We start from the raw sequence: 57,671 nt of genomic DNA on the forward strand, positions 1-57,671 counted from the left end.
TTTGAAAATCTTATATTCCACATGCGTCAGTGTAAAAACCATCAAGTGAATGTCAAGTGATTTTTTCACAAAATTCTATATATTAAAATGATATGACTTTCATCCAGTTGTTTACACGTAATGACACAATAATTATATTTATCTACTTATTTCTCATCTCATAGATTTTTTGCAAGGTATTAAGGTGCATTGATTTATCTTCGGGCGACTCAGCGAATTTATACCACTCCACTAGTCTGTATCCGAACATCGCAAGAATTAGTTCATAGATACAATGATCGGATATATGGGATACATCTGCATATTCCGAAAAACCCCTGTAATATGCCGGAATGCATTTTTGGTAGTATTCAACCATATGATAGACGTCCGCTTCATCAGTTATTAAACTCGCGATATCTTCGCCCATGTAACCCCATCCGGCGGTATCCCAATCGATAAGAACGATTTTACTATCCGAATAGAATATGTTTGCCACCCAAAAATCTCTGTGGCAAAACACTATTGGTAGCTTTTCAATTCGACTGAAAATTTCGTCCGCATTGTTATCTAAGTCTATGAGCATTTTACACAGGTCCTTCGGGATTTCACAGTCATCGGAACGTATATAATCATACAAAACATTCCATGACCGATAATGCAGATAGTAGTTTTTCATAAACTCCACCTTGCTTAAATTGGGCAAATTCTGCAATTCTTTTGGTCGTTCAGTGTACAACCTGCCTTGAAATCGACCCAATTCTTCGGCTATACGTTCATACATTTCCGAGGTTAGATTTAAGCCTGACACACCTTCAATATATTCCATCCACAGTTGAATCTCATCGCCATTTATCTCAGCGTGATAACACTCCGGCCAACGGAACGAGTCGAAGAAAACCTTTTTGAAATCCGATGCATAGAGGTCGTATTCCCGACGCCATGAATCCGGATCACCATAACGCTCAAATTTTTTCTGAGTTTTCCAAACTATCTTATACGGCTGATTTTCACCATCAGAAGTTTCAGCCATGCCTGTTACAAGCCGAACAACTCCTATTGTCCCGCCTTGCAACTCTTGAAGTTGATAATCTGCGCGGATTATCGTCTTGTCGAGCATTTTACTCAAAACATGTTCCAGTATTTCGGGCTTTACTAACTTTTCATCCTGGTTGTTCATTTCTTGTATCCTCCCTTTTTACCCTTATGTCGCATGGCAATCGACTTTTGCCATGCCCGTTTATCCATGAGATACTTCGATTTATCATCCACAAACTTGTTTTCCCGCTTCTGTACAAGGTAACGCTCCCAATGCTCTGGTGCCAATGATCCATCGGCAATGGCGGCAAGAACTGCGCACCCCGGCTCCGTCTGATGCCGGCAGTCATTGAAGCGACACTGTGTAAATAATTCCTCCACATCGTTAAATCCCGCGCTGATCCCGTCGTCCACACCAAACAGTCCAAGTTCACGCATACCAGGCGTATCAATAACCATCGCACCGGAAGGGAGCATGAAAAGCTGACGATGCGTTGTTGTATGCCGGCCTCGGCTGTCGGCCTCGCGGATAGCCTTGACAGTCATCACTTCCTGATTCATTAAGGCGTTTAGCAACGAAGATTTTCCCACACCAGACATGCCGAGTAATACTACGGTTTTTCCTGGTTGGAGATATTCGTTCAACCCTTCTAAACCATTCCCTGTGTGGCTGGAGACTGCGTGTACTGGCACATCTGAAGCGGCTTTCTGAACTTCAGCTAACTGTGCGCTGAAATCCGTGACCAAGTCAGCTTTTGTTAAGATTACGACAGGCTGACTGCCGCTCTGCCGTGCCTGTGTCAGGTAGCGCATTATGCGGTTGACCTTGAAATCCCAGTTTAGGGACGACACGATAAATACGTAATCAAAATTCGCTGCTACGACTTGCTCCAGTATGGTTTTGACATACCCTACTGCGTGTCCAGAATAGTCAGCGCGAGAAAATTTCGAGCGGCGAGGCAGCAATTTGGCAATGCGCGAAGCACCGTTTTCGTTGTATTTCAGAAATACAAAATCGCCAACGCACGGAAAATCTTCCCGAGTCGCCATAGTGTAGTAGAAGGCGCCCTTCAATACAGCCGTCACTTCTCCTTGTTCGGTGATGACGGTATATTGCTCTCGCTGTAGTTCTGTAACCCTTCCTGGTATTAAACCTATCGGCGGCGTTTCGGCTTCGATATAGCCGTATTGTTTCAAATCAATCATTAGACCGATCCTCTCCTAAAATTGTTTTTGGGCATAAAAATACCGCGAACAAGCCGCATCCTAAGAAGCTGCTGTTTCGCAGAGAAAAGTCAAAAGTCGACTATAAGCAAAAAGGAATACAACCTTCATCGTATCCCGCTAACAGCAGTATTCACGAAAGGTTACTGTTTACGGCATAGCAAAAATCACGGGTGATATTCCCGGGTGCTCTCATTCCAAGTTATAATCAAAAATTGGAATTTACTATGCCCGATTTCGGTTAAAGTAAAACCACCAATACCATATAAGTTGTCATTAAAAACATCTCCTTTCGTAAAAAAATGGAATATAATCCCACTAATATAGTGTGACATAACCCTTCGTAATAAATCAACAGAAAATTCCGTTAAAAGCAAATTAATAATAGGCTGTTTTCGTATAGATTGTTGCTATTCTACTAATGGAGCCATTTAGTTGATGTCGAATGATAACAAAGTCGGGTGCTGAAATTCAACTATATAAATGAAAATCGAATAAATAAAAACAAATTTATAACTCGGTCCATTAGTTTTGGGTCGAGTTTTTAGTGAATTATTGAATGTAAAAATTTGAAGGATATACCAATAACAATATTATTATAATAAAAAACAATACTAATTTATCGCAAAACGATAAATGGTGTGTTAAATTTATAATGTTATTAAATAAGTGAGGTGCTTAATATGAATGTTAAACGAGGTTCAACAACTTTCTTGAAGGTAATAATTTTTCTGGCTGGAATTGCAGTTCTTGCTTTATGTATATTTTTAGTACCAAATATGGCTAATTTCGCATCAAGATTGTATCCACATTTTTCCCCAATGAAATATCTCATTTTCGTCGTGATGTATGGATCGGCTGTGGCTTTTTACTTTGCTCTCTACCAGGCTTTTAATCTTTTACGGTACATTGACGAGAACAAAGCTTTCTCGGAATTATCTGTAAAGGCGTTAAAGAACATTAAGTGCTGTGCGATTATAATCAGTGGTTTGTATGTATTAGGTTTGCCACTCTTTCGTTTTATAGCGAAGAAAGTTGACCCTCCTATTGGAATAATGGGATTCATCATCGTTTTTGCTTCGTTGATTATCGCCGTTTTTGCTGCTATCCTCCAACGACTTCTACAAGAAGCTATTAATATAAAATCAGAAAATGATTTGACGATCTGAGGTGGATATTATGGCAATTATTATTAATATTGATGTGATGCTAGCAAAGCGAAAAATGAGCGTAACGGAGCTTTCGGAAAGGGTTGGAATTACTATGGCGAATCTTTCTATTCTGAAAAATGGGAGAGCAAAAGCGGTTCGTTTTTCAACATTAGAAGCTATATGTAAGACTTTGAATTGTCAGCCAGGTGATATTTTGGAGTACAAAAGTGACGAAGACACTCAATAAAAACAGACAACAAATTTAACCTCTTTGGATCTTGTCCTTAAGAAGAAAGGCAGAATTTATTCTACACATTTTGTAGATTAAATTCTGCCTTTTAGTTTTAACAACAACGATCTTTGAGAAAACAGCTTAATAATAAAACAGCGAGTAAATCACCATCGATTTACTCGCTTTTAGATTCTCAAAAGCGTTGGTTATTGAAATGTTAGATTGATTAAATAATTACCTTCATCTTTTTTTATCAACAAATGCAAAAACTCCATTTAGAAATGCTTTAAAAATTACTTCAAAAAGATTACCGTCCAACGTTGTTCTTCTAACCTTTTTTTATTTTCAACATTGAATCAGCATTTTCTTGAAATTCATATGGAACTTTTACTTCTTCAACTGTACAGTTATTGTCAGCAAGATAACTTATTATTTTGTCTAAATGCTGATATCTTTTTCCCTCTAAATCAACTAAAGGAAAAATACGAACTTCCTCTTTTGTAACCCTCAACAGCTCGTTTAGCGTTTCTAAGTGGAATTGATAATCTAACCTATCTGCATACATAAATAAAAAATGTGCTGAGAGAAGAATTTCAAATTCATTATTCTTAAATGGCAAGGAAGGTAATTTTACAGGTATATATCTTTCACTCGATTTTTTCATATCTTTATCAAAATCTTGTAACGCCGTTAAACGAAGTTTTCTAAGACCTTCTATATCCTTAAAATAGCCCCATTTATAGTTGTTTTTAGCTTTTTCCATATGCTTCATTGCGTGTTCAATATCTTGAAGACCTTTATTTTTTAGATCTTCACCAGAATGATAATAGGCAATGTCACAAGCGGTAACATCAAAACCTGATTTGTTGCCAATGGCTGTAAATGAACAAGCTCCTGCTGGACAATCAAGTATTTTCTTTCCTCGTAGTTCTTCTTCTGAAAGTACGAACATATCCAAATACTCTTCAAAAGTTCTCCCAATGAAAACTATTCTCTCTAAATCTAATTTTGTACTCTGCTTCATTTTACTCAACTACACTCAACCCCTTCTAAAAGTACATTCATAATACCACATAAATGGTAATATCAACCTTTTAAAATTGAGATAACTTGCTCCGTTAGTTAAGTAAGAAAAGGCTCTACTCCTTATTGAAGTAAAGTTCAGTTGTTTGGAAAAGGGTTTATCTTATTAATGGACATTATTCATCTTCATCGAACTCACCGTTTTCAGAATCCAATGTAATAAAACCCTTTAAATCTGAAGTATATTCCTCTATTTTTGCGGTCTCATGGTCCCAAATATAAATATTATCATTCATTTTCCCGTTTATAACTTGAAGACATAATTTATCCCCTGTACCATCATCACCAATAACTATTAGGTCACCAGACATTTCTTCATCTTTTGCATCGTGGTTTTGCCTCACGACATCATCCCAAGTTTTTTTAGGATTCTTTTGGTCTTTGATCGGAAAAAGAGTCCATTCGCCGATTTCGGCATTATTAACTAATTTAAAAAGTTCCTTGTATTGTTCGGGAAAAACTGCACCTAATTTTTCTTCTGCAGATTTTATATCAAAATCTGTAACTCCAGGTTTTCTTGTTGAAATCAAGTCTCTTAATTCTTTCACTTAAAACTTACCGCCTTTTCTTGTGTCATCTACACATCACATCTACATAATAAACTTATGTAACAATCCATTTCTTGAACTAACTGTATTGTTAGTTCAAGAAAGAAAAAAGAGCTACATATGTGACTCAATGATGTTAAATCATCTCACCCGTTAATTTATGTACAATTTCTTCACAAACTAAAAGAAAGTAACAAAGAGTCGAACTTTCATTTTTATTAACATTATTTATTTGATTTCCTCAGCCAACTCCAAAATAATTCCTTCAGGACCACGAACATAGCATAATTTATAACTTTCTTCATATTGCTGAATCTCACTAAAGATTTCCGTATCCTTCTTTTTCAATTTGGCAACAACAGCTTCAATATCTTCAACAGTAAATGCAATATGTCGGATACCAAGTGTATTTGCAAAGGGTTTCTGATCATCTTTTTCATCTGAAGGTGTATAAAATTTGATTAGCTCTATCCATGTCGGACCATCTGTCGTTCCCAATCCTACACAAGCTACTTTAACGTCTTCAAGCCCAACTGCATATCCCATTAAATCTCCTTCCATTTCCCATTCCCCTTTTACCTCAAGTCCAAAATCAAGAAAAAACTCTTTAGCGGCAGAGAGATCATTTACGATTACACCCACATGATCTATTCTTCGGATCTTCAAATTTCATACCTCCATTGTTTCTGTTATTTTGCAATACCCTGTATTCATATTCTAGTATTAACAAAGTGACGATTAATATAATAAAAAGATACCAGAATGGCTAGTGGTTTACTATGAAGCCTATCATTCTGTACTTATTAATTTTGGGTAAATATTTGTTCTAATTGAATAAAAACTTATCTCCTTGTTATAGTTCATATTGAAGATAAAAGTCTTATGGGGCATGAGAAAAGCGAAACAACTAGGATCTACGCTCAATTAAGCGGGAGGCTAAGGAAAGAGTATTATCAGAAGTACTTTTAAATGTAAAAGGAGCAAAGTCTAAAAGACTTTGCTCCACTTGACTAAAGCACCCATTAGCCATCCATGTCGCGTACAATCAACACTTCACCACAGAAAATGAAAGATTATTACGTTCTTTCATGGGAGTTTAATAGGAACAGCGACGCTTCTTCAACAATCAGTTACAGAAACTTAATAAATTAGAAATTAGATGTCTCTTCTAATCTCGTATTACCAACCATTTTAGTAATATTATCTATTTTATAAAATGGATTCAAAATAAAATTAAGTAGAAAAGTAACAAAATTTACTTCTCTACTTTAAAGTTACCCTAATAACTTTTGATATTCAGGGTTCTTTTCAAACTCAGCTTTTGCAAAAGGACAAAGTGGAATGACTTGTAATTTTTCTTTTTCAGCATATTTAACAGCAGCTTTTACTAATTGTTGTCCTACATTCTTTCCTCTTAAATGTTCTGCTACATGTGTATGATCTAATATAATTCGAGTTTCTCCTACCCGAACAAAATGGACTTCCGCTTCGCTATTTTTCTCATCACCTATATAAAATGACTGACTACCTTGTTTAATTTCCAACAACCTTATCCCCACCTTATATTTTATATGTTAATGCACGGCTTGGACATCTATCAATTACTTCAACTACTTTTTTAGCATCTACTTTATCAAGAGAAATCCATGGTCTAGCTTTCACATTAAAAACTTCAGGTAACCCTTTAACGCATTCAGCAGCGTGTTCACAAATTTCTCCATCGAAATAAACTGTAATTTTTTCTCCTTTATACTCTTTTAATCCCATTTCTATCACTCCTCATGTTTTTCGTCGATTCATAGTAAACTATAAATCTAATCTCTTTATGAAAACAAGAAACTACTTCCATAGTTGATTAAACAGTTGTTAACTTAGCATAGATAACAAAAAATATAATTAATTCTACCATAATTAAAATATTAGGTACTGAAATGATTAAATTAAGAATAAAAAATCCAACTAAAATCCCTAAAAATAAACCTAAATGATATATTTTTAATCGTTGTTTCTTATATCTATATTGATGAAAAACAAATGAAGTTGATAAAAAGTAGAGTAATACCGATCCAAAAACAAAAAATAAAATAAAATAATAATTAACTTCATTCATAAACAATAATCTTATCGAAGCTGCAATCATGCTTAAAGACATTAAAATGAATAGATGACCATATATAATCATTTGACCCGCTGTTTTTATAGATTTATTGACTTTCTTTTCTAAATTATCGAAGTATTGCCACCACATTGATATGATTAAAACAAATGAAACTATAGTAAATAATATGGAATTCCAATCTCCTTGTTTTGGTTGAATTACAGCCAGTGTACTAACCAGAGTTTCACCGAAGAGAATGATAGTAAATAAACCAAATCGCTCAAATAAATGAGCTGTATTTGTAGGTACCATCACTAATCGCTTCCGCCCAATAATTGGGATTAAAATATCCAAAAGTATACCTGTATACAATATAAGATACCTAATCCATGAGTCAAAAAAGAGGGAGCACAATGAAATAATAATGCCAACCCAAAAGTACTTTCCAAAAAAGAGTGCAGCTTTCTTTCGAGCCCCTACCTCTGTCCGTTGTACAACAAGATATTGAATTGCAACTAATGCCCTTAGTCCAATATAACCTATTAGAAAAGATCTATAATACGAGTCGAAATCTACTGATAAACTAGCAATCATGATTAGCGCAAAGAACATTTGTAAAATTAAAAATATACGGTGATGAAATAAATCTTCCCCGTAGCGATTGATAAACATTGTTTGTCCTACCCAAGCCCACCAGATGGGAATAAAAATCAGTACAAACTTTAATAGATAGTCTGAATGGATGTACCCTTTTTCAACATGAAGCAAAACATGAGTTACAGTAGCAATAGCTGCTACAATTAGCAAATCATAAAATAGTTCTAACCAAGTGACCTTTTTCTCTTCCACTTTTGTACCAATCCTCCACTATCTTTAATTATTTTTAAAAAAATAGGAAGACCACATTAACTGCATACATTCCAAACAGTTTTGTAAGCCCTTAAAACAACCTCCCCTTTTGCACCATAAAACTAAGGATACTTATTGATCAATACTGCCACGTTAGTCTATATACATTTCTTCACAATTTCTATAAAAATTTTAATATCCACTTTAATATAACAAATTATCAATCTTAATTATAATTAATCAAACTTTTTACAAAGCTACAATATGCATATTTCTTCCTGTATTGATTATATAATCAATGTAATAGGTTTCAATCACCCAATATCTATACCCTTTTTCCATATTCTTAAAATTTGCTGTTCAGTAGTTAACAGGAAAATTCAATTTAGGGTAGCAAATTGAGTATTATATATTGATGTTGTATCCATTACGAAAATATCCTTAAATTTATTGGTATTAAGAAATTTGGTAACGAGTTAACAATATCTTCATATGAACAAAATAAAGAACTGTTCAAATAAACCTTTAACACTAGTCCAAATTGAAATAGATTAAAAATCTGTCGTCCAATCTGGTCCTTTAATGAAAACGGGCGCTGATTCTTATTACAGAATTGCGCCCGATTGTTGAATATCGTTATTTCCCGATACCAGCCGTAAGAGAATCGCCTATCCCCTGATAACATAAAGGATTGAAATCCATATTTCACCTCAAATGATTAATTGTATTTTTATAGTATTCAGTTCAGTTACGATTAGAAACTATTTGGTTGTCATACAGCCAGGCATGAGGGACAAATCCCGCTTTGTTGGAAGTAACATATACATATATAAAGTACTTACTATTGAGATGGAAAAGGGGAAAATCAATGCCAAGCGGAACGCATCAGGTTGAGGTGGAGTTACCGATAAATAAGATTTGGGATTTTGTTAAGGATATGGATAACTGGGCTCCACTTATTCCTGGATATATTCAACACCGAAAAATTACTAACCGCCAGTCCACTTGGGAATTTTATAGTAACATCGGATTCATAAAGAAAAAGATTAATCTAATGGCCACTATAGAAGAATGGATTGAACCGACAAGGGTTACTTTTAATTTAAAGGGTTTAAATGAGGAACTTTCAGGCGGTGGCTATTTCCTGGCAGAAGTAATAGCTAAAAATAAAACGAGGATAACAGGCTTTCTTGAGATCAATGCTGGTGGTGCATAGGGACCGCTGGTTAATGAGGTATTAAAGTCTTATCTTCCTAAAGTAACAGAAGAAATGACGATTGGGATCTCTACAAAATTGGAGGAGCTTAATTAAAAAATATTGCATAAAGTCATTGCTACACTACAGAAAATGAAAGATTATTACGTTCTTTCATGGGAGTTCAATAAGTAAAAAAGAGCTGCATATGCGACTCAATGTTATACAAGTAAAGCCCCGAATAATCTCACCTGCTCCTCAAATTAGCCCTCATCTATTTAAGATGGGGGCTATTTGACGCTTACGAATTATTTGCGACAATGTTGCTATTCCGAGTCGTTATGCAAAAGAAGTTAATAATTGGTTGAATCTATCGCGCTCCTCTAAAAAAGCGCAATGGCCGCTGTATTGGAACGGAACTAGCGTTGAATTTTTGATCAGCTTATTTGTTTCCTCAGCTTGAGTAAACGGAACGACTTTATCGTGAATTCCGTGAATAATTAATGTGGGTACATCGATCTGACCAAGATCGTTGTAAACATTTTCATCCCTAAGCGTGACCATAATGGCGGAAGTCGCCCAATTCGCCGCTTGTAATCCCATTAAAACGAACCAATCGGATTTCAGTTCGGAAATATACTGAAAGAAAAAAATTCGCGTTTGGTCTTGCAGCATTTGCGGTCGGTCATGATTTGTATCCACGATGATTTTATTTGTAAATTCTTTTGGAACGCTAGATGGAGAGGCAGCGTCGACCAGGACGAGTTTAGATACCCCAAACCCTTTATAACGAGCCATGTAACGGATCGAGATTGCACCTCCTGTAGAGTGTCCTACCAGTGTTATGTTGCTTAGCTGTAACGTCTCGATGACCATGCGGACATCATCTGCTAATCTATCGAAAGAATACCCGCTAAAAGGTTTATCCGATTTGCCATATCCCCTCCAGTCCATTCCAATACAACGATATCCAAGCGTTGGAAGGAAATTGAACTGATATTCGAACTGGTTATGGTTTAGCGGCCACCCATGAATAAACAGAATCGTTTTGTTTCCCTTTGGATTGATGTCCTCGATAAATACGTTGACGCCTGGTTCGACAGTTACAAAGTATCCCAAGTGTATCACTCCATTTATTAAAAAGTAATTTCCCATTAAGATATTCACCTAAGGCAGAGTGTATGCCTAATATCGGCGTTAAACTTTGTTGAGCTAGTGCGAAGTTCTGATGAATACAAACTTAAGAAACGCCCAAGGATGATAGGGGGATTTTTCGATTTTTAATGCAATGGCGGAAAGCCCCTTTCCTCGTTGAAGCAGCATATTAGTATTGATATTTTCGCTCTATAATAACGCGAATTCAACAGTTGAATTCGCTTCAAAAGGTTAAACAACAAACCAGAAAACGAGCGCTGATTCTTGTTACATAATCGCGCCCGATTGTTGAAGATCGTTATTCAACTAAAGCCCCTGTAGTTAAAATCAAGAACTTTATAAGAAGATTAACTAAATTCAAGAAACTACAAAACTGCTAAGTTGATTTTTCAGCTCAGCTATTTATTGAATTCATTAACTGGAAGAAGTATTCAGGTTTATGAGTCTTATTTAGGTTATACCATGACTGTAATGTGTCGGGTGCAAATACATCTAATTCTTTTAGTTCTTCCATAGTAAATTCTAGAGGTGCTACTCCTGATGTAGTAATCAAATTCTCACCAGATACCGCAGGTCTCATCTCATAAAATTTTTCTCCTTTATAATTAGGACAGACCATTTTAATATACTCTAAGTCATTGCTTGTGTGTTTTCTAGAATCTAAGTATCCCCTATTCGCTAGGGCCTCCGTTGCACCACAAATTGCAACAACAATAGCACCAAGCTTTAAAGCTTCGCCAATTTTTTTAAAGATAGGCTAATGAATATCTTCGCTCCAAGTAGTCCCTTCAGGTAAAATAAAAAGATCCTTACTTTCAAGTGTACATTCATCAGTTAGAAAGCAAAGCAAGTACAACCAATTCCCCATTTAGTTCCATCTTTTCCTATTACGGTATGAGTGTGTTGATGGAGAGGGTTACTACAACGATGTGACTTGTTATCAAGGACATCGTGAGAAAGAATATTGTGGGCTAGGTTAGCTCCACCATAACCATATACTCCCGTTGGTGACCAATCAGGTGATGCTGGCGGCAATTCAGGTGATAAATTTTTAAATTCAGCATTTCCATAAACAACCTGACCACCCATAATTGTGAGTAATGATTCTAGGTTTTTGATTTCTTCTTCTGGCACAGTAAAGTAGTCTGCGGACAATACAGCAATATCAGCAAACTGACCTACTGTAAGGGTTCCCTTTTTACCTTCATCACCAGAGAACCATGCACTTCCTTTGGAATATAGCTCCAGGGCTATTTTTCTGTCAAGTTTATTCTTTTCATCGTATAATGAAAGACCACCAATGGTTTTTCCGGCAACCATCCAGTAAAGAGCAACCCATGGGTTATAGCTGGAAACCCTAGTTGCATCACTACCGGCGCCAACAGGTATACCCAAGTCTAACATTCGATAAATCGGAGGGGTACGCTTGGCAGCTTCCTTTCCGTATAAATTAACAAAGTATTCACCTTGAAAAGCCATGCGGTCTTGGATGGCAATACCGCCATTTAAAGCCTTAACACGTTCCATACTGCGATCTGAGATTGTTTCTGCATGGTCAAACCACCAGCGTAGACCATTAAATGGAATTTCTCTGTTGACTTCCTCAAAAACATTCAGGAAACGTGTTATTGACTCGTCATAAGTTGCATGTAAACGGAATGGCCAACGGTTCTCCACCAATAGAGAAATTACTTTCTTTAAGTCAGCTTCCATTACCGTAGTTAGTTCGGGTCGCGGCATTTGAAATTTTTCAAAATCGGCTGCCGAGAATACTAACATTTCTCCAGCACCATTCATTTTATATTTATCATTTCCTTGACCCGGAGAGACAATTTTTGCCCATGAAGCAAAGTCTTCATATTCATGATTTGGATTTTGCGTAAATAGATTATACGCCAAACGCACAGTTAATTGATCCTTCTCGGCTAAATGTTCAACAACTTTATAATCATCAGGATAATTTTGGAATCCACCACCTGCGTCGATGGCGCTTGTGATACCTAATCTATTTAATTCGCGCATAAAATGGCGAGTTGAGTTTATTTGGTCGTCAATATTAAGTTTTGGTGCTTTACCCAAACTTGAATAAAGAAGCATAGCGTTAGGATAGGCAAGTAAAAGGCCCGTTGGATTACCTCGTTTATCCCGCTCAATTAAACAGCCCGGAGGATCTGGGGTATCTTTTGTGTATCCCAGTGCTCGCAGCCCTGCACGATTTACAAGTGCTCTATCGTAAAGATGGAGCACAAAGACAGGCGTGTCTTCAGAGACAGCATTAATCTCTTCCAAAGTTGGCATCCGTCTTTCTTTAAATTGAAATTCAGACCAACCTCCAACTACTCTTACCCACTGAGGGGCAGGTGTACGTCTTGCCTGCTCTCTAAGCATTTTCAGAGCAATAGCAAGTGATGGTACACCTTCCCAGCGCAATTCCATATTATAATGAAGACCGCCACGAATCACATGTATATGAGAGTCGTTCAAGCCTGGAATAGCTCTCTTTCTTTTAAGGTCTATTTTTTTGGTTTTTTCTGTGGCACTATTAAGAAGCTCATCTCCACCTACTGCCGTGATTAAACCATCAGTTATGGCGATAGCTGATACCTCAGGTTGAGATGGGTCAAGAGTAGTGATTTTTCCGTTATATAAAATCATATCAGGTAAATTCATATTCATACCTCGTTTACTTCCTATTATTCTGTAACCATGGATGAAATATTTTTCCGAAAATCGGCATTACTACCCATGATAGTAAAGAGACTATACATACAGAAACCAAAAAGGACGATATAATAGGATTCATATTTTTTATTATAGGTCCTATCACTATAGGAACCAACTTGCTAAGAGGCCATACACCAAGTACGGTAACAACAGACATTTTCCATTTTGACGGTGGAACTGGCGTTTTTGAAGTAACAAACCAATACGCTAAACTGCTTTCAGTTTTGTAAGTTGGATTAGTAGCTTGTAATCGTTCTGCCTTTTTTAACAAATCTCGACGAATATCTGATTCTTGCCAGGCACGTAGATGTTCAATCGTATCAAAGCGAAAAACAACAGTATACTCTCTGATTCCATTATTAGGAACTATTAGATTTACCCCCATATGGCCAGGAAATTTGGTTGCGGCAGCTTCAATTTCATGTCTCCATGCTTCAAACTGTTGTTCTCTACCTTCTTGTATTTTCCATGTAACAATCGTTGTTACTGGACCGCCAGCATCCATTGTGATCCCTCCTGTAGGAGTTATTCCTTCTTGTTTCATAATTTTCTGCTTGCAGACGCTCCATGCACCATAGTATATGCGTATTCCACGCCTTGTCCATAAGCGCCGGTGTGATCTTTTACAATTTCCATAACGGCATCATAAGTGTCTTTTCGTGCCCAGTCACGTTGGTATTCAAGTAAAACTTGAATTGCTGTCACTGGAATTGCTCCAGCTTGTTCTACACGACGCATAGCAGCGTTATGTGCTGTCAAACTAGTACCACCTGAAGCATCTTCAACTGCATATACTTCATAGCCAGCTTTAATTGCTTCAAGTACAGGGAATGCAAGGCAAACTTCAGTCCAAAGTGCTGCAAATATCAATTTTTTTCTACCTGTTGCTTTCACTGCCTCAACAAATTTTGAATCTTCCCAAGAGTTCATTGAACTACGTTCTATAAGTTCATGTTCGGGGAAAACGTCAAGAATTTGTGGCCAAAAATAACCAGAAAAGCTACGTGTTTCAACAGTAGTAAGAATAGTAGGTACGTTAAAAACTTTTGCTGATTTAGCGAGCAATATAACGTTATTAAACAAAGTTTGTCTATCAATGCTTGCAACCCCAAAAGTCATTTGAGGCTGAAAATCGATCAAAATTACTGCACTGTTCTCCGGTGTTAACAATTCTAAATTACTCATAAAAAACACCCCTTTTTTTAATTTCATAACAAATTAGTATATTCTTAAAAGAAATTATTTATACATTGGAAACCCAATAAATTGAAGAACATTGGTTGAATAACATAAATCAATCCAGAGATATTTCGGCACGTGGAAATTAAATGGCGTACTTTGTTGAAGAATTGGGTTTTTGTAGGGTATTTTATATTATACGTGCGAAAGGCGATGGATTTAGAGAGTACTTTATGTCAACAACTATTACCTTTCGAACATACTGCCAAAAAAGAAAAAGAGCCGAATAACGTTTGTTTAGACCAATAGAAAAAAATGGAAATACTGATTAAAATCCACTGATAAGCTCGAAGTCAAAATCAAAACAATAAACATTTGAGTAATCGAGCTCACTTTAAAAATCACATAGCAAATCATTACTATGTGATTTTTTTACATTATATTCTAAATTTTCATTACTTCCGTTAGTTCAATAAAGAAAAAAAGAGCCTATGCAACTCAATGATCTTTAATTAACGCCCGTTAGTTTAAGTGTGATTCTTTACAAATTCTTAGATATTCGCAATGAAAAGTAGATCACACCATATTTATTAATTTCCTCATATTGTGCCGTAACTACCTTGTAAATTTATTTAAAGCTGTACTTCTATTTTTTAAATCTATTTCACAGGCAATTCACTATACAAACATAACTATCACATCATAATAATAGTAAGGTAAAGGTAAAGCTAATTTAGCTTTACACTTCCTATTCTTTTTACTAAAGGTCACTCCATCCCAAGTGGCCCTTTTTAATGGTTTTATCTCACACAAATATATTATTTAATGCCTATAGCTCAATGGTTTAACAACCATACACCTGCTCCGCAACCAACATATTATATACTGTAGAAAGGAGGTGTTTTTTATGGGATACTATGGCGGAAATGTTGGTGGCATTGGTAACTGCGGCTATTCCGGCGGCGGTTATGGTAATGGTTCTGCATTTGCCTTAATTGTTGTTCTATTTATACTTCTAATTATTGTCGGCGCTACTTTCTTAAATACAGGGTATTAACATTTCCGATGTCAGGGTCGCCCTCCCAGCCTGGTGACCCTTTTCTTTCAGATATTCATTCAATATAGTTATGAAATTTATAGTTTCACTTTGGTATCTCTGTTTAAAGTAACCTTCTACTCCTTCTTCAACAATCGCGCCCGATTGTTGTATAGCCCTTGTAATTGAAGTATAGGAACGATAAAAAAATGCTGGTATACAGCTTAATAAATTGTCTCTATATACAGGTTTTTATTCAGATAACACACTCTGAAAAATCTCGAAAAGTCCTATCGTAGCTATGTTTATATAGCTTTGCATAAAAAGCTGTATAAACAATAGTCCTCGTAAAAAGGCACGAACATTGATTTAACAACATTCGTGCCTTTTTGGTGTGTTACCAAAATTTGATTTGGGAACGTTATTTCAATAAGTTATGTATTAATTATACAGAGATATAGTAGCTAATCTTCTTGCTTTTTATACCAAGAAAATAGCATTGCAAGTAAACCTACTCCAAATAAAATATTCCCCAAAGATAGAAAGCTTGATGAATATGTATACTTTTGAAATTCATAGACATTAGTATCGGCAGTTCCACCTACCATATGAAGCCAGATGTTCGCTAATAGATTGCCAATCCAGCCGGTGCCTATGATAAGTAAAAAACCTGAAATAATTAATAATGTACTTATTTTAAATAATTTTTCATTTTTATTCACATTGACCCTCCTGATAATTACAATTTATCCAATTATATCATTTAATAAATGATACTTTAGAATTTTTTGTAATGTAAAGCAGCAAAGCGTTTTTCTAGTCATTAACAAAATCAGAAAAACTTAGTAAGAGATGTTTACAAACAGCTTAAAGATGGATATACTTACAAAGTAAACAAAAAATTCTTAAGGAGGTCGAATGAAATGATCGTTATCGTTATATTGATGTTATTGGTAGTTACAACTTCAGTAAAAATGAAAATCACACATTCGACCAGATCGGAATGGATCGCTTAAGGTTTTTTTGTAATTAAGCATACCCATACCGCAGGGAGAAGTGTGCCCCTGCGGTATTTTTGTGCCTTTTTTCACCGTAGGGGAGTCTCTCTACGGTTTTTTTCATTTTTCATGGTAATTTAAGGAGGTGATAATAAATGATATTAAACATTTTTTCTCTCACGATAACTATTACAAAACGTGAGATCTCTCTTGAGAAAGCACTTCATAATGAAAATGCGAAAAAAATCTTTGAAGAGAACCGAAGAAAAGTAGAAGATTATATTCGTATTCGTCAATATTAATTTTGTTAATTAAAAAAATGAAAGGTGGGAATTGAAATGATTTATATGATCAAAAGACGTTATGCAGTTTTATGGGTGGAGAAAGACACAACCACCAGATGAAGTAATATAAAGTGACATATAGCTATTTAATTTTATAATCTCAGTAAATTTAACCCGTTCTAATTTAGGACGGGTTGCTTCAGGAGGTATTTTGCACTTTTTTAAGCGATATTTTACACATACAACTTGATGTAGTTTAAGAAAATGCGGAATTACAATGTTAGGGAAATTCTAATTCTAAAAAGCGTAATTCCTCGATACTAAAATTGAATTTAGCAATTTTTAGCTTAATTCCATTATTCTGCACCGTTAGTACAATAAGAAAAAAGAGCTGTCTAAGCAGCTCAATGGTCTTCAAGTAAAGTACCCGTTAGTGAAAGAAAGAAGAATAATTAGTAATGGTAATACCCTATTCCTTTGATTATTTTTCATACTTGTACATTTGTAGAGGGATAATTTTCATTGAACTAATACCCTATTACTTTAATTCGATTCTTATTTGATCTTTCCACTTATTTATGTTTTCGATCGCATTTTTTTCTTTCCCTATATATATATCATTGATTGTCATAGACCAAAATTTAAATGTACGCTGTCTATCCTTATTAGGTACAGGATTTGTTATTTTATCTATATTGCTAACTAATTCACGGTTTCTCTTTAGAATATAAGCTACTTCCCATTCCTTATCATATGCTTCAGTAAATAATGTAATTAAATATCTATACCCTTTTTCTGTATAATTTGATGGATGTTGTATCATATAACAGGAAACAAGCCAGAAATGTAAAGCATATAATGCTGGATCATTATGCTCCCAAACAAGTGGGAAACCAAATTGCTCATAACATGAATATCCCTCTATCTCTTTTGCCCCACATTCGACACATCGTCCCAATTTCATTTCTGTATCGTTATTAACCATAATTAATTTTCCTTTCCATAACTTAATTATAACCATATAAATTTTAAGTCATCACGTTACGTAAATGTCAATTAATTGTGTAATCCTGGTTCTTATATTTTTCAACTGTTATTTGTAGCTTTAAAATAAAGTTCGATTAAAACTCATTTAGAATTCTTCAATAGAAAAGGAATAAAATGGTACATCTTTTTTTTATAAATAGTCCGACTTTATTTCAAAGCTACACTTGGCTCTACAACTCTGTCTTTAAATCTTTCCTTACTTGCTCCGTAAATCTTGAAATTCCTTTGTGCTTGTCTCAAAGATACTTCATTATTCAATTAAACTGCTCCGTTAGCACAACAAGAAAAAAGATGCTGCTCCTGCAACACCTTGTTTAACTCTTACACCCGTTACTTTAATAAGAATTATTCTAATATCAATGTTACATTTTTGTTATCAAGGATTATTTCTTTTATTGAGTCGAATATAGTTGGACTCTTATTCATTTTCGCATCCTTTATTTCTTGTAGTACATATTTTTTATTACTTGGATGGCACCTTTCCAAATTTTCATTGAGTTTAATTATTGTTTCTTCATATCCTAAATCATTTTTAGATTTATCGGAATTTCTCCAAATAATTGTATATTCTTCCTCAACTTCAATTTCACCAAAACCACCAAACAAAATATCATTAAATGCATCGAGGTTTCCGTTCCACTTATACTTTCCAGAAAGGACAACTCTAGATAACTCCTTACAATTATTCCTTAAAGCTTGAAAAATTATTCCCATCTGCCCATTGCTATTTTCTCAATTTTTGTAATGATTCTGGATAAACTCATCAATTTTTTCGTTTAATTTATCTGCTGCCTTCGTCGGAATTTGGTGCTTTTCTTTTTCTAAAAACATTAATTTATTATTAGGCAACTTTTCATGTAGTAAGTAGGCATATTCATAAAATGCTTTGTCTTTTGTACCAAAAATAAGCAAAACAGGTGATTTAATCTTATAAAGTCGACTTGTACAATTATAGTGTAGACTATAATTGAAATACTGCTGGATATTTTGTACGTCTCCATAAGATGCATCTTTGTAAAGTTTCTTAAATACTTGTCGTGTCTTAGAATTCCCCCATGAAATAGCAAGTGTAAGAACAGATATGGCTTTTTTATTTGCTAGTCTAACTGCTAAAGAAATTCTTTGCTTTAAATAAAGATCTTTCACTTCTGACATTCCACTAATTACGATACCACCTAATGCCCTGCTGGAATGGGTCAATAGAAATTCTAATAAAATCGAGCCTCCAGTTGAATATCCACAAATAAATGCTTTCTCAACACATAAATAATCCAGTAAATTAACAATATCATTAACAATGAGTGAGTAGGTGATTGATTGTTTGGAATAAACACTTTTACCATGTCCTCTAATATCAAAGGTGATCACTTTATATCTTTTAGATAAATGTTCTAATTGATAAAGAAAATTTGTGCTTGTCAGTAATGGTGGGTGAATGAAGATAATTGGCGTGCCCTCACCCTTTACTTGATAATATATGCTGCCACCTTCTACATCTAACATAGGCACTTCTAATCACCTCGAATTTAGCAAAGAACCAAGATAACTTTTCATCTTGATCCATAAAGCTTCTAATGAATCTACACGTTCTTTGTATTATTCTTATAAAAATGCAAAATCTAAATTAATGGTTATCATGTACTCCCATCAATTATGCCTCGGCATAATTCCATGACATCCGCCGGAGGCTTTAACTTCTTTCACCAGGTGTTTGAACATCCGCTGGAAAGTAACTTAAACTCGCATTCATAATTAAATATTATTTTAATACAGGTTTAGTATTGGAAATCGAGCTAAAACTATACTGCGCATTTTTTGGGTTATTTTTGTGTATTTCGATACTCTCAAACCAATTGTAGAAAGGCACTAGAACATTACAGATAGCAAACAGATAACTAATTACATTTGTCTGTTGTTTTTTATCTGTATATTTAATGATACATTCACCAAAATGATAATACTAAGGAGGTTATACAATGAAGAAAATATTTTATACAGGAGTATTGTCTACATTAATACTAACTGCATGTAGTGAGGATGAAGCTGCATCTAAAGAAGAAGCTCCAGCTAGTGAGCAAAAAGAAGCTAAAGAAAAAACTGTTAATGCTTATTCTGAAGAAGTTTCTAAGAATCCTATCGATGAAGCAGCTAAGGAGCTGGTTTCAGAGTCTTAGGGTGTGAAGATGCTACGGCTTTTTAACGTAGAGGAAACCTTAATTTGAACAAATTAAAATTGAGTGTATCGCACGCACTTATATATGCTGTGGCGTTGGTTGACCGTCACGGCTTTTCGTTATATTGTGCAGAAACACACGCTGTAACTTTTTTATGAATAAATCCCCTTAAATCTGTACACTCTATGAATGTCTTAGATGTCTCACACTAACTAAAGACTGTAGCGTTGGCGAGCGCCGCAGTTTTTTATTGCATTTAAATGACTAGTAAATAGATAAAAATTTATCTATTTACTAGATTATAATGTATAAAATAGTAATAGCAACCTCTAAAGTTGTCGTTAAAATTGTAAGGTAATAATAAAGTTATTTAATTTTGATTCAATCGCGCCATCGATCGTTGATTATCGTTCCAACATTATTGCCAAAGAAAAAAGCACACCGTTGTTCAATAAGATTAAAAAGAGATTTAGTTACCAATTCTATTTATAACAACTTCAAAAACCATACTTTGACATTGTCTAAAGCATGATTTTTATTTGAACTAATATAAAACTGCTAAGTTGATTTTTTAGCTTAGCTATTTATTGAATTCATTAACTGGAAGAAGTATTCAGGTTTATGAGTCTTATTTAGGCTATACCATGAATGTAATGTGTCGGGTGCAAATACATCTAATTTTTTCAGTACTTCCATCGTAAATTCTAGAGGTGCTACTCCTGATGCAGTAATCAAATTCTCACTAGATACCGCCGGTCTCATCTCATAAAATTTTTCTCCTTTATAATTAGGACAGACCATTTTAATATACTCTAAGTCATTGCTTGTGTGTTTTCTAGAATCTAAGTATCCCTTATCCGCAAGGGCCTCAGTTGCACCACAAATTGCAGCAACAATAGTACCAAACTTTAAAGCTTCGCCAATTCTTTTTAAGATAGGTTGATGAATATCTTCTCTCCAAGTAGTCCCTCCAGGTAAGACTAAAAGATCTTTACTCTCAAGTGTACATTCATCAATAGAAATATTTGGTTGTATGCTCAGCCCTCCCATCGTAGTAATCATTTCTTTACTAGTTCCTACTGTAACTACTTCTAAAGGGGCTAAACCTTTTTTGAAATATCTTCCAGAATTTAGTTCAGCAATTAAATATCCATATTCCCAGTCTGACATTGTATTAAATACATAAAGATAAACTTTTTTTGTTTGCATCCAATAACGCTCCAATCACAATTAATATAGCCTATTATAATATAACTTCCCTGACAGCTAACGTCAGGGAAGTTATCATACTTGATGAAATTTTATTAATTCAGACAGAACTTCAATAAGTCTTTTCTTAAGACTTATTGGCTCAATAACTTTAATAGATTTATTGTACGGTAAAAGTAAATAAGGTACATATGTATGTATTATATCTTTTTCAAGAAGAAAAACTGCTTGATTTGAAGTCCGTTCTTGTAAATAATGTCCTAAAAACCAATGTTGGCAAATATCAGCCAATACACTTTTATCCCCATTAATAACCAAAGAAATAATCCCTTCCTTATCTTCTATAGTAGGAAGAAGATTTTTTATAAAAAAGTCACGTGCTGAAAAATTTTCTGGCCGGTTAAACTTATTTTCGGTTAGCATTTGACTTTCAATTCGATCTACTCTAAAACTACGGATATCATTCCTAAGATGACAAAATCCAATCACATACCACTTATTATTCCAATAGATAATTCTGTACGGATCGAACAATCTATAATTTAATTGCTTTTCGCCACTTTTATGGTAAAGAATTTTTACTGAGTACCCGTCAGCTACGGCCTGCTCCAACTCCTTCAAAAAAGGTTCCATAGAGAGTGAACTTAATCGACTTATTACTTCAAGACTGGTTAAACGTTGGCTTATCTTTGTTTCCTGCTCTTGATTTGAGTATTTACTTAGTTTTGAAATGGCCCTATTTAGTGCTTCACCTCCATAATATCCGGCTTCTTCTGCAAAAATAGCAGCGTGAAATAGTGAAGTTTGCTCCTCAAAATCAAAAAAAAGAGGAGCCTCAATAAAATTGTTCAATAAAGTGTATCCACCGTTATGTCCTGGTTCTGAAATTATAGGTACGCCACTTGTTGAAATTGTATCAATATAACGATACACAGTCCTTATATTCATCTCTAACTTTTCTGAAATTTGTTTTGCAGTAATTTTTTCACCTGAACGAAGCATCCATAGAATTGCTAACATGTTGTCAATTTTAGGCATATAACTCCACCTCTATATAGAATTTATTATCTATCATATAAGTTTATTTTTCTTAATTAGTACTAAGTAAACTTTAGTTTATCATTTAACTTATTTCCTTGAATTAGATTATTCTGTCTTGTTAGTTTAAGTATGATTCTTAACAATCTATTTCTGATTTTTAGTATAACCCATCAACTGCGTTATTCCACAATCTGGCCCGATTGTTGAACAACGAGTTAAAACAACACTCTTCAACTAACCTGCGCCGTTAGTTCAAAAAAGAAAAAAAGAGCTACTTATGCCTCATTGGACAATAATGCCCACACTCCACTTGAATCACGTTGTACAGTAGAAGCAAACATACCTTATAAATAACATCAACAAAAAGAGCGCCAATCCTTGTTGGATCAACGCCCTGATTTATATTGTAAATCCTTTTTATTCCTGATCAAACCATAGTAGCTCTTTGTCATCAACGTCGCCATTATAATTGATTAGAATTTCATCTCCTGCTTTAATATCTGTGTAAGCAAAGAAGTCAAAAGTGCGATTTTTAAAATTAATCTCATACGTTGCATTTGGTTCATAAGAATGGTTAAACAACATCCCATAACCAAGAAGGATAGCAGATTGACCGATTCCATACTCAAAAGCATAATCACCGAGTAAGGTTTGCTCAATGTATTGGTGCTGTTCGTTTGGATAAGAAATAACAGGTGCTTCGTGTAAAAGCTCTCCTTTTTTGATATCACATGTTGCAAATACCCCTCTATTGAATTCTCCATCACTTAAAGGAGATGTTTTGATCTCTATCATGTTTGTTCTCCTACTCACTTTTAATATATTCTTTTTAGCTGTAACATTGAGCTCTTTTTTTACCTGTTGTAAAGCGTATAGCTAATACGTCGTTTATCATTTATACGGTTAGCGTGACTCTTTTGGTGGTTGGCAAACTTCACATTTACGTTGATGTTTATTTTTAAATTTTGTAAATGTTTTTTCAAAGTTGTTACCACACGCACATTTTAATAGTAACTTTTGAGAGAAACCGTGATATTCAGTCGTTAGTAACTTACTTTCCGAATTACTTTCAACAAATTCTTTAATTTTATCAATCGTCCATTTTTTATTCAATCTCTTACACCTCTATATTTTATCTCATCTCTATGCGGAGGCTTTCTTGGCATCCGTTCAGTTATAAGGAACGTCTATATTACCTTAAGCTACTTATTATAACATGAACTGGTATATAATAAAACAGATTCTAGATAGCTTAATCTTACATCTTACTACAAATATTGATGTGTCAACGGTTTCTATTCCTCAAAAGTTATTATTGGAAATATTTCTATTGTTACAAGTGTGCTTCCCGAAATTCGGAAATACTTAAGTAAACTCTAGAAAGAGTTATTTTCACCGGTCTTTCAACCATAATTGCATACATCAAATTCCAATCATCTGCTTCAGTTTTTCAAAAGGTACATATCCAACAATCGGTTCTTGTGATTTATTACGAATTATCAATTGAGAATTAGGAATTCCCATTACCCTATATTCCGCTGCAATATCTGGGCTTTTTTCTACATTCACCTTTATAACTTTTACCTTACCACTAAATTCTTCACTGAGTTGATTTAAAACCCCTGCGAACATTTTACATGGGCCACACCACTCAGCCCAAAAATTAATTAACACAATTTTTTTTGTATTTAAGTGTTCTCTTAATTCTTTCATTGTTGTGACATGAACAATCGACATATTCCTTTTCCTCCTTCATGAAAATAAAAATCTTGAAGTTATAATATGCTATTAATTATTATTAGCCCCTGCTATCCCACATCCGATTACATGAAGAACCTTTAATATCCCTGATTTAAATTGGCCTTCGAATCATGCTACGATTGCTGTATTATTTAGAAAGAATTTAAATTGGCAAGTATCTGAAAAATCTGTCCTTTGTGATGTGACTCATGTTCGAGAAGATGGTAAATAACCCACTCAGGTGTGACATCGTAATGAGGGAGATTTCTGGATGTACGCCAATCCTCCAAGTCCATTGAACGAAAATGGAACAGCAGTTCATCACGTACACATTGTAGACGATGTAAATGTTCATCTAATGTTTGTCCCTCTATATGGCTTAAGGTGCCATCCTCATTACGGTCTTCTTGAGGAAATAAGGAACGGATCTTTGGATTCCATTTACCGCCAAGTACCTCTTCATATAGCCAGTCTGCTTCAATTAAAGCGATATGGTATAACAACGATCCGATTGAATGACCATTAAGTTTGGCATCGAGCTGTTGCTGACCTATGTCAGCTATTTTTTTTAAAAGCGTACGCCGAACATCTTCCAAACACCATATCCAGCGACCAATCTCTGTTTCAAAATCTGATAACGGAACGACAACTAATTTTTCTCTCTTCATCTAATTTCCCTCCATTTTTCCCGAAATTTTCCTACTTGAATAATAACCCCCACTAGCTGTTCGCAGATCAACTCCCACTACTCGTTCTTAACTATCTATAAACCATATAGTGCTTTTCATTTGTATCTTTCTTTCCATACAATACGTTTTTGGGATTTATCACGATGAGTAAAACTGCTACTACTGAATAAAGAATTGCGCTATACATGATTAATTCTAGTAAGTTGCCGTTTATTAAACCAATAAAGAAATTAAATAATTGGTGGATGATGATTGGAATGACTAGATTTTGATTCAAGTTATAAAATGCTGTCATGACGATTTTAGTGAATATGAGTGCAATCATAAAGAATACAATATATTTGATTAATTCAATACCCACAAGACCTGTAGTGAACCATATGGGTAGATGCCACAGACCCCACCAAAATCCAATGATGATCGAAGCTTTTAATGGTGAATGCTTCTTTTGAAGCTCCATTTGAGCGAAACCTCTCCACCCTAGCTCTTCTCCTAGTGGCCCAGAAAGAAGGTTTTTAAAAAAGAAATAAATCAGCATTCCCCATGAAGAAACAGTAAAAATTGAGTCTACTTCACTGTTTTTCGATACGAGAAATACAATCATCAAAAATATGAATGTTTGAATCAACATCGCAGTAAGAATCACAGAAAGCTTAAGTTTATTGTTAAATTTATCTTTAACAAATTGGATTAAACTCTGCTCAGGATAGATTTTTTTAAACAATAGTACAAAAGCAAAAGTTGAGGACCAAGCTGCTATACAGAACATTACATCAAAGACCCATGTAGGAAATCCTAACAAGTGTATGGCTCCTACAAGACAAAAAAGTGGCAAAAAGATGAGATTGGTAAGTAAAATAAAACTTGCTACTGGTTTTTTTAGTTTCTTTTTTCTATTCATACATATTCCCCGCTTCAAACTAAGTTTTCGTAAAAAATTTTAAGAACACCTTTAGCTTAAACCTAGGGGTAACTCACAGGTCAACACTCTTACCACCTCAAAATCCCAAAATAAAAAAATACCCTTCAAAGACTTAAAGGGTAATTAAATATATTCTTTCTATTCATCAAAGTATGTAGTTTTAATATTTTTCTCGTCCAAAAATTTTTCGATTTTTTGTTGCTGCCTTCCGTTCGCTTTAGTAAAATGCTCTGAGGCAAAATTTGATATATCTGTCAAGTTACCATTTTCGACCATACCACCAATTTCATCTTCAAATTGTATTAAAGTTGCTCTGATAGATGAAACAAATTCATAGATTGTCTTTGAAGGTTCTTTATAATCATCCGGGATATTATTATTACTAATAAAATCATTGAAATTCGTATCATTCTTTTCCCCTTCAGCTATTAATGTATTTAATTTTTCCTGATCGGATTTAGTAGCATCCTCATAAAGATAAATAATATTTTCAATTTCTTTATCTATCACATGACTATAATCCATATACTTTTTTATACTAGCTTTCATTTCATCTTCACTAATAGTTTCATTCTTTTTTTTAGAAACAAATATATCGTCTGGTATTTTAACAAGTACATTGTTAACGGATTTTTCCTTGCTTTCTTTATTGCTTTCTTCGTTAGGTGTTGTATAGTGTGAACAAGCACACATCAATACAATAGTGAACGCCATTAATAGTAATAAAGTAAACCTTTTCATATTAATCTCCTTTTCAATCCATTTTGTCATTAATTTCACGCTTTCATCTCTATTTCCTCATGTGCAGTGAACGAATCATTTTGCAATAAAATGATTTGGTCTAAAATAAGCTCTTTCTCACGCATTTCGCATCATAGTGTACTAGTCAAATAGTACACTATGACTCTTAAGTCCGCAAGCATTAAATACAAATAAAAGGAAGAACCCCTAAATATAGGACTCTCCCTCTATAAAACTAAATTGAATAAAGTATGCCTCTTAAGCAAGGCGAGGATATAATAAGTTCACTTGATAGGTGCATAAATCTCTAAAAATACACGTTCAAGTCCATCTTCATAAGTGGTCAATAAGAGGTTTATATAAACTAGACCCAAAAGTTCATACCCTTTTTCTATTGCTACGTTTCTTAAACTAGCTTCAACGTTATGATCAATACTCTTTCCACCAGTTGACCATCTTCCATCTTCAATAATTGTATACAAACATTTTAGATGAGATAGAATTTCACCATCTATTTCTTCATTAAGGTCTTCCACTTTTCTTACGATGATAAACTTATCTTCTATCATACCTTCTTCATTGAAGTTAATGATTCTTCTTAAAGATGTGAGCGTAACTGCTTTTTTTAAGCTGTCCACATTCTTTTTCAATGTGTCATATTCATCATATGCAGTAAAATGTTCTATTTCCCCCTTTATTTCTAAAGGTTTCATTTCCTTAACTATGTATTGTCCTAAAAATTGTTTAATTTTCTCACAATCTTCCATTACTATTTGAAGCTTTTTTAATAGAAGTTTTTTATATTCTATTTCCCGTAAAACCTCTTGTTCTTTCTCTTCTAATATTGACTGTATTCCTTTAATACTCTTACTTTTTCGTAATTCCTGGATTTTTTTAATTTCAATATCGATTTCTCTATAGAAATTTACTGTTGTTATATCATAAATATCAAAATGATTATATTTTCTATATCCATTCTCCATATTTTGCTCTGGCTTTACTAATTCCTTTTTCTCGTAAAATTTCAAGGTATCTCTAGATACACCTAAAAAATTAGCTACTTGGCCAATTGTGTACATTTTAGTCTCCTATCTTTGATGCAAACTCTTTAAGATGTTTTATTTCATCTATATAACCATATAATACCATCCTTTCAACAAGGGATGCCAGATGATACTCTGACCAAGCAACGGGAGGTTTATTAGTCCATATTTACAGCTTAATTGAAGTAAGTAAGACCTTACGTTTTTTAACTTGTTTATTTCAAATAATAAAGTTCTTTTTCTAATAAAAACAAAAAATAAGAGCTGTCGAAACAGCTCCAGGCTTCTAAAAACTTTATTCTTCAAATGATAAATTTGTCGGTTCCTCTAAAAGATGATTTTCAAAACTAATATGGGTTGTAGGAATATCGATATCAACTACCTCAAAACTAAGCCCGTCCAGCCAAACTTCCCCTTTTCCTGTCAGTAAAATACCGAATGATATTATTGCACTATTTTCTGGTACATCCAGAACTATAGAATGTCGATTCCAACTATTTGTACCAATGATTGGTCTATCACTCATATTATCAAACTGCAGGATATCCTCCGATGCATTATCTACTCGCATCCAAAGTCCTGAGAATTGTTTAACATTGTCAGTTTTAATAAATCCTGAGAGTTTAACTCTTTTATTTCTAAATTCATTTGCCTTAAATTGTTGCATCATTGTTGCAAATTCATCTTGATCCTGAACAGTTTTTGATTTTAAATATCCTGATGCTTTTCCTTGATGTACAGTTTCCTGATCTATTCCTATTTCATAATTATATGGATGACTTCCACTAATGAACCAGCCTTTAATTTTCTCTTCCATTATTGATTCCTCCTTGTTTTTTCTCATAGCTCTCATTACTTTTCTGTATTGCCCTGGTGGCAGACCATATAGTTTTTTAAATGCTCGTGTAAAGGATTCTTGTGACTCAAATTGATAATAAAGCGCGATATCAATAATTCTTTCATTCGTATGAAGAAGTATACTTGCAGCATTTGCAAGTCGCCTCATTCGAATATATTCTGTGACAGACATTCCAACAGAGGATTGAAAAACCCTGTGAAAATGATATCTTGAAAATCCGCTAACTGCATCAATATCATCTGTAGAAATTTGCTCATGTAAATGTGATTCAACCCAATTTATTGTTTTTTGAATTAGCCAATCATTTTTCAACGGTATTTCACCTCCCCTTCACTTATAATCATAACGAATAAAAATTAATGATTTTTGACTTTTTTTGCGATATTCTTCAAAACCAGAGATACTTTAACAAAACATCTTCAAATAAATTGATTTACTACACTCTAATCCAAGTGTAAAAGTATATAAGTAGCTATTTTTCTCCTTTTACAATTTCACTAAATGCTAATACTTGCTAAAAGATCTTACGGTGCCTTAACATAGTTAAGCAATGATATGTGACAGTATCCATTACTCTTACACAATCTTGAAAATATCTTTATTTAAGGAGTGGTAGAATTGGCACGTGTTTTATTTATTAATGGTGGATCTGAAGGACATATCAATCCCACTATTGGTGTTGTGCAGGAGCTAATTGCTCGAGGAGAAGAGGTCGTATTCTTTACGATTGAAGCTTTTCGAGAGCGTATTGAGAAGACAGGAGCGACTGTGCGCACATTTGATGGTCAAAAATTTATCAAAGCCTTTATCTCAGGTGGAAGAAATCATTTACTTGAGAGGGTTAACGGACTTTTACTTACAGCAGATGTCGTCATACCTAGCGTTCTTGAACAAATTAAAGGCGAGCATTTTGATTACATCATCCACGATTCTATGTTTGGTTGTGGCCATTTAATTGCCAAAATCCTTAAGCTTCCGGCAATCAATTCATGTACATCTTTTGCTGAGACTAAACAATCATTCGATAAAACATTAGAACATCTTTCGCAAAATGTTCCTACTGAAGTTTTAAAAAAAATCAATGACGATTTTCAAAATCTAACAACAAAAATTAAAGAACAATATGATGTTGAAATCAATTCTCCATATGAAGTTTTTTGTAATCCCGCACCGCTTACTATCGTTTATACAACTAGAGAATTTCAACCTTTTGGAGAAACATTTGACCAAGCCTATAAATTTGTAGGTCCATCCATCTCTTCACGATTAACGAAAGAAGATTTCGATCTTACTGCAATCAAAGGAAAAAGCCCCATTTACATTTCACTCGGTACTGTCTTAAATCAAGCCATTGATTTCTATAAGCTTTGTTTTAAGGCATTTGGAAATACTGAGCATACTGTAGTCATGTCTATTGGAGGTCAAACTCAACTTGATGAATTAGGAGAGATTCCTGAAAACTTCATTGTAAAAAATTATGTTCCACAAACTGAACTGCTAAAATTCACAAAATTATTTATCACACATGGTGGCATGAACAGCACCAATGAAGCTCTCTATAACGGGGTTCCGCTAATCGTAATCCCACTAAGTGCGGATCAGCCCGTAATTGCTGAACAAGTTACTAACATAGGAGCAGGTATTCAATTACAAATGCAAAGTTTGACGGCAAATCAACTTAATGAAGCTGTCAATCACGTGTTAAACCACCCTCCCTTCCGTAAGGCTGTTGCAAATATAAAAGAATCCTTCCAAACATCAGGTGGGTATCACAAAGCTGTTGATGAAATTTTCAATTTTAAAAGTCAATTCGGTATTTAAAAGCTGCCATTATTGGTGGCTTTTTTTTATGGTATACCATTTACAATTTATGGCGCGAAACTTTATAAAGCAATATTTTTACGTAGATCAAAAAAAGTTGGGTAAACATATAACGAGTTCGAAAATTATAATTTAGTATGTAGATCAACAATGTACCTTGGGAAATTATCTAGCTGAGTAACTACAGTGCATTAGCAATCTATTTTTTCTGAATGATTTTGCTCAGACAAAGAAAAGGAGAAAAATGAAGTCGCTTTTCTCCTCTTTTTTATATAAAACTTGGCTATGCTTCACAATCATCAGTCATTAACAAATTCACGATTCCTATTATAGGGAATGTAATGATTGCTGTTAGAATAGCTAATATAGGTGCTATACTAATTGTTTGTGCCACATACATCAAATACATAATTGGCGCAAGTAATAAAATACTTGGAACTGTCCAGCCCGCAACTGCAATATAATGATAAACACCCTTCGCCCAATTTGCTTTAAAAATGATTGGTACGACCAATAGCAAACTAATAATCATCGGAATCGTAAATGCATAACTTATACCTTTGAACGTAAGACTAGTCATCACGGACAAGGCAATCCATACAATTTGCGTAGCCATCGCGAAATTTGCAAGACCGTATTTTTTCCAAATCCACTTCACAAAAAAGAAACAAAACACAATAGCGAGTAAGACCATCAACGTAAGAATTGCCGGATCATAAGGACCAAACATAACCATATTATATTTATCTATTCCACCATTAAATACAATTGTTAAAAGACTTATTAGGAGGAAATAGAAGAAGAAAACGACAACAAGACTACCTATCATCGTAAAGAAACTTAAAGCAAAACCTTTAATTTTTATCACTTGCTTTTTAAAACTGAAAAAGTAAATAACGGCTGTTAAGACAAGTAAAACAATCATCATTGGGATGACTATCTTTTCGGAATACACAACTAATGTTTTTTTCATTAACGGGAAGTATATTGCATCACTTTTACTTTCTTCTAAGGCTTGAAACTCTTTTGCATCCATCATCATATACTTTTTCACTAAAGGAAAAGCATAGCTCCCAAAGTGACGAATTGTTCCCTCATCACTATTTTCCACACGATCTATCTCCGTATGATATGCCTCTAATCCATTCATATTTGCAAAATTATAGCCTAATTTTTCTGCCACTTTTAATTCTGTAAAATCTGTATCGTTCGGCATCCTTTTATACATTTCAGAAGCAAATGAGTAAGCTACGGGGTACGGAACGATCTCTTTATAAAATTGCACTAACTTTAAATCATTTGGACTCGTTTCAAACAAAATTGGTACCCCTTTATTTCCTCTTGCTTCGAAATTAAACATTACGCTTACTTTATTCAAAACATCCGTTCGCTCTTTAAAAGCATTCGCTCCAAGTAAACCTGGCTCCTCACCGTCTGTTAGCACAAAATAGATTGTATTTTTAGGTACCGGCATTTGTTTTAATGCTCTTGCTGTCTCCATAATTGTGACAACGCCGTAACCATCATCTGACGCTCCAGGAGCCTCTGTTACAGAATCATAATGAGCTGTTAATAAAATCGCATTATCATCTCCTGATGTCCCCGGGATTTTCGCAATAATATTTTCCACAGTCTCTGCATCTATTTCTACGGCATACTTCTTATCTTTAAGATCCTTAACTGGCTTCGATTGAATTTCAACAGGCATATCTAAACTTTGGAAGTATTTGACAATATATTCTTTGACCTTTTTATTCGCAGGAGAGCCCATTGGATGTGGTTCCTTTGCAACTTCTTTTAAATAATCAAGAGCTCGTTCTGATGAAAAATCCTTTTCGGTTTCCCCCATTTCTTCTGTAGTAGGACTTAAAAATTGACTAAAACTTATAAAAAGCGTTAATAATCCTAGTAATATCGCAAAAATAAGCAATTTTCTTTTTTTCACCTATTACTCTCCTTATTCTTATTTACTTAATACCGTATTTCATAGCACCTAGACATATCATATGTTTTATTTTTGTTTTTTTTCCAATCATTCAATTTCATTCTAAGAAATCCCTTAAAGGCAATTCGATTTTACATAAAAAATTCTTGATATTACATCATTTCCACCTTATCGTTGAATTCAGTTCGAATCATTCAAAATACGCAACGAATATCAAAACACCTTCTAATTCTTCACTATAATTAAAAATAGGAGTGATACATGATGAACGACATGATTCAAGATATGATTGATTGGATTGAAGAGCATCTGTTTGAAGGGTTTTCCCTAATGAAACTAAGTGAAGCAATGGGCTATTCTCCTTACTATTGCTCCTTTAAATTTCATCAAGTAACAGGCATTAATATCAAACGATATATGACCCTTAGAAAAACCTATCTTTCTTCAATCAGTCTTAGTGAAACAGATGAAAGGATCATTGAAATAGCGATTAACCATGGCTACTCGTCCCAAGAAGCATTTTCCAGAGCTTTCAAGGAGATATTTGGAGTCAGCCCCAACTCCTTTCGTTTAAGTCCTGAACCATTGCAATCATATGTTAAACTCACTATGAATGACGCGAGGGGTTATTATATGGACATTTCAAAAAAATTAAGAATTGAAGATTTACAAAAGCATGTGGATGAACATTTTGATCACGAAGTATTGAATATTTTAAATGGACAAATGATGTATGAAGAATTCAGTTCTCAGCAATTAATGGGAAAAAGCGATTACGCACCTTTTAATGAAGCGATGTGTGTACACGATACCGTTAAAACAATTTTTAGCGACTCTTTCAAACAAGTTCGAGCAACGGGACATCAAGTCTCACTAGCTGAATATGAAGCAATTACAATTGCACCACTTGAAAAGACCCTATTTTCGAAAAATTATCAATGTATCGTTCTTTGGTTTGGTGAAGATATGTTCTGTCAGATGAATTTAATAACCATGTTAGCTTATTTGGAACAAACATCATTTAAAGGAACAGTTTACTATCACGCGGTGAGAGAGCAAACATATGCTGTGAAGGAAACGGAATTAACACTAGGTAACTATTATGATTTATATAAAGCAGTGTTATTGGAACGCCGTATGCCAGATGTAGAATTGATACCGGTCATATATCAAGGAATCAAATTGTATTTAGAATTATTGCAAAGCGATAACGAAATAACAAAATACATTCGAACACATCAAAATCTTCCTCACCGTGAAATCGTTCGAAACTTGCTGCATCTTTTCCCTCAATATGGTTTAGGGGATTCTCAATATTTAGAATTAATTAAAGCAACACAAAAATAAAGTTTGAGCGTTACTTACCTCCCACCCCTTTAGAATGGATGAAGAGTTGCTACAAATCTCTTCATCGCCATGAAAAACGAATCACCTGCTTTGTAGAGAAAATAAAAATATCCTTTATTTTCAAATAACATCATTGACAACGCATCAGTTTTTTTATAATCTGTAATAATACACAAAATTTGTAAAGTAACATAAAAACAAGAATGAGGTGTATTAAATGAGGATTATAGAAGTTGTAGATTATAATCACAATTGGAGCAGTGACTTTCAGAAAGAGGAACGTTCTATTAGAAATATCCTTCAAGAAGAATTGGTGAATAGTTTTCATATTGGAAGCACATCAGTTCCAGGTCTAAAAGCAAAACCCATTATTGATATTTTACTTGTAGTCAATGATATTCATAAATTGGATTCATTTTCTAAACAATTTCAAGAGATTGGATACGAAGTTATGGGGGAATTCGGGATAACTGGAAGAAGATATTTCCGTAAAGGTGGCGATCATCGCACACATCAAATTCACGCTTTTCAACATAACAACATTGAAGAAATAGAAAGACATTTAGCATTTAGAGATTACCTTCGAGAGCATCCCGAAGTTTGCAGGCAGTATGGAGAAATAAAGAGCCAACTTGCCAAGCAGTATCCAAATGATATTGATGGCTATTGCGACGGGAAAGACGATTTTGTTAAAAACGTTGAAAAAGATGCTATTAAATGGCATTGGACTATCCGATAATATTAATTTAGTGGCTGTCTTTGAAGCCAATCTTTACTATATTATAAAGTTATAAAATGTTGAGTAACAAAAATGGATATAACAATATCAAATACGAGGTGAAGTCTATGAAAAAAGCAGTGAAAATAGCCTCCTAAATAAAATTAATAATATTTAGGAGGCTAACAATAATGATTTTCAATAAAATTGATCGAAAGAACTGGCATCGACACGAGTATTTTGAGCATTATATTACCCAAGAAACAACATTTAGTATGACGTCAGAAATAGATATTAGCATTCTGTATAAAAACATAAAAGATAATAATCTTAAGTTTTATCCAACATTTATATATATGGTAACAAAAGCTATCAATACCAATACTGCATTTAGGACGTGTTTTAATAGCCAAGGAGAATTAGGGTATTGGGAAAAATTAATTCCAAGTTACACGATTTTTAATGAGGAATCAGAGACTTTTTCGAGCATTTGGACAGAAACATCGAATAATTTCAAACAATTCCATCAGAATTACGAAAGTGATTTAAAGAAATATAACGGTAAGATCAGTTTATTTTCGAAATCCCCTATTCCAGAAAATATTTTTCACATATCAATGATTCCATGGTGTTCATTTACTGGTTTTAATCTCAACATTAATAATGGAGGTAATTACCTTTTACCGATTATCACTGCAGGTAAATTTGTACAGAAGGAAAATGCAATTTATCTCCCTGTTTCTTTACAAATGCACCACGCTGTTTGTGATGGTTATCATGCAGGTTTGTTCATGAATTACCTTCAGAGTTTTTCCGATGAATCCCACGATTGGTTATTAGATTGAATATTTTTCTACTAAGCCTTTTTCTTTTGTATAAAAGCGTTTCTGCTTGTTACGGAACGCTTTTATACTATCCTCATATTTAACAAAAACTTATTTCTTCTACTAAAATATTAATTTGTTATTTTTCTCATAACCCATTCAATAGGTCCCCTTTTAAATTTTCTGCTCCATAAAACAGAAAATAAAATACTCGCTACGAAAAACAAAAGTGTAAATACTAATGAAAATGCTAACGTTTGGTTTTCTAATCTATTTAATAGGGTTAATATGCCAACACCGATAAATACATGACTTACATAGTGAGTTAATGTTAACTGACCTGTTTGAATAAGTGATTTGGTGAACCAATGACTAGGAAAATTTTCTACAATATAAATAGAGGCTACGATGACAATTATCGCTGAAGCAGAATTTGACAACATATATAATATGTTTGGTGGAATTGGCCCAGTTTGAAACAAGAATTCGGCACTTTTACTATCTAATACTGACAGAGATAATCGCATCAATATTTTTGAAAGTACCTCTATTGTCATGAGTAGAATTATAGAAATAAACAACATTTTGTTTCTTACAGCTATCTTCGATAAATCAAGTCTGCCAAGGATCATTCCAAGTAAAAAGAAACAAATCCAAGGGAATACTGGATGATACCCATTAAACAAAAGATTTCTTAGAAAACCTTCAATCGTCCAAAAATCAAGATATTCCATAAATGGTTGATCTGGATGCCATCCTTTCAAATAATTCATTGTCACTTGTAAGACTTGCGTGGTGATTAAAAAAAGACTAGATATGATGATCATGAACTTTGTAGAAGCTACGATAAGAATGGAAGCAATCAGCATATAAACGCCATAATAATGAAGGATATCTCCAGTCCAATCCGCAATATATAAAAGTAAACCTAGAATAAAAAGAAAAGTGGAACGTTTCCATAATTTCACCTTATTTTCTTTAATAGTAGAAAGGTCACCGCCATTTCTAGCTTTTCTTGTCATCAAAGCAACACCGATACCTGCCAGCGTAACAAAAGTGGCAGACGCTCTTCCTTCAAAAAGACCAGTAAACCATATAAGCCACTCTGGCCCAATTCCTACCGCTCCCATAATAATTTTAAAATTTACAATCAGCATTCCAAACATAGCCAAGGCTCTAGCGAAATCTAACCCTTCAATACGTTTAGATTGTAATTGTTTGATCATAAATGTTCCTCCTTAAGTACACGATTGGGACATCTTTTATAGATATTGTAGATTTTCTATATCTACTAAAATATTGATGAAACCATTATTTATCAGAAACCTATGCATTTTTGGGGCGCCCTACTTAATACATCATCACTATAAACTATAGGGTTGACCTAATGTCAAACAAACTTTTTTGTGTCCACCTCTCAATTCATTTGCCCAATTATTCATTGGTAGAATAATGCTAAAACCCACACGAAGCAAATCCTTTAGCTTTATCACATGGGATTTATACCTACATATTTTTATATCCCATCCATTTCTTTCATTATCAGTGATAACTGTTTAAGCCTTTTCTTAGGTTTATCATTTGACATTAGGCTAGCCCTAAAGTTTATATTTATCTAGAGAAGAGGGATATTATGGATGAAACAATAACAATAAATCAATTGGCTAAAATATTTGATATCAGTCATCATCAAATACGATATTACGAAGAAAAAGGACTTTTATTTCCATCCTACACCGATAATAATAGATATCGAAAATATTCTCTAAAGGAAATTTATCAACTTGCTCAAATTTTAATGTTGAGAGACTTAAATCTTTCAATCGCACAAATTAAAGATGTTGTAACGACATATAAAAAAAATGATTATTTGAGTTTATTAAGCGAAAAATCAAAAGAACTTTCAGACGAAATAAACAAACTACAAAAAATTAAAAAGGCAATTGATCACCATTATGTAAATATCACAAATAAAAAAGTAAGTTCTACAAAATACTTAAAAACAAATCATTTAGAAAAAATAATCACTTTAATACCAAATGAAACTTTATCAGCCAAAGATATTTTTAAATTACAATTATCAACGCAATTTTTTTATAATGATATTATTTATGTTTTTGAAGAAGATGAATATCATATATGTATAAAAACAGAACATAAAGCTGATTTCGTCATGAATGAAGGTAAATATAGTTCTATACTTATTTTTGGTGAAAATGATGATGAATTTGAGGGACAAGTATTATCCATTATCGACAAGAAAAATGCCCCTATCTATGTAATGGAGCTCTCAAGCGGCATTTTTACTAATAGTAATATACTTGAGTTAGAAATTCTAATTCCCGAATAAAGTGATTACTAATCGGATTAAATTTATTAGAATATTAATTTTGAAATAAGCACCATTTTAAACGGCCCACATATTGAACAGAATCGTTCAACATGTGAGCCATTTTTTATACTGAATTATACATTCATATCTGTAATAGCAAGAATATTTATTTCCTTCACACATGAAACTGGTGTTAAATTAATCACACATTGGACAATAGCTACAATATCTTGTACAGGAATACATACAACTTAATTGCCTTTTCAGTCCCTTCTTCAAAAGGTACTTCAGCAGCAAATTCTCCTGGATTAATACACGTTACAGTGATTTTATCTTTTCTCACATACTTGCTTAACTATAATCAATCCCTAAATTTCCCCATCTAATAAATTATCCTATAGTTTAGAAGATAACGAATTTAAAAATTTCACCCGGTTTTCATTTTTACCTAACGATACATAGCCACAGTGTAACCATTGAATGTTTTTCATGCCAACAGACTTCAATGTAGCATTCATAAACGTTTTTTTGATACCGTTTCCTCCTAAAAATTGAATATACCATTTTGGAGCTTGGCCAGTTGTAATAACTTTTACGGATTGAATATTCGTTAGCAGCCCTTTCATTGACCCATTTTTATTTTCAATATAAGCAAAATCTTTAAGCAGTACTTTATCTAGAAATCCTTTTAAAATAGCTGGGACATTATACCACCAAACTGGGAATATAAAAATCACCTCATTACTGGACTTTAACATTGACTGATACTTACCCACTAAGTCATTTCCATACTGACCTCTTGAATATAATTTCAATTCACTTGCATGATAAGTCGGATCAAATTCATCTTGGTACAAATCTATAATTTGATACTGTTGATTTCTTTCCTTAAATGTCTCTTCTACTCTAGATAAAATTGCATGATTAAAACTTCCATCCCATGGATGAACATAGACAATTGTTTTCATAACTTTTTCTCATTTAGCTTTTAATAAAGGTGGCTACCAAGTATGCAACAGTGCACATATATGCACGTATAGATTAGAAAAACTCAATGTTAGCAATTATTTAAGAGTTTTTCTAATTCATTTGTCGTTAATTTAAATTTATCAAATATCATTTGGCTATTTACTTCGTAATAAATATTTCTTCCATTTTTTGTTTTTGAAACGATTTCAAATCTATACATTAAATCTAAATGCCTTGAAATAACCGACCGATCCTGAGGAAGATTTTCAGCAATTTCAGTTATATTTTTCGCTCCATAAACAGCTAAATATCTAATAATTTCAATTCTAACAGGGTCAAATAATGTTTTATAAAAATCAAAATCAATCGCATTATTTATTTCGTTTGAACATTGAAGCTCTTCATCTTTGTTCATATTTGTCTCACCACCTGTACACATAATATATGCATAAGAATGCACACGTCAAGTGTAAAGATCAGAAATGAGTCATTCATATAGCTCACATTTGGATACGGCTTAATCAAAATACGAGCTACCGAATCATGCGTTCAAATCTGTCATGGCAGGAACATTTATTTCCTTTACACAAGAAACTGGTGATAAATTAATAACACATTGGGCGATGGCCACAATATCTTGTACAGGAATACGTGTACCTTCATACAACTTAATTGCTTTTTCAGCCCCTTCTTCAAATGGTACTTCAGCAGCCAGTTCTCCTGGATTAATACACGTTACAGTGATCTTATCTTTTCTCACATGCTCGCGTAAAGCATTTGTAATGCCTCGTAAGCCGAATTTAGATGTAACAAACGAAACTTGTGCATTATTCGTATGATCTAAACCTGCTGTCGATCCTATCAAAATCACTTTTCCGTTTTCCGCCTGCCTTAAATTAGGTAATAGCGCTTGGATATATGTAATTGTGGAAGTTAAATTAATATTAATTATATTTGCAATATCTCCAACTTCATCGTGATCAAACGTATAGTCATCTTCAAAACCACGCTTTTCCCATACTCCAACATTGTAAATTAATACATCAATAGCAACGTCTTGTAAAGATTCTTTTAAAGCAGGAATATGTTGTTGACTAGATAAATCAATAGTCAGCCACTTACGATTTACGCCATCATTTATATCTAAGCTACTTGGTCGTGTTCGAGACACCACCCATACTGTATCCCCTTTTGTTGGCAATCCCTTTACAAATGCATCACCTAATCCTCGGCTTGCTCCAAATATAATATAGTTCTTACTCATCCAATCACCCTTTCTATATGACTACAACTTAAGTATAGTTAATAGAAAAATTTGTAACAACTAATGTGATTTATAGGAATATTTGGTTATTAGATTTATCTCTGTTCATTTTAAATCTCTTTCACCCAATAAGTTGTACAATCGTCACTTCTATCTAGGAAACCATATTCAATTAGATATCTTCTAATGGATACATAATCGCTATAAATTGGTTTTAATATCTCATTTACTTCTTTTTCGTTATATTTACGCCCTACCTCAAATTTCGTTGTAATGTGTTGCAGTAAAATTATTTTTCGTTTTTCCTTACTTGGAAAACTTTCAATAGGACCATCTAAGCCATTTTTAAAATACGTCGCAAGTACTTTTTCTTTCTCGTCTACTGTAATCGCATAACGCTCATCCACCTGTGTTGCCCCCTTATGAATTGGTTCGTATACTTTTGTTGTTTCTAAAGCCTGCATAATCGCCAGAAAAACTTTCGCTTGTTTTTCTTTTTCTTTCAATTTAAATCGATGTTGTCGAATTGTTGAAATGCTATTTGCAGAAGTGTGATTAATAATTTCCTTATCTGGCGCCCCTGTTGCAAATAGCATCAGCAATTCGGTTTGGATATCTGATAGCCCTGTATACTTCTTATCTAATTGAAGTAACGCTTCGAACACAGAGATATGTTCATTCTCAATATGGTGTTGTATAGCTTTTCTAGCCGTAAAAAATCGATTATCTATTTGGAATACTTCTTCGGCATCAAATATTTCATTACAAAATATACATTCATATGTATCACCTGTGTTTACATACCCCCTTGATAATTCCTCTATTGTCAAATCACTTTTACTCATAAACAAAACCCCTCTGCGTTTACTATTTAACAAACAATATATGATAAATTCATTAATGTGTAAACAAACATTAATTTTGTTTATCTAAAAACAAAAAAGAAGAATCCATTTTGACAATAATCAAAATAGATTCCTCTTAGTAGATAAATCATTTATAGCATTAAAGAAACGATTCTTTTACCCCTAGAATTAATCATTTTTAGGAATGAACCAATAGTTATCTTTGTTATTTTCATCCATGTATTTTTTAAACTCGGGAGAATTATAGGCTTCTTTTACTGCTTTTGCCCATTCGCTACCTTTATTTTTTTCATTTACTACAGCTACTAATTCGTAATTTTTCACAACATCTTCTTGCAATATGGCTTTTTTCGCATCAATTCCTGAAGAATATACGATACTTCCTGGGATTACACCATAATCCAAGTCTTCTAATGTACGTGGAATTTGAGCTGATTCCATTTCTTTAATTTCTAACTCATATTTATTTAAAACGATATCTTGTGCTGTTGCTTGAATTGGGTCAATCCCCTCTTTAATTTTTATCCAACCCGCTTTTTGTAAAATTGCATATGCACGAGCTGCGTTTGATGGATCTTGTGGAATACCAATTACGTCGCCTTTTTTCACGTCATCTAATGATTTCTTTTTACCAGGGAATAAAGCTGCTGGAACTGTTGGGACAGCTGTTAACGAATCAAGTGTTGAACCACTTTCCTTATTGAAATTGTTCATATAAGCAGTATGTTGGTCTACGTTTAAATCGATGCCACCATCTGCTAAAGCAACATCAGCTTGTCGTAAATCTGTAAATTCCGTGTCTTCTACTTTATATCCTTTGTCTTCAAGAATTGGCTTTATGGCTTTTAAAAATAATTCACTATAAGGTCCAGGCGAAGTGCCGACTTTAATTGTTTTTTTGTCATCTGATGAACTTGAGTCTGAATTTCCGCAAGCTACTAATAAAATGGTAAGCGATAATAATAGAAATGCTGAAATATATTTTTTCATGAGCGAAGCCCCTTTTTTATTGATGTCTAATTTTTTTAGCTAAATAACTGCCGAGTGATTGGATAAGTTGCACAATAATAATTAATATAACGACAGTTAAAATAATGACAAATGTATTAAAACGTTGATAACCGTATGATATAGCTAAATTCCCTATACCACCGCCCCCAACCGTACCAGCCATCGCAGTTGCTCCAATCAATCCAATTGTTGCGGTTGTTAGCGTTAATATAATAGAAGCAAGTGCTTCAGGGATTAAAAAATGTCGTACAATTTGTAAAGGCTTTGCGCCTAATGATTTTGCTAATTCGATAATTCCAGGATTCACTTCTAATAGAGATGTTTCCACTAATCGTGCAATAAATGGAGCAATATAAATAATGAGTGGAACTATCGCTGCCTCTGTACCATATGTTTTTCCAACAATTAAGCGTGTGAACGGAACGATCGCTACGAGCAAAATAATAAACGGTAATGAGCGGATAATATTAATAATTGAATTTAAGATGAAATAAACAATTTTATTTTCTTTAATGCCATTTGGCCTTGTAAGTACTAGAAATAGCGCAAGTGGTAGCCCTAATAACGTTCCAATAAATAGGGATACAGAAACCATATAAACGGTTTCGATCATAGCCTGCCAAATAATATCAGGGGAAATCCGATTCATATTTTCACATCCTCTACGATGACATTAAACTCTTTAATAAATGCTTTAATTTCTTGAATGATTGGTTCATTTGCAGAAAAAGCGATAGTAAAGATGCCTAAAGTAGTTCCCTCTAGTTCTGTAACATTAGCAAAGACAATATTGCTTTCTACATAATTGAAACGTTTATTTAGTTGATATAACAACGAACTAGCCGTATTTTCTCCTAAAAACTTTAGTCGTAATAAAGTATATGATTGTTGATTTTTTTGATAAAAATCTAATAGGTCTTTTGGAATTTTGTTCGGAATAACCGTTTCAACAAAATCTTTAGTAGTCTGTTGATTCGGCTGACCGAACACTTGAATTACATTTCCTGTCTCAACTAATTGACCATCTTCCATCACAGCTACTTTATTACAAAGATCACGAATAACTTCCATCTCGTGTGTAATTAATAGAATAGTTATATTAAACTGTTCATTGACTCGTTTTAACAATTCTAAAATTGATTTCGTCGTTTTAGGATCAAGTGCAGAGGTTGCTTCATCGCATAATAAAATTTCAGGATTTGTGACCAGTGCACGCGCAATTCCAACACGTTGTTTCTGACCTCCAGAAAGTTGACTCGGATAATTTTTTTCTTTATCTTCTAACCCTACAAATGAAAGCATCTCTTTTACTTTTCTATCCATGTCTTCTTTACTTTCATTCCGTAGTTTTAATGGCAAAGCGACATTGTCAAAAACATTTTTTGACTCAAGTAAATTAAAATGTTGAAAAATCATACTAATCTTTTTCTTATTTAGTATTCTCTCATTCGGACTTAATTTTTGAATATCCTTGTCGTCTACGATAATTTCTCCAGAAGTCGGATTTTCCAAACCATTTACCATCCGAATTAATGTACTTTTACCTGCTCCACTATAGCCTATAATCCCGAATATATCGCCTTTCTGAACTTCAAGAGAAACATCATTTAAAGCGACTATTTTCTTTTTCTTTTGATAAAATTCTTTTACGATATGTTTAAAGACAATCAAGTCGTCATTCCTCCGATTAAATTTGAATATAAGTTAATCACATATTTTCTGAGATTAATCGATCAAAAAATGACTCGCAATTTTCAGGAACACTTCTCCTGTATTTAGTAGTGCTCGTTCATCAAAATCAAATTTTGGATGATGGTGCGGATATTGTGTATTTGGATCTTCATTATGTGCACCTACATAAAAGAAATTACCGGGTTTTTCTTGTAAATAGTAAGCAAAGTCTTCTGCTCCTAACACCGGCTCTTTCTGAATAAAAGCACTCTCTCCAAATTGTTCTTTTATGAATTGCTCCACAAGTGCAGCTTCTTCTACTGGATTAACAAGTACCGGATAACCGTGTAGGTAATTTATTTCAAACTCTATATAATTAGTAATCTTTAACCCTTCTAAAATTGCTCGGATTTCCTTCTCAATTTGAGAACGAACATCTTTATTTAATGCACGAACAGTTCCTTCTAATACAGCAGAGTCTGCAATTACATTGAAGGCATTTCCAGCATGAATACTTCCAACTGTGACAACTGCCGCTTCTGTTGGATTAATCCGACGACTAACAATTTGTTGTAGGTGTTGGATTAGCTGAGTTGCCGCAATAATGGAGTCTTTCGTTTCATGAGGTCGAGCTCCATGCCCGCCCTTCCCAAAAATTTTAATTGTAAAAGCATCAACTGAAGCCATAATTGCACCTGAAGTGGTTGACAGTTTGCCAACGGGAAGGTCTGTCGCTACATGTGCACCAAACACATAATCCACTTCATCTAAAACCCCATCTTCAATCATAAATTTCGCCCCACCTGGTGGTTTTTCTTCTGCTGGTTGGAAAATAAATTTAGCTGTTCCATGAATACTGTTCTTATGTTTTTGAAGAACTTTTGCGACTGCTAGTAAAGCAGCTGTATGTCCATCATGTCCACAGGCATGCATAACGCCAGGCACTGTAGATTTATATGTAACTTCTTTTTGATCCTCGATCGGTAAGGCATCAAAATCTGCTCGAAATGCAATCGTTTTTCCCGGTACTCTACCTTGAATAATTCCGACTACACCTTTATCACCAACATTCTCTTGTACAGAGATTCCATAACTTTTTAATGTATCTGCTATAAAGCGAGATGTTTTTTCTTCTTGAAAAGAAAGCTCTGGGTTTTGATGCAAATAGCGACGATTTTCTACAATCTCTTCAAATAAACCGTTCAACTCTTTCGTTAGTGTTTCAATTGTCATTCCTTAACCCTCCTTATAAGTTAAATCATTCAATATATTCGAACAATTAATACGATTTTAAACATATAAATCCAATAAGTCAACTATGTTTTATTTATTTTCTATCCATTAACGAAATGAAACAACCATCTAGCCTCGATTAAATATCGATGCCGGATGGCTGCAAAAGTCTGTCTATTCTACAGTGATAAAGTGATTATTAGCATCACTATGCTTTAAGCGTTGTTAATTTGAGATATAGTCACTTTACAAATTCTTATTTCTGAACAAAAGTTTTTATCGTCTTGTGTTAATTTTTACAAAAGCTTGATTGAAAACTGAAAAATATATAAAAGGGTATGCTCTAAGAACTTTACTAGGTTTATTACTTTGTTCGTCAACTATGCCTACTTTTATCGTCGTATAATCGATATTTTTTTAAGGAATTTCTATATTAACAATATAAAAATCAATATTTAAATTTAATAGAGCCTATTAATTAAAAATATTTTTTGGCTTATAATGGATTACAATACATAAATATAATTTCTCAAAGAGATACATAAAGGTTCCTTTAAAGTAAATATAAATTTATATTGGGAGGTCATCAGTTTGCAAGAAATTGAACGCAAGTTTTTAATCGGTGAACTTCCAAAGGGAATGGTACCGTTTGAAACAAAGACAGTTTATCAAAATTACCTAACGGTGCACGGGATTGAAGAAGTAAGAATTCGTAAACAGGTGGAAGGAGGTATCGAGAAATTTGATATGTCCTACAAAAGCGGAAGCGGTATGATTCGAAATGAAATCAAATTTAATATTAGCAAAGAAGTTTTCGTCGATTTAGACAACCTAGCATTAAAGCCTGGTGTAGAAAAGTATCGAAGATTCTTCGATTATAAAGGATACAATTTAATGATCGATATCTTCGTAAACCCAGCGTTAGTTGTAGCCGAAATAGAATTCGAAAGCGAGCAACAAGCAAAAGAATTCACACCTCCATCATGGTTCGGAGAAGAAGTTACACACTTAAAAAAATATAAAACCAAAAATATCTGGAGAGACCTTATTCAATAGGGTCTTTTTTCAGTTATATAACTTTATTTCTTTCGATTTCTGAGCATTGGGGGCGACAGAAATTGCGACAACATAAAAAAGTAGGTACAAGATTTTTTCTTATGCCTACTTTTTGTTAGTTTTCGGTCCTGAGATATTTTTATGATACTTATCTATTATCCTTCGAGCATCTTAAGGTAAGGTATTTCCTTGCCATCAACAATAGCAATATCGATTGGTGTATCGGTTGCATAAATTATGGTTCCAACGGGTAGTTTGTTAGATGTTCCGTCCTCAAAACCCTTTGCATTATTGGTTTGTTTTGTTATTTCACCAATTTCTTCACCTATTGTGTATTCCAATTCTTTTACCCAATCTATGTTTTCAACATTAGAATATACAATATCATCCAGAACAAAGATGTCTGCTTTACTATCCTTAAGAAAATCCTTTGGTGTAGGATTACCATTAGTTACACATCCAAATAAGACTATAAGTGAGAGGCAAAGAAATAAGAGAAATTTTTCTTTCAAGCAAAATGATTTTTTCACTTTTCCACCCCTAGATAATCAATTGTTCATTTAAACTCCTTACAAATTCTCACACTTATTTTACCAGATAGTTTTATCATTAAAAACTTATTCTAAATGCAACAATCTTTTAGAAAACAGCCTTATATTAATTAGTTTCATTGGTTAGCTCATATAACATATGTTGTACGTGCTTGATTCAAATAAATATATTGCATCTACTAAAGATTTATATGGGCTTGTTTAAATATTTCTATTAATAAAAATTTGCTTTTCTTTGTTGACAGAAAATTCTGATTAGATATATAATTTTTGGTATTACCACTGTCTTTAATCTGTATTACCATAAAACAAAGGAGAGGATGATTTTGCAAGAAAAGGAACGCTCCTCAGATAAAATTGAGAATGAATTAATTAAATCCATATTGGCTGGTATTTATTCTGTAGGAAGTACTTTACCGCCAGAAAGAGAGCTTGCAAAAGAATTTGGTGTTGGTCGTCCAACTATTCGGGAGGTACTTCAACGTTTAGGAAGGAGTGGATGGATAAATGGAAGAAAAGGAATGCCTGCGGTTGTAAATGATTATTGGCGCAATGGGAATCTAACGACACTTGTTAATATTGTTGAGAATCATCCTATCATACCAGATGAATTTATCCTGTACTTATTAGAATTAAGAAGTACTTTAACTCCGACTTATATTCGTGATGCTGTTACGTTTAATCAAGCTAAAGTGGTTGCTCTCCTTGCCAATCTAGAGCAGCTTGAAGATAGTGCAGAAAACTATGCAGCATTTGATTGGGATTTGCAAAAAAGGTGTGCTGGCCTTGCTGTCAATCCAATCTTTTTACTCATTTTAAATAGCTTCGATTCCATTTATATAGATATGGCGAAAAGATATTTTTCTGTAAAAGATTATCGTGAGTTGTCCTTCAACTATTACCACGACTTATTAAAAGCTGCATTAAAGGGAGATGCAATGGAAGTGGAAAGGTTGTCTATGACAACAATGGCGAAAAGCTTGGCTCTCTGGAAAGATAGAGAAAAATAAAGAATATAGGAGGCGTAATAAATGAGATTGAAATATTTTAAAGAATATTTTTCCTACCCTGATATTTTAATCATGACCTGTCTATTTCTCATTAGTTTTGGATTTATGATTCTACATTTAACCTCTATCGGAACTTTGGGTGTTTTTATTCTGGGAATGATTATGTATTCCTTAGCTGAGTATGTTACACACAGATTTCTTTTTCATCTGAAACCACCTAAAAATGAATTTTTGTTAAAAATTCTTAAACGCTTACATTATGACCACCATTCAAATCCGAATGAATTACACTTATTATTTTTACCCCTATGGTATAGTGTGCCAAACATCGCAATTGTGGCAGCCATTTTTTATATTCTTTCATCTAGCTTAATAATGACAAACGCATTTATTGCAGGTATCATGCTCTTTTTATTATTTTATGAGTGGACGCATTATATCGCCCATCGCCCCCTTCGACCAATATCTCCATGGGGGCGTTGGATGAAAAAGGTTCATTTATGGCATCATTTCAAAAATGAAAATTTCTGGTATGGCGTTACGAACCCAGCCTATGATTTTCTTATGGGTACCTTTAAAAACCAAAAGAATGTTGCCCAAAGTAAAACTGCTAAAAATCTAGAGAAACGTAGCGACTAGCAAATAGAATAATAAATAATAAGACTTCAAAGTAAAATATTCGGTCCTATGCTGTCTTAAAGATAAAAATCCAATCATCGTTACTTGATGATTGGATTTAAACTTCGATTACTTATGATACGGTTCACCGTAAGGTTACTAAATGAGGTTTTCGATCAAATGTACTCATACTTTATTCTGGCCCTACGCATGTCAGCTATTCGCTATTAGTCGCAGCTTTACTATCATCTAAAAAGAGAGATAGAACAGAACAGCATTTACGTTTCCTATAGGTAAACACTATAGAATATTCATTCTATGAAAAAGGCGAATAAATATTTGCTACCCATTCTTTCAATGGTTAACTTTACTGCCGAGTCTAAAAAACTAGAAATATGCTATGGCCCAGATGTTATCCTTCTGATTAAATAAAAAACTGATTCTTAACTATCTATAAGCTATGGGCTCAACTCTCTTTTAGTTTACGTAGATAATTATATTTTAATCCTTTTTAACTTTTACAATGAATTGTTACTTTTCCTCTTGATCACCATTCTCACCCTCATTTATTGCACGACCGCCTCCACCAACCGCATGCTGCTGCTTCGTATTAGAACTTCCTATGGCTGAATTAGTTCCTCCCGTGCTATCTAAACCGCTTCCGCTTGCTACCTGAGTAGCTGATGACTGTTTTTGACCCTTATCTATCTGATTATTGATGATGATAACAATTTCTTCGTCACCATCCCAGTCTTCATGCTGTTCGTGAGGTTCAGTCTGCTCCCCCTTCATACCGTTGTTTCTAGCTACCCCTTGTGCTCCCACACTTTGCTGTTGATCGGTATTCGAGGAATCTATTGCAGCATTACTACCAGCTGCACTATTTCTTCCTGCCCCACTTGCAATTTGCGTGGTATTAGGTGCAGTAGTGAACTGATTATTTATAACAATTACAAGCTTTAACTTATTGGATACAGGAGCATCAGTCCTAATTTCTTCTCCATCTTTTTTTACAATAATCCTTACTTTTTCATTTTTACTATCCACACCGCTTTGTATTTCCTTGGAATTAGACTCATCATTACTATCTTTATGACCTCGTTGATTTGACATTATACCACCTTCTTTTCGAATCAGAATAATATATCTTATTCGAAGAAGAAATTTAGATTTAGTCAAATACATTAATTTAGCTAAAGTATTATTTGGATAGTATCTTTGTGTATAGCATTCTAGTTGAGTGTACCACTTACTTCGTCAATAATCGGTAACCAATAGCTACACAATTCTGAGTAACATTCGATCAACATACTTCTTTCACTATACTCAATAGGCTCATCAAAAGAATATAATACATATTTCCCACCATTAAAAGTATAAATAATTTCGCTGTCCAGTCTTATCTCTGTACGATTAGAAATGGCTATGTGGCAATCATAGCGGCTTTTCTCAGACAGTGTGATGTACGCGTTGCTTCCTCGGAACACCGAACATCATTGTATCCTGTTCAACTAGTCCTCTTGCATTCAACCATCGATAGAGTTCTTCCCGCACATCTGGAATTCAACGAATCCGTTTTACCTGAATGATTTAAGCTTTAAATAAGACTAAAATAAACTCTAGAATTTTAGCATTTTCGCCAATGAATTTCCCGCGATGCGAATACAAGTTGGTACATATTAAACATGTTACAATCAATGTATGAAGAACAGTTGGAGTTGGAGTGACGAAAATGAGTAAACGAGAACAACAAAAACAACAACGCCGTCAAAATATTATCCATATTGCAAAGAATTTATTTTTGGAGCAAGGAGTTCAAAACATCCAAATGCAAGATGTTGCGGCGGCTACTGGCGTTGGGATTGCAACGATATTTCGCTATTTCCCTAAAAAGGAGTATTTAGTGATTGCGGTTGCGAATACCATTACAGATGAAATGGCCACGGATATAGGGCAGATTGTCAAGCAGACAGTGCCTGCATATGAAAAAATCGAGCAAATTTTGGATTATTATATAAGCGGAACGAAGGATCCACAGCTACGTTTAGCGAAGTTTTTTGAGTCCTTTGATTTATATGAAAAAATTGGTACGGAATCGACTGAGCAATATGCAGAATACTTATTTGCCCGAAGCAAATTGGCCAGTATTTTATTAACATTGGCTGAGCAGGGCAAGCAGGACGGCTCGTTAAGATTGGATGTTGATTTGGATGTATTTATAATAACGATGGTACAAAATTTCAGCTTATTCACTTTCAAATCAAGCCTGACAACCCATGATACCAACCTCTCCACGTTGCTTTCTACTGACAAGCAGCTCACAATGATGAAGGACGTATTTTTATCCTATATTCTGCCATCATAAATAACAGCCGTTTGGATTGACATTCGATCCGGAAAGTTGTTTACTAGGAAGTGTAAAAAGTGATAGTTAACTATCACTTTTTTATAAATATACTTCAGGGGGCTTTTTAAATGAGTCGTTTAGCAGGTAAAGTAGCAATTATTACAGGAGCAGCACAAGGTATGGGTGCGGCACACGCAAAATTATTCGTAGAGAACGGTGCAAAAGTTATTTTAACAGATTTAAATGAAGAAAAAGGCAATGCATTTGCAGCTGAATTAGGTAAAAATGCCCTTTTCATTAAACAAAACGTAGCATCTGAAGAAGATTGGGCTACAGTTATTGCGAAAGCAGAAGAAGCTTTCGGTCCAGTAAACGTATTAATAAACAACGCCGGTATTACTATGGCGAAAAATATGCTTGATATTACAATAGAAGAATACCGTCGAATCATAGACATTAACCAAGTATCTGTATTCTTAGGTATGAAAACTGTAGCAGCTTCAATGATGAAAGCTGGTGGCGGTTCAATCGTCAACATTTCTTCAATGAACGGCTTAGTTGCAGGTGCTGTAGGTTACACAGATACAAAATTCGCAGTACGTGGTATGACAAAAGCAGCTGCAATCAACCTAGCACCAATGGGCATTCGCGTAAACTCTGTACACCCAGGTGTTATCGCAACACCAATGGTTGTACAAGAAGATACAAAAGCAGCTGTAGAAGAATTCTCTCAACACATTCCATTAAAACGAGTAGCACAACCAGAAGAAGTATCAAATATGGTATTGTTCTTGGCTTCTGATGAGTCTAGCTACTCAACAGGTTCAGAATTCGTTATCGATGGCGGATTAACTGCACAGTAATAAAAGTACATGAAAAAATTTGTATATGATTTATCAAGGCCGATTTTCTATTAGTAAAAAAATCGGCCTTAGTTTTTAATTTATTTTAAACCGCACTTACTTATGGTACGGTTCACCGAAACTAAAGTTAAATTGTATTTCTTCTTTCCCTCTTCATTGATGGTGACCAAAACATATCAACTCTTCTTTGTTACCTTCAAATAACTTTTCTAAGTTTTCAATACTTGGGGTAACAACTGAACTAAATGGATCCTTGCTAATATGTTCATTTATGTAATTATTTTTAATTTGGTAATGAGTAAATAAAATTGAGTGTCCTTCTATATTTACTTTAATTGTGCGGTGTATTTTTTCTAACATTGGAATAAATGATTCATCCAGTCTATCTAAAATCCATTGATGGTGTTCTTTTGTGTGAGCATAACTTTTGGGATACTTTTGACCTTTTGCTAAGGATAAGACAGCTTCATCGTGATTTCCAGTTATCATTGACCAATTCCAATCATATCCCCTAAACAATAAATACGTTCAATGTCTTTTCTGCTATCTATATAGGAAACTCCTTGTAGTAGAATTCTGCTCCATTGTGGTATATAACTCAACCTCTTTCTCTTGCCCTCTGTGAATCTCTTATATTCTTTTGAACCGTTATAGCTGCAAATAAACTAAGAACAAATGCCATACTAAAAAATCCTTTTTCGCTTAAAATAATACTTCCTGCATTGTATAAACCGATGGCCATTAATGCAATAGATACAATAAGTGCGAACCAACTAATTCCATAATAAATATTCGTAACTGGTATTCCCTCATCTTTATCTCTAACTGCTTTTTGTAAAGATATCGCCGAATAAAGTCCAAATACTAAAACTGCAAAGTAAAATCCCTTTTCGTTCAATTGCATAGTTGCGTTAAACAAACCTATAAGATAAGACGCAACACCTACTAATAGCGCTGCCCACGAAGCCCCTTTGAAGGCTGGAGTCGGTTCTCCTTCTTTCCTGTCTTCTTTCCTTTCTTTCTTCACATTTAAATCATTTCGTTTTTCTTTATCTAATAAAACTTCATTATCATTGGACATTCAATTTTTCGCCCCCATCTTTTAGCACCAGAGACACTGTAGTGCACCTTCTTTGCAAAACTAACCTGCCAATAAGTTGAACAAGAAAAAAAGATCTTCGTTATTAAAGAATATGCTCATTAATGAAGAACATACTTCACAACCATTAAGTTTTCTCGATTTCACAACATTCATGGCTTTTTGGTGTATTTCCAAACTTGCATATGGGAACGTTATTGTTTATGTATACGTTATTAATCCTTGTGGAATTTTAGCACACATTGAATCAGAAAAGTGGGGCTTATTCAACAATCACGCCCTTTTCTTGAAGGGAATTTTTAAGGTTCACTAATCCCTACTGCAAGCAATAGAAAATAAACGAATACTAACACTACGCCATTTAACAAAATTCCTGTAATAATAAACCATAGTTTTTTAGATAAGATAGCAAAGATAATTCCAAGTACAGAAAGCACTGTAAACACACTTATACCTAAAGTTAAGTTAGCGTTAGGTCCTCTGATTATAAAGAAAAAAATAATACTTATTGCTACGGTCAAAATCGATAAAACTCCCAATATATTCTTGTTCAAAATTGTAACCCCCTTTGGTCTCTTTCTATTGATTGGTTCCTAAACTCTTGTTGAACTATCCTTCGCAGTTAGTTTAACTACATTTATTCACATAATCTAAATCCATTTTAACATAAATATCCAATAAAAAAATCACCTCTAAGGAACGAGGTGATTTTTATCAATCTTAATTATTTACGAAGCTACACATTGCCCTAGTAGCCAAAAGCGAATAGATGGCATTAAATTTTAAGAAGCATCTTCAAACTGACTATTATATAGATCCGCATAGAATCCTTTTTCTGCAATCAGTTCTTCATGATTACCACTTTCAATAATGTCTCCGTCTTTCATAACTAAAATTAAATCTGCGTTTTTAATTGTTGAAAGTCTATGTGCAATAACAAATGATGTTCTGCCCACCATCAATTTATCCATTGCTTTTTGAATAAGTGCTTCAGTACGCGTATCAACGGAACTAGTAGCTTCATCCAAGATAAGCAATGGTGCTTTTTTAACCATTGCCCTTGCAATCGTTATAAGCTGTTTCTGTCCTACAGATAAGCTTGTATTATCATTTAAAACTGTATCATAACCTTTTGGCAACGTTCGAATAAAGTGGTGTAAACCTACCGCCTTACAAGCTGCAACTACTTCTTCATCGGTTACATGCTCTTTGTTATAAATGATATTTTCCTTAATGGTTCCTTCGAAAAGCCAAGTATCTTGTAGCACCATGCAAAATAAATCGTGTACATTTTTACGAGTAATTGAATTCGTAGATACATCCTCAATCATAATTTCCCCACTGTCTACTTCATAGAAACGCATAAGAAGATTAACAAGCGTTGTTTTACCAGCCCCAGTAGGTCCGACGATGGCCACTTTTTGACCGGCTTCTATATGAGCAGAGAAGTCTTTAATAATAAGTTTCTCTTTCGTATATCCAAACTTCACGTTTTTAAATTCAACATTACCTTTTACATCTTTTGCATCTAAAGTGACTTTCTTATCACTTTCATCTTTAAGCTCCTCTTCTTGTAAGAACTCAAATACACGTTCGCTCGCTGCGGCAGTTGACTGCAAGCTTGTTGCTGCCTGTGCTAACTGAGACAACGGCTGCGTAAATAAGCGGATATACACCATAAATGAAACAATAACACCAAATGTAATAGAACCTTTCACTGTTAATGCAGCACCTACTACACACACAACAACATAACCTAAATTTCCAATAAAGATCATGAGCGGCATCATCATCCCTGACATAAACTGTGCTCGCCAAGCGCTATTAAAAAGACTTTCATTAATTTCATTAAATTCTTGCTTCGCTACTTTTTCACCGTTATAAACCTTCATGACATTATGCCCTGAATAGATTTCTTCAATATGGCCATTTATTCTACCAAGGTCCTGCTGCTGGCGTATGAAGTACTTGCGGGATTTGGATATAATAAATGACATGAATACAAATCCAACGAATGTTGCAGCAATGGCAGAAAGAGCCATCGTAACATTAATATAGAACATCATAATCAAAGATCCAAAGAACATTACTCCCGCTGTCACTAACGAACCTATACTTTGGTTTAGAGACTGTCCAATCATATCCACATCATTCGTGACACGACTTAACACATCACCGTATGTTGTAGAGTCAAAGTATTTCAATGGTAATCTATCAATTTTGTTCGAAATATCTGAACGTAATCTTTTGGAAACTCGTTGCGTAATAGTAGCCATAATAAACGCCTGAATATAATTGAATACAAAGCTCAATCCATACAAAATAGCAAGTAACAGACCAATTTTCCCTATTGCCGTAATATCAATCTCACCAGTCATACCATCCATTATCAAATCGGTGATCTCACTCAGCTTATTGGGTCCAATGATCGTGAAAATTGTTCCTGCAACTGCCAATACAACGGCAAAGATGATCGGTGGTAAATAAGGTTTACAATAGGCAACCAACTTCCCCATAGGCTTTTTAAAATTCTTTGGCTTTTCTCCAGGAGCCATCATATGACCTGGACCACCGGGACCTCTTCGGGGCTTATTTTTTTGTGCATTACTCATTTTCCAACTCCTCCTTCGATAGCTGCGAATAGGCGATTTCCTGATAAGTGTTACAAGTTTTCAACAATTCACTATGTTTCCCCATACCAACGATTTTACCTTCATCAAGAACAATAATTTTATCAGCATCTTTAATCGTTCCAATTCGCTGTGCCACAATCAAAGAGGTTGCACCTTTCGTCTCTTTTTTCAAGGTAGAACGAAGTTGACGGTCTGTTTTATAATCTAGGGCAGAGAAAGAGTCATCAAAAATAAAGATTTCTGGATTTCTATTTACTGCTCTTGCAATAGAAAGACGTTGTTTTTGCCCTCCTGAAAGATTTGTTCCACCTTGCGCAATATCCGCTTCATATTTGCCGTCCATTTTCTCCACAAATTCTTGCCCTTGTGCAATTTCCACTGCTTTTTTGATCTCCTCATCTGTGGATGAAGTCTGGCCGTTATCACCGTAGGCAACATTAGATTTTACCGTACCTGAAAATAATACGGCTTTTTGAGAAACGTAGCCAAGCTTATTATAAAGAGCTTCTTGTGAATATTCTTTTACATTGATGCCGTCGACTAATACCTCTCCCTCAGTAGCATCGTAAAATCTTGGGATTAAATTAATTAGCGTACTCTTACCACTACCCGTAGAACCGATAAAAGCAACAGTTTCGCCTTTATGTGCTGTAAAGCTAATATCCTTTAAAACATAGTCTTCTGCATCAGGATATTTAAAACTAACATTACGCAGTTCGATTTCACCTTCGATTCCCTTAGGCGACGTTTTTATTTCTCCATCAATAATTGTCTGGGGTGTATTTAGTACTTCATTAATACGTGCTGCAGATACTGCTGCTCTCGGTAGCAAAATGAATGTCATTGATAATAGCATAAATGCCATAACTACCTGCATTGCATAAGATGAAAATACGACCATATCACTAAACTTACCAACTCTATCCATACCTGCTGCATCATTAATTAAATGCGCTCCAATCCAATAGATTGAAAGAGTTAAACCTGACATAATCAGACCCATCCCCGGTTGCATAAGGGCCATAAGGCGGTTCACAAAAAGATTTGTGTCGGTTAAATTGTTATTTACTTTTTCAAACTTTTCTTCCTGATATCCTTGTGCGTTATAAGCATGAACAACACGAATACCAGTTAAACCTTCTCTAGTTACTCGGTTAAGATTATCTGTCAGTTTTTGAACGACTTTAAATTTCGGTAGCACAAAGATGACTAGGTTACCTATCAAAATAAGTAAAACAATGACAGCTACTCCTGTTGCCGCTGACCACTCCCAACTTTTCCCCATGATCTTCAAAATAGCCCATGTTGCAAGGATAGGAGCCTTGATCATAACTTGAAGACCCATTGCAACAGTTTGCTGTATTTGTGTTATATCATTAGTAGAACGAGTAATTAGACTTGCGATTGAAAAACCATTAATCTCCTCCATAGAGAAAGATAGAGTTTTGTTAAATACTCCTTTTCGCAATTCCTTTGAAAGAGATGTTGCAACCTTTGCTGCAAAATAGCCCACAATGATTGCCAAAATCATACTGCCAAGGGCACATAAAAGCATCTTCCCTCCAGCTGTCCATATCTCACTCGTTTTACTGCCCTCTGTTTGTACAAGGGTTGTAATTTTAGCCATATAATCCGGCAGTTTCAAATCTAGCCAAACTTGCCCTACAATGAACACAATACTGGCTACAATTAGTGTCCATTCTTTTGGTTTTAAGTATTTAAATATTTTCAGCATGTTTGCAGTCCTCCTCAACTTAGTTAGCATGCTAACTATATAATGAAAAATAATTCAAAATAGAATCTTCATCAAGAATCCAGATTCTCTTTCATAGCATCCACCACTTCAAAAAAAACTTCAAGTTTCTCTTCCGGGATACCTGTTAGTAATTTTTGTTCAAGTATTGCTCTACGAGTCATAATACTGTCATGTATTTTCAGCGCATCTTCTGTTAAGACTATTTTTTTGAGTCTTGAATCGTACGGAACAGTTTGCCTTGTAATCAATCCATTACTTTCCATAGATTTCAGTATTCTAGACGCTGTTGATTTGCGAATAGAAAATTCTCGTTCAAAATCTTTTTGAAACACATCTGTATCTCGATTCTTGTAAAGATAACCAATCGTCCAACCATGCATGGCAGTAAGATTATCTCTTTCCGGTAGCATAGTACATGTGGTTTGATCTAATTGTCTTCTCATTAAAAGCGACAACGTACGCAACTCTAACCCAACTGATCTCCTTTTAGTCAATCTTCTACCTCCAATCTAATATGTTAGCCTACTAACTTTAGTATTTAAATACTAAATTATAATGTTCCCGATGGAGCATGGCGTACTTAACAATTTATTCGTAAGATGCTTAGGCAACTAGGTGAAAGATGGATCATGTTCAGATTTATCTCCGTATTCAGTTTGCCATAAAGTCTGCAAAAAATTCAACATAAAAGCAAAACCACTTTTTAGTTATATAAATAAGTGGCTTTGCTATGAAATAAAGTATGCTAAGAAATGACAAAATAACAACGTTCATTTTCACTTTTCTAAGCCTGAATACGAAAAAAATGACGGCTTAGAATTCGTTGGAAGAAACTAATTTTTGCAGTTTGGTTAGGCATTTAATTTTACATATCTAATTTAGAAAAGGAAAGAATATAAAGGAGTTCCAAACCAGTATCAGGGCTCAATAAGAATTTTCAATATTTAGGAGGATAAGCATGTCTACATTTAATTTGGGTGACAAAGTGCCCAACTTTACTCTTCCAGCAGTTAATGGAGAAGAATTCTCTTTTGTAACCCATCAAAACCAGCATAAAAGTTGGCATCTCATTATCTTTTTCAGAGGATCATGGTGTCCTGTATGTCTTCATGACTTAAAAGAGCTTGAAGAAAACAAAAGTTATTTTGAAGGCAAGAATGTACATTTAATTACAATTTCGACAGATCAGTTGGAAAATTTGAAGAAAATGGTTGATGAGCATAACCTTACTTTTATCGTCTTAGCTGATGAAGAGTTACAAACATTAAAAGCATATGATGTTTTTTATCATGGAGAAAATGCTCCATATGAGGACCATGGTACGCATGGAGAGCCAGCTTTTTTCCTTGTTGATGAACATGGACAACTGCTCTATCAACAAAAACAAACAAGCCCATTTGGACGTCCATCATCTACTGAACTTCGCAAAATCGTCCAATATATTGGAAAGAATTTAAAGATAAATAAAAAATAAAAATATTTGATTGTGCGCAATTGTT

At 34.1% G+C, this 57,671-nt stretch carries 62 protein-coding genes and 2 pseudogenes; 17 read left to right on the plus strand and 47 right to left on the minus strand.

The window, feature by feature from the left end:
• Positions 1 to 142: 142 nt before the first annotated feature.
• Positions 143 to 1,159, minus strand: coding sequence for an aminoglycoside phosphotransferase family protein (locus tag ACFVT8_RS08755; protein ID WP_387083224.1), 1,017 nt, complete (start codon positions 1,157 to 1,159; stop codon positions 143 to 145).
• Positions 1,156 to 2,223, minus strand: coding sequence for a ribosome small subunit-dependent GTPase A (gene rsgA, locus ACFVT8_RS08760; protein WP_387083225.1), 1,068 nt, complete (start codon positions 2,221 to 2,223; stop codon positions 1,156 to 1,158). Before rsgA ends, ACFVT8_RS08755 begins: the two co-directional genes overlap by 4 nt.
• A 701-nt stretch (positions 2,224 to 2,924) precedes the next feature.
• Here rsgA and ACFVT8_RS08765 point away from each other — a divergent pair.
• Both ACFVT8_RS08765 and ACFVT8_RS08770 read left to right on the plus strand, forming a co-directional pair.
• The gene (locus ACFVT8_RS08765) at positions 2,925 to 3,410 is read left to right on the plus strand and encodes a DUF2975 domain-containing protein (RefSeq protein WP_387083226.1); all 486 of its coding nucleotides are present in this window, start codon (positions 2,925 to 2,927) and stop codon (positions 3,408 to 3,410) included.
• A gap of 10 nt (positions 3,411 to 3,420) precedes the next feature.
• Positions 3,421 to 3,639 carry a helix-turn-helix domain-containing protein gene (locus ACFVT8_RS08770; RefSeq protein ID WP_387083227.1) on the plus strand — a complete coding sequence of 73 codons (219 nt, stop codon included), beginning with the start codon at positions 3,421 to 3,423 and terminating at the stop codon, positions 3,637 to 3,639.
• Positions 3,640 to 3,952: 313 nt separating this feature from the next.
• Here ACFVT8_RS08770 and ACFVT8_RS08775 read toward each other — a convergent pair whose 3' ends face one another.
• The 6 genes from ACFVT8_RS08775 to ACFVT8_RS08800 all read right to left on the minus strand — a co-directional run bounded on the left by ACFVT8_RS08775 (position 3,953) and on the right by ACFVT8_RS08800 (position 8,202).
• Positions 3,953 to 4,657 (minus strand): SAM-dependent methyltransferase, encoded by a 705-nt coding sequence (locus tag ACFVT8_RS08775; RefSeq protein ID WP_387083228.1) that lies wholly within the window; start codon positions 4,655 to 4,657, stop codon positions 3,953 to 3,955.
• Positions 4,658 to 4,823: 166 nt separating this feature from the next.
• A complete protein-coding gene (locus ACFVT8_RS08780) occupies positions 4,824 to 5,255 on the minus strand; it encodes an SMI1/KNR4 family protein (protein ID WP_387083229.1) in 432 nt (143 codons plus the stop codon).
• Between the two features lie 228 nt (positions 5,256 to 5,483).
• Positions 5,484 to 5,921 carry a VOC family protein gene (locus ACFVT8_RS08785; RefSeq protein WP_387083230.1) on the minus strand — a complete coding sequence of 146 codons (438 nt, stop codon included), beginning with the start codon at positions 5,919 to 5,921 and terminating at the stop codon, positions 5,484 to 5,486.
• A 608-nt stretch (positions 5,922 to 6,529) separates the two neighbouring features.
• Complete coding sequence (locus ACFVT8_RS08790; RefSeq protein ID WP_387083231.1) at positions 6,530 to 6,802, minus strand: GNAT family N-acetyltransferase; 273 nt, start codon at positions 6,800 to 6,802, stop codon at positions 6,530 to 6,532.
• A gap of 13 nt (positions 6,803 to 6,815) precedes the next feature.
• Positions 6,816 to 7,022 carry a (4Fe-4S)-binding protein gene (locus tag ACFVT8_RS08795; RefSeq protein WP_268639773.1) on the minus strand — a complete coding sequence of 69 codons (207 nt, stop codon included), beginning with the start codon at positions 7,020 to 7,022 and terminating at the stop codon, positions 6,816 to 6,818.
• Positions 7,023 to 7,110: 88 nt separating this feature from the next.
• Positions 7,111 to 8,202 (minus strand): low temperature requirement protein A, encoded by a 1,092-nt coding sequence (locus ACFVT8_RS08800; protein ID WP_387083232.1) that lies wholly within the window; start codon positions 8,200 to 8,202, stop codon positions 7,111 to 7,113.
• 868 nt (positions 8,203 to 9,070) lie between these two features.
• Between ACFVT8_RS08800 and ACFVT8_RS08805 the strand changes: the two genes are divergently transcribed.
• A complete protein-coding gene (locus ACFVT8_RS08805) occupies positions 9,071 to 9,418 on the plus strand; it encodes an SRPBCC family protein (RefSeq protein WP_387083233.1) in 348 nt (115 codons plus the stop codon).
• A 318-nt stretch (positions 9,419 to 9,736) separates the two neighbouring features.
• Here the strand turns inward: ACFVT8_RS08805 and ACFVT8_RS08810 are convergent, their stop codons facing one another.
• The 5 genes and pseudogenes from ACFVT8_RS08810 to ACFVT8_RS08830 all read right to left on the minus strand — a co-directional run bounded on the left by ACFVT8_RS08810 (position 9,737) and on the right by ACFVT8_RS08830 (position 14,461).
• Positions 9,737 to 10,516, minus strand: coding sequence for an alpha/beta fold hydrolase (locus ACFVT8_RS08810; RefSeq protein ID WP_387083234.1), 780 nt, complete (start codon positions 10,514 to 10,516; stop codon positions 9,737 to 9,739).
• A 430-nt stretch (positions 10,517 to 10,946) separates the two neighbouring features.
• Positions 10,947 to 11,384, minus strand: a pseudogene (locus tag ACFVT8_RS08815) (DJ-1/PfpI family protein); the annotation flags it as partial.
• A 2-nt stretch (positions 11,385 to 11,386) separates the two neighbouring features.
• Positions 11,387 to 13,222 carry an amidohydrolase gene (locus ACFVT8_RS08820; RefSeq protein ID WP_387083393.1) on the minus strand — a complete coding sequence of 612 codons (1,836 nt, stop codon included), beginning with the start codon at positions 13,220 to 13,222 and terminating at the stop codon, positions 11,387 to 11,389.
• A 13-nt stretch (positions 13,223 to 13,235) separates the two neighbouring features.
• The gene (locus ACFVT8_RS08825) at positions 13,236 to 13,820 is read right to left on the minus strand and encodes an antibiotic biosynthesis monooxygenase (protein WP_387083235.1); all 585 of its coding nucleotides are present in this window, start codon (positions 13,818 to 13,820) and stop codon (positions 13,236 to 13,238) included.
• Entirely contained in the window at positions 13,817 to 14,461 is a 645-nt protein-coding gene (locus ACFVT8_RS08830; protein ID WP_387083236.1) for a hydrolase, read from the minus strand. Before ACFVT8_RS08830 ends, ACFVT8_RS08825 begins: the two co-directional genes overlap by 4 nt.
• Before the next feature lie 901 nt (positions 14,462 to 15,362).
• On the opposite strand from ACFVT8_RS08830, the gene ACFVT8_RS08835 reads away from it, so the two are divergent.
• On the plus strand, positions 15,363 to 15,512 hold the full coding sequence (locus ACFVT8_RS08835) for a YjcZ family sporulation protein (protein ID WP_370082344.1): 150 nt from the start codon (positions 15,363 to 15,365) through the stop codon (positions 15,510 to 15,512).
• A gap of 443 nt (positions 15,513 to 15,955) precedes the next feature.
• Here the strand turns inward: ACFVT8_RS08835 and ACFVT8_RS08840 are convergent, their stop codons facing one another.
• Positions 15,956 to 16,213: a translation initiation factor 2 gene (locus ACFVT8_RS08840; protein ID WP_387083237.1), complete on the minus strand. Its 258-nt coding sequence runs from the start codon at positions 16,211 to 16,213 to the stop codon at positions 15,956 to 15,958.
• 431 nt (positions 16,214 to 16,644) lie between these two features.
• Between ACFVT8_RS08840 and ACFVT8_RS08845 the strand changes: the two genes are divergently transcribed.
• Positions 16,645 to 16,791: a YrzI family small protein gene (locus ACFVT8_RS08845; RefSeq protein WP_387083238.1), complete on the plus strand. Its 147-nt coding sequence runs from the start codon at positions 16,645 to 16,647 to the stop codon at positions 16,789 to 16,791.
• 520 nt (positions 16,792 to 17,311) lie between these two features.
• On the opposite strand, the gene ACFVT8_RS08850 is transcribed toward ACFVT8_RS08845, so the two are convergent.
• The 4 genes from ACFVT8_RS08850 to ACFVT8_RS08865 all read right to left on the minus strand — a co-directional run bounded on the left by ACFVT8_RS08850 (position 17,312) and on the right by ACFVT8_RS08865 (position 19,329).
• The gene (locus tag ACFVT8_RS08850) at positions 17,312 to 17,758 is read right to left on the minus strand and encodes a DUF5946 family protein (protein WP_387083239.1); all 447 of its coding nucleotides are present in this window, start codon (positions 17,756 to 17,758) and stop codon (positions 17,312 to 17,314) included.
• Positions 17,759 to 17,967: 209 nt separating this feature from the next.
• Positions 17,968 to 18,078, minus strand: a complete 111-nt coding sequence (locus tag ACFVT8_RS08855) for a CPCC family cysteine-rich protein (protein WP_387083240.1) — start codon at positions 18,076 to 18,078, stop codon at positions 17,968 to 17,970.
• An 87-nt stretch (positions 18,079 to 18,165) separates the two neighbouring features.
• Entirely contained in the window at positions 18,166 to 18,534 is a 369-nt protein-coding gene (locus ACFVT8_RS08860) for a barstar family protein (RefSeq protein ID WP_387083241.1), read from the minus strand.
• A gap of 18 nt (positions 18,535 to 18,552) precedes the next feature.
• Positions 18,553 to 19,329 carry an alpha/beta fold hydrolase gene (locus ACFVT8_RS08865; protein WP_387083242.1) on the minus strand — a complete coding sequence of 259 codons (777 nt, stop codon included), beginning with the start codon at positions 19,327 to 19,329 and terminating at the stop codon, positions 18,553 to 18,555.
• A gap of 467 nt (positions 19,330 to 19,796) precedes the next feature.
• Between ACFVT8_RS08865 and ACFVT8_RS08870 the strand changes: the two genes are divergently transcribed.
• Complete coding sequence (locus tag ACFVT8_RS08870) at positions 19,797 to 19,994, plus strand: hypothetical protein (RefSeq protein WP_387083243.1); 198 nt, start codon at positions 19,797 to 19,799, stop codon at positions 19,992 to 19,994.
• A 576-nt stretch (positions 19,995 to 20,570) separates the two neighbouring features.
• On the opposite strand, the gene ACFVT8_RS08875 is transcribed toward ACFVT8_RS08870, so the two are convergent.
• From ACFVT8_RS08875 to ACFVT8_RS08920, 10 genes are all read right to left on the minus strand, one after another.
• Positions 20,571 to 21,203: a type 1 glutamine amidotransferase family protein gene (locus ACFVT8_RS08875; protein WP_387083244.1), complete on the minus strand. Its 633-nt coding sequence runs from the start codon at positions 21,201 to 21,203 to the stop codon at positions 20,571 to 20,573.
• Positions 21,204 to 21,278: 75 nt separating this feature from the next.
• Positions 21,279 to 22,241 carry a helix-turn-helix transcriptional regulator gene (locus tag ACFVT8_RS08880; RefSeq protein WP_387083245.1) on the minus strand — a complete coding sequence of 321 codons (963 nt, stop codon included), beginning with the start codon at positions 22,239 to 22,241 and terminating at the stop codon, positions 21,279 to 21,281.
• Between the two features lie 420 nt (positions 22,242 to 22,661).
• Positions 22,662 to 23,039 carry an SET domain-containing protein gene (locus ACFVT8_RS08885; RefSeq protein ID WP_132358511.1) on the minus strand — a complete coding sequence of 126 codons (378 nt, stop codon included), beginning with the start codon at positions 23,037 to 23,039 and terminating at the stop codon, positions 22,662 to 22,664.
• A gap of 108 nt (positions 23,040 to 23,147) precedes the next feature.
• Positions 23,148 to 23,357 (minus strand): hypothetical protein, encoded by a 210-nt coding sequence (locus ACFVT8_RS08890; RefSeq protein ID WP_387083246.1) that lies wholly within the window; start codon positions 23,355 to 23,357, stop codon positions 23,148 to 23,150.
• 309 nt (positions 23,358 to 23,666) lie between these two features.
• The gene (locus ACFVT8_RS08895; RefSeq protein ID WP_387083247.1) at positions 23,667 to 23,981 is read right to left on the minus strand and encodes a thioredoxin family protein; all 315 of its coding nucleotides are present in this window, start codon (positions 23,979 to 23,981) and stop codon (positions 23,667 to 23,669) included.
• Positions 23,982 to 24,136: 155 nt separating this feature from the next.
• The gene (locus tag ACFVT8_RS08900) at positions 24,137 to 24,652 is read right to left on the minus strand and encodes a DinB family protein (protein ID WP_387083248.1); all 516 of its coding nucleotides are present in this window, start codon (positions 24,650 to 24,652) and stop codon (positions 24,137 to 24,139) included.
• A 91-nt stretch (positions 24,653 to 24,743) separates the two neighbouring features.
• Entirely contained in the window at positions 24,744 to 25,574 is an 831-nt protein-coding gene (locus tag ACFVT8_RS08905; RefSeq protein WP_387083249.1) for a CPBP family intramembrane glutamic endopeptidase, read from the minus strand.
• Between the two features lie 159 nt (positions 25,575 to 25,733).
• A complete protein-coding gene (locus ACFVT8_RS08910) occupies positions 25,734 to 26,336 on the minus strand; it encodes an NDxxF motif lipoprotein (RefSeq protein ID WP_387083394.1) in 603 nt (200 codons plus the stop codon).
• 284 nt (positions 26,337 to 26,620) lie between these two features.
• Positions 26,621 to 27,415, minus strand: coding sequence for a MerR family transcriptional regulator (locus ACFVT8_RS08915; RefSeq protein WP_387083250.1), 795 nt, complete (start codon positions 27,413 to 27,415; stop codon positions 26,621 to 26,623).
• A gap of 259 nt (positions 27,416 to 27,674) precedes the next feature.
• Positions 27,675 to 28,550 (minus strand): helix-turn-helix domain-containing protein, encoded by an 876-nt coding sequence (locus tag ACFVT8_RS08920; RefSeq protein ID WP_387083251.1) that lies wholly within the window; start codon positions 28,548 to 28,550, stop codon positions 27,675 to 27,677.
• A 306-nt stretch (positions 28,551 to 28,856) separates the two neighbouring features.
• Here ACFVT8_RS08920 and ACFVT8_RS08925 point away from each other — a divergent pair, with 306 nt between their 5' ends.
• On the plus strand, positions 28,857 to 30,059 hold the full coding sequence (locus tag ACFVT8_RS08925) for a macrolide family glycosyltransferase (RefSeq protein ID WP_387083252.1): 1,203 nt from the start codon (positions 28,857 to 28,859) through the stop codon (positions 30,057 to 30,059).
• A 283-nt stretch (positions 30,060 to 30,342) separates the two neighbouring features.
• On the opposite strand, the gene ACFVT8_RS08930 is transcribed toward ACFVT8_RS08925, so the two are convergent.
• Entirely contained in the window at positions 30,343 to 32,004 is a 1,662-nt protein-coding gene (locus tag ACFVT8_RS08930; protein ID WP_387083253.1) for a M28 family peptidase, read from the minus strand.
• A 264-nt stretch (positions 32,005 to 32,268) separates the two neighbouring features.
• Here ACFVT8_RS08930 and ACFVT8_RS08935 point away from each other — a divergent pair, with 264 nt between their 5' ends.
• From ACFVT8_RS08935 to catA, 3 genes are all read left to right on the plus strand, one after another.
• The gene (locus ACFVT8_RS08935; protein WP_387083395.1) at positions 32,269 to 33,351 is read left to right on the plus strand and encodes a helix-turn-helix transcriptional regulator; all 1,083 of its coding nucleotides are present in this window, start codon (positions 32,269 to 32,271) and stop codon (positions 33,349 to 33,351) included.
• A gap of 217 nt (positions 33,352 to 33,568) precedes the next feature.
• Entirely contained in the window at positions 33,569 to 34,090 is a 522-nt protein-coding gene (locus ACFVT8_RS08940; RefSeq protein WP_387083254.1) for a GrpB family protein, read from the plus strand.
• A 170-nt stretch (positions 34,091 to 34,260) separates the two neighbouring features.
• The gene (gene catA / locus ACFVT8_RS08945; protein ID WP_387083255.1) at positions 34,261 to 34,914 is read left to right on the plus strand and encodes a type A chloramphenicol O-acetyltransferase; all 654 of its coding nucleotides are present in this window, start codon (positions 34,261 to 34,263) and stop codon (positions 34,912 to 34,914) included.
• 110 nt (positions 34,915 to 35,024) lie between these two features.
• Here the strand turns inward: catA and ACFVT8_RS08950 are convergent, their stop codons facing one another.
• Complete coding sequence (locus tag ACFVT8_RS08950; protein ID WP_387083256.1) at positions 35,025 to 36,119, minus strand: DUF418 domain-containing protein; 1,095 nt, start codon at positions 36,117 to 36,119, stop codon at positions 35,025 to 35,027.
• Between the two features lie 407 nt (positions 36,120 to 36,526).
• Between ACFVT8_RS08950 and ACFVT8_RS08955 the strand changes: the two genes are divergently transcribed.
• Positions 36,527 to 37,243: a helix-turn-helix domain-containing protein gene (locus ACFVT8_RS08955; RefSeq protein ID WP_387083257.1), complete on the plus strand. Its 717-nt coding sequence runs from the start codon at positions 36,527 to 36,529 to the stop codon at positions 37,241 to 37,243.
• A 116-nt stretch (positions 37,244 to 37,359) separates the two neighbouring features.
• Here ACFVT8_RS08955 and ACFVT8_RS08960 read toward each other — a convergent pair.
• From ACFVT8_RS08960 to ACFVT8_RS09000, 9 genes and pseudogenes are all read right to left on the minus strand, one after another.
• Positions 37,360 to 37,580: pseudogene (locus ACFVT8_RS08960) on the minus strand (short-chain dehydrogenase); the annotation flags it as partial.
• 40 nt (positions 37,581 to 37,620) lie between these two features.
• Positions 37,621 to 38,193, minus strand: coding sequence for an NAD(P)H-dependent oxidoreductase (locus tag ACFVT8_RS08965; protein WP_387083258.1), 573 nt, complete (start codon positions 38,191 to 38,193; stop codon positions 37,621 to 37,623).
• 89 nt (positions 38,194 to 38,282) lie between these two features.
• A complete protein-coding gene (locus ACFVT8_RS08970; RefSeq protein WP_387083259.1) occupies positions 38,283 to 38,609 on the minus strand; it encodes an ArsR/SmtB family transcription factor in 327 nt (108 codons plus the stop codon).
• Positions 38,610 to 38,735: 126 nt separating this feature from the next.
• Positions 38,736 to 39,458: an SDR family NAD(P)-dependent oxidoreductase gene (locus ACFVT8_RS08975; RefSeq protein WP_387083260.1), complete on the minus strand. Its 723-nt coding sequence runs from the start codon at positions 39,456 to 39,458 to the stop codon at positions 38,736 to 38,738.
• 110 nt (positions 39,459 to 39,568) lie between these two features.
• Complete coding sequence (locus tag ACFVT8_RS08980) at positions 39,569 to 40,303, minus strand: DUF2087 domain-containing protein (RefSeq protein ID WP_387083261.1); 735 nt, start codon at positions 40,301 to 40,303, stop codon at positions 39,569 to 39,571.
• A 189-nt stretch (positions 40,304 to 40,492) separates the two neighbouring features.
• On the minus strand, positions 40,493 to 41,314 hold the full coding sequence (locus ACFVT8_RS08985) for a MetQ/NlpA family ABC transporter substrate-binding protein (protein ID WP_387083262.1): 822 nt from the start codon (positions 41,312 to 41,314) through the stop codon (positions 40,493 to 40,495).
• 16 nt (positions 41,315 to 41,330) lie between these two features.
• Positions 41,331 to 41,984 (minus strand): methionine ABC transporter permease, encoded by a 654-nt coding sequence (locus tag ACFVT8_RS08990; protein WP_387083263.1) that lies wholly within the window; start codon positions 41,982 to 41,984, stop codon positions 41,331 to 41,333.
• Entirely contained in the window at positions 41,981 to 43,006 is a 1,026-nt protein-coding gene (locus ACFVT8_RS08995; protein ID WP_387083264.1) for a methionine ABC transporter ATP-binding protein, read from the minus strand. Before ACFVT8_RS08995 ends, ACFVT8_RS08990 begins: the two co-directional genes overlap by 4 nt.
• Positions 43,007 to 43,060: 54 nt before the next feature.
• Positions 43,061 to 44,239 (minus strand): M20 metallopeptidase family protein, encoded by a 1,179-nt coding sequence (locus ACFVT8_RS09000; protein ID WP_387083265.1) that lies wholly within the window; start codon positions 44,237 to 44,239, stop codon positions 43,061 to 43,063.
• A 591-nt stretch (positions 44,240 to 44,830) separates the two neighbouring features.
• Here ACFVT8_RS09000 and ACFVT8_RS09005 point away from each other — a divergent pair.
• Complete coding sequence (locus ACFVT8_RS09005) at positions 44,831 to 45,295, plus strand: CYTH domain-containing protein (protein ID WP_387083266.1); 465 nt, start codon at positions 44,831 to 44,833, stop codon at positions 45,293 to 45,295.
• A gap of 155 nt (positions 45,296 to 45,450) precedes the next feature.
• Here the strand turns inward: ACFVT8_RS09005 and ACFVT8_RS09010 are convergent, their stop codons facing one another.
• On the minus strand, positions 45,451 to 45,825 hold the full coding sequence (locus tag ACFVT8_RS09010) for a hypothetical protein (protein WP_387083267.1): 375 nt from the start codon (positions 45,823 to 45,825) through the stop codon (positions 45,451 to 45,453).
• A gap of 347 nt (positions 45,826 to 46,172) precedes the next feature.
• On the opposite strand from ACFVT8_RS09010, the gene ACFVT8_RS09015 reads away from it, so the two are divergent.
• Together ACFVT8_RS09015 and ACFVT8_RS09020 are read left to right on the plus strand one after the other, a co-directional pair.
• Positions 46,173 to 46,856, plus strand: a complete 684-nt coding sequence (locus ACFVT8_RS09015) for a GntR family transcriptional regulator (protein WP_387083268.1) — start codon at positions 46,173 to 46,175, stop codon at positions 46,854 to 46,856.
• A 21-nt stretch (positions 46,857 to 46,877) separates the two neighbouring features.
• On the plus strand, positions 46,878 to 47,495 hold the full coding sequence (locus ACFVT8_RS09020; protein ID WP_387083269.1) for a sterol desaturase family protein: 618 nt from the start codon (positions 46,878 to 46,880) through the stop codon (positions 47,493 to 47,495).
• 510 nt (positions 47,496 to 48,005) lie between these two features.
• On the opposite strand, the gene ACFVT8_RS09025 is transcribed toward ACFVT8_RS09020, so the two are convergent.
• Complete coding sequence (locus tag ACFVT8_RS09025) at positions 48,006 to 48,587, minus strand: hypothetical protein (protein ID WP_387083270.1); 582 nt, start codon at positions 48,585 to 48,587, stop codon at positions 48,006 to 48,008.
• Positions 48,588 to 49,206: 619 nt separating this feature from the next.
• On the opposite strand from ACFVT8_RS09025, the gene ACFVT8_RS09030 reads away from it, so the two are divergent.
• Positions 49,207 to 49,839 carry a TetR/AcrR family transcriptional regulator gene (locus tag ACFVT8_RS09030; RefSeq protein ID WP_387083271.1) on the plus strand — a complete coding sequence of 211 codons (633 nt, stop codon included), beginning with the start codon at positions 49,207 to 49,209 and terminating at the stop codon, positions 49,837 to 49,839.
• Between the two features lie 110 nt (positions 49,840 to 49,949).
• Positions 49,950 to 50,684: a glucose 1-dehydrogenase gene (locus ACFVT8_RS09035; protein ID WP_387083272.1), complete on the plus strand. Its 735-nt coding sequence runs from the start codon at positions 49,950 to 49,952 to the stop codon at positions 50,682 to 50,684.
• Positions 50,685 to 50,837: 153 nt separating this feature from the next.
• On the opposite strand, the gene ACFVT8_RS09040 is transcribed toward ACFVT8_RS09035, so the two are convergent.
• The 6 genes from ACFVT8_RS09040 to ACFVT8_RS09065 form a co-directional block, all read right to left on the minus strand.
• Positions 50,838 to 51,173: a hypothetical protein gene (locus ACFVT8_RS09040; RefSeq protein ID WP_387083273.1), complete on the minus strand. Its 336-nt coding sequence runs from the start codon at positions 51,171 to 51,173 to the stop codon at positions 50,838 to 50,840.
• A gap of 109 nt (positions 51,174 to 51,282) precedes the next feature.
• Positions 51,283 to 51,765 carry an inner membrane protein YiaA gene (gene yiaA / locus ACFVT8_RS09045; protein ID WP_387083274.1) on the minus strand — a complete coding sequence of 161 codons (483 nt, stop codon included), beginning with the start codon at positions 51,763 to 51,765 and terminating at the stop codon, positions 51,283 to 51,285.
• Between the two features lie 317 nt (positions 51,766 to 52,082).
• Positions 52,083 to 52,340 (minus strand): hypothetical protein, encoded by a 258-nt coding sequence (locus ACFVT8_RS09050; protein ID WP_387083396.1) that lies wholly within the window; start codon positions 52,338 to 52,340, stop codon positions 52,083 to 52,085.
• A gap of 225 nt (positions 52,341 to 52,565) precedes the next feature.
• Positions 52,566 to 54,395, minus strand: coding sequence for an ABC transporter ATP-binding protein (locus ACFVT8_RS09055; protein WP_387083275.1), 1,830 nt, complete (start codon positions 54,393 to 54,395; stop codon positions 52,566 to 52,568).
• Positions 54,388 to 56,151 (minus strand): ABC transporter ATP-binding protein, encoded by a 1,764-nt coding sequence (locus ACFVT8_RS09060; RefSeq protein WP_387083276.1) that lies wholly within the window; start codon positions 56,149 to 56,151, stop codon positions 54,388 to 54,390. Before ACFVT8_RS09060 ends, ACFVT8_RS09055 begins: the two co-directional genes overlap by 8 nt.
• A gap of 71 nt (positions 56,152 to 56,222) precedes the next feature.
• Entirely contained in the window at positions 56,223 to 56,666 is a 444-nt protein-coding gene (locus ACFVT8_RS09065; protein ID WP_387083277.1) for a MarR family winged helix-turn-helix transcriptional regulator, read from the minus strand.
• A gap of 464 nt (positions 56,667 to 57,130) precedes the next feature.
• On the opposite strand from ACFVT8_RS09065, the gene ACFVT8_RS09070 reads away from it, so the two are divergent.
• Positions 57,131 to 57,646: a peroxiredoxin family protein gene (locus tag ACFVT8_RS09070; RefSeq protein WP_387083278.1), complete on the plus strand. Its 516-nt coding sequence runs from the start codon at positions 57,131 to 57,133 to the stop codon at positions 57,644 to 57,646.
• The last annotated feature ends 25 nt before the right edge of the window (positions 57,647 to 57,671 follow it).

The sequence above is a fragment of the Lysinibacillus sp. NPDC058147 genome (assembly GCF_042884205.1).
Lineage (GTDB): Bacteria > Bacillota > Bacilli > Bacillales_A > Planococcaceae > Lysinibacillus.

Coding starts and splice junctions, on each gene's coding strand:
- ACFVT8_RS08755 (WP_387083224.1), bottom strand. CDS start 1,159: ATGAACAACCAGGATGAAAAGTTAGTAAAGCCCGAAATACTGGAACAT.
- rsgA (WP_387083225.1), bottom strand. CDS start 2,223: ATGATTGATTTGAAACAATACGGCTATATCGAAGCCGAAACGCCGCCG.
- ACFVT8_RS08765 (WP_387083226.1), top strand. CDS start 2,925: ATGAATGTTAAACGAGGTTCAACAACTTTCTTGAAGGTAATAATTTTT.
- ACFVT8_RS08770 (WP_387083227.1), top strand. CDS start 3,421: ATGGCAATTATTATTAATATTGATGTGATGCTAGCAAAGCGAAAAATG.
- ACFVT8_RS08795 (WP_268639773.1), bottom strand. CDS start 7,022: ATGGGATTAAAAGAGTATAAAGGAGAAAAAATTACAGTTTATTTCGAT.
- ACFVT8_RS08805 (WP_387083233.1), top strand. CDS start 9,071: ATGCCAAGCGGAACGCATCAGGTTGAGGTGGAGTTACCGATAAATAAG.
- ACFVT8_RS08820 (WP_387083393.1), bottom strand. CDS start 13,222: ATGAATTTACCTGATATGATTTTATATAACGGAAAAATCACTACTCTT.
- ACFVT8_RS08825 (WP_387083235.1), bottom strand. CDS start 13,820: ATGAAACAAGAAGGAATAACTCCTACAGGAGGGATCACAATGGATGCT.
- ACFVT8_RS08830 (WP_387083236.1), bottom strand. CDS start 14,461: ATGAGTAATTTAGAATTGTTAACACCGGAGAACAGTGCAGTAATTTTG.
- ACFVT8_RS08835 (WP_370082344.1), top strand. CDS start 15,363: ATGGGATACTATGGCGGAAATGTTGGTGGCATTGGTAACTGCGGCTAT.
- ACFVT8_RS08845 (WP_387083238.1), top strand. CDS start 16,645: ATGATATTAAACATTTTTTCTCTCACGATAACTATTACAAAACGTGAG.
- ACFVT8_RS08850 (WP_387083239.1), bottom strand. CDS start 17,758: ATGGTTAATAACGATACAGAAATGAAATTGGGACGATGTGTCGAATGT.
- ACFVT8_RS08860 (WP_387083241.1), bottom strand. CDS start 18,534: ATGGGAATAATTTTTCAAGCTTTAAGGAATAATTGTAAGGAGTTATCT.
- ACFVT8_RS08870 (WP_387083243.1), top strand. CDS start 19,797: ATGAAGAAAATATTTTATACAGGAGTATTGTCTACATTAATACTAACT.
- ACFVT8_RS08875 (WP_387083244.1), bottom strand. CDS start 21,203: ATGCAAACAAAAAAAGTTTATCTTTATGTATTTAATACAATGTCAGAC.
- ACFVT8_RS08880 (WP_387083245.1), bottom strand. CDS start 22,241: ATGCCTAAAATTGACAACATGTTAGCAATTCTATGGATGCTTCGTTCA.
- ACFVT8_RS08885 (WP_132358511.1), bottom strand. CDS start 23,039: ATGATAGAGATCAAAACATCTCCTTTAAGTGATGGAGAATTCAATAGA.
- ACFVT8_RS08895 (WP_387083247.1), bottom strand. CDS start 23,981: ATGTCGATTGTTCATGTCACAACAATGAAAGAATTAAGAGAACACTTA.
- ACFVT8_RS08900 (WP_387083248.1), bottom strand. CDS start 24,652: ATGAAGAGAGAAAAATTAGTTGTCGTTCCGTTATCAGATTTTGAAACA.
- ACFVT8_RS08905 (WP_387083249.1), bottom strand. CDS start 25,574: ATGAATAGAAAAAAGAAACTAAAAAAACCAGTAGCAAGTTTTATTTTA.
- ACFVT8_RS08910 (WP_387083394.1), bottom strand. CDS start 26,336: ATGAAAAGGTTTACTTTATTACTATTAATGGCGTTCACTATTGTATTG.
- ACFVT8_RS08915 (WP_387083250.1), bottom strand. CDS start 27,415: ATGTACACAATTGGCCAAGTAGCTAATTTTTTAGGTGTATCTAGAGAT.
- ACFVT8_RS08935 (WP_387083395.1), top strand. CDS start 32,269: ATGAACGACATGATTCAAGATATGATTGATTGGATTGAAGAGCATCTG.
- ACFVT8_RS08940 (WP_387083254.1), top strand. CDS start 33,569: ATGAGGATTATAGAAGTTGTAGATTATAATCACAATTGGAGCAGTGAC.
- catA (WP_387083255.1), top strand. CDS start 34,261: ATGATTTTCAATAAAATTGATCGAAAGAACTGGCATCGACACGAGTAT.
- ACFVT8_RS08950 (WP_387083256.1), bottom strand. CDS start 36,119: ATGATCAAACAATTACAATCTAAACGTATTGAAGGGTTAGATTTCGCT.
- ACFVT8_RS08955 (WP_387083257.1), top strand. CDS start 36,527: ATGGATGAAACAATAACAATAAATCAATTGGCTAAAATATTTGATATC.
- ACFVT8_RS08965 (WP_387083258.1), bottom strand. CDS start 38,193: ATGAAAACAATTGTCTATGTTCATCCATGGGATGGAAGTTTTAATCAT.
- ACFVT8_RS08970 (WP_387083259.1), bottom strand. CDS start 38,609: ATGAACAAAGATGAAGAGCTTCAATGTTCAAACGAAATAAATAATGCG.
- ACFVT8_RS08975 (WP_387083260.1), bottom strand. CDS start 39,458: ATGAGTAAGAACTATATTATATTTGGAGCAAGCCGAGGATTAGGTGAT.
- ACFVT8_RS08980 (WP_387083261.1), bottom strand. CDS start 40,303: ATGAGTAAAAGTGATTTGACAATAGAGGAATTATCAAGGGGGTATGTA.
- ACFVT8_RS08985 (WP_387083262.1), bottom strand. CDS start 41,314: ATGAAAAAATATATTTCAGCATTTCTATTATTATCGCTTACCATTTTA.
- ACFVT8_RS08990 (WP_387083263.1), bottom strand. CDS start 41,984: ATGAATCGGATTTCCCCTGATATTATTTGGCAGGCTATGATCGAAACC.
- ACFVT8_RS09000 (WP_387083265.1), bottom strand. CDS start 44,239: ATGACAATTGAAACACTAACGAAAGAGTTGAACGGTTTATTTGAAGAG.
- ACFVT8_RS09020 (WP_387083269.1), top strand. CDS start 46,878: ATGAGATTGAAATATTTTAAAGAATATTTTTCCTACCCTGATATTTTA.
- ACFVT8_RS09025 (WP_387083270.1), bottom strand. CDS start 48,587: ATGTCAAATCAACGAGGTCATAAAGATAGTAATGATGAGTCTAATTCC.
- ACFVT8_RS09030 (WP_387083271.1), top strand. CDS start 49,207: ATGAGTAAACGAGAACAACAAAAACAACAACGCCGTCAAAATATTATC.
- ACFVT8_RS09035 (WP_387083272.1), top strand. CDS start 49,950: ATGAGTCGTTTAGCAGGTAAAGTAGCAATTATTACAGGAGCAGCACAA.
- ACFVT8_RS09040 (WP_387083273.1), bottom strand. CDS start 51,173: ATGATAACTGGAAATCACGATGAAGCTGTCTTATCCTTAGCAAAAGGT.
- yiaA (WP_387083274.1), bottom strand. CDS start 51,765: ATGTCCAATGATAATGAAGTTTTATTAGATAAAGAAAAACGAAATGAT.
- ACFVT8_RS09055 (WP_387083275.1), bottom strand. CDS start 54,395: ATGAGTAATGCACAAAAAAATAAGCCCCGAAGAGGTCCCGGTGGTCCA.
- ACFVT8_RS09060 (WP_387083276.1), bottom strand. CDS start 56,151: ATGCTGAAAATATTTAAATACTTAAAACCAAAAGAATGGACACTAATT.
- ACFVT8_RS09070 (WP_387083278.1), top strand. CDS start 57,131: ATGTCTACATTTAATTTGGGTGACAAAGTGCCCAACTTTACTCTTCCA.